General features: G+C 64.8%; 52 protein-coding genes (1 of these 52 only partly in view). 14 read left to right on the top strand and 38 right to left on the bottom strand.

All coding sequences use genetic code 11. The features are described 5' to 3' along the window. From gspF to ACCQ13_RS16335, 6 genes are all read right to left on the bottom strand, one after another. Window positions 1–1063, bottom strand: partial view of a type II secretion system inner membrane protein GspF gene (gene gspF, locus ACCQ13_RS16310; protein WP_104602499.1) — the 5' portion only. It extends 137 nt beyond the left edge of the window; 1063 of the gene's 1200 nt are visible here — the first part of the coding sequence; its start codon is at window positions 1061–1063; its stop codon lies beyond the left edge, outside the window. Further along, window positions 1050–2543 carry a type II secretion system ATPase GspE gene (gene gspE / locus ACCQ13_RS16315; protein ID WP_104602421.1) on the bottom strand — a complete coding sequence of 498 codons (1494 nt, stop codon included), beginning with the start codon at window positions 2541–2543 and terminating at the stop codon, window positions 1050–1052. The genes gspF and gspE overlap by 14 nt, the downstream gene beginning before the upstream one ends. 4 nt (window positions 2544–2547) lie before the next feature. Next, window positions 2548–4626, bottom strand: coding sequence for a type II secretion system secretin GspD (gene gspD / locus ACCQ13_RS16320; RefSeq protein WP_104602422.1), 2079 nt, complete (start codon window positions 4624–4626; stop codon window positions 2548–2550). Further along, window positions 4623–5435 (bottom strand): type II secretion system protein N, encoded by an 813-nt coding sequence (locus tag ACCQ13_RS16325; RefSeq protein WP_167527018.1) that lies wholly within the window; start codon window positions 5433–5435, stop codon window positions 4623–4625. Before ACCQ13_RS16325 ends, gspD begins: the two co-directional genes overlap by 4 nt. 159 nt (window positions 5436–5594) lie before the next feature. Then, window positions 5595–8243, bottom strand: a complete 2649-nt coding sequence (locus ACCQ13_RS16330) for a TonB-dependent receptor domain-containing protein (protein WP_159407564.1) — start codon at window positions 8241–8243, stop codon at window positions 5595–5597. A gap of 77 nt (window positions 8244–8320) precedes the next feature. Next, a complete protein-coding gene (locus ACCQ13_RS16335) occupies window positions 8321–9799 on the bottom strand; it encodes a beta-helix domain-containing protein (RefSeq protein WP_372372303.1) in 1479 nt (492 codons plus the stop codon). A gap of 187 nt (window positions 9800–9986) precedes the next feature. Between ACCQ13_RS16335 and ACCQ13_RS16340 the strand changes: the two genes are divergently transcribed. Then, the gene (locus tag ACCQ13_RS16340; RefSeq protein WP_104602426.1) at window positions 9987–10847 is read left to right on the top strand and encodes a 2OG-Fe(II) oxygenase; all 861 of its coding nucleotides are present in this window, start codon (window positions 9987–9989) and stop codon (window positions 10845–10847) included. A gap of 487 nt (window positions 10848–11334) precedes the next feature. Here the strand turns inward: ACCQ13_RS16340 and ACCQ13_RS16345 are convergent, their stop codons facing one another. Then, complete coding sequence (locus ACCQ13_RS16345; protein ID WP_104602427.1) at window positions 11335–11748, bottom strand: VanZ family protein; 414 nt, start codon at window positions 11746–11748, stop codon at window positions 11335–11337. Next, window positions 11736–12989, bottom strand: coding sequence for a class I SAM-dependent methyltransferase (locus ACCQ13_RS16350; RefSeq protein ID WP_208800398.1), 1254 nt, complete (start codon window positions 12987–12989; stop codon window positions 11736–11738). Before ACCQ13_RS16350 ends, ACCQ13_RS16345 begins: the two co-directional genes overlap by 13 nt. Between ACCQ13_RS16350 and ACCQ13_RS16355 the strand changes: the two genes are divergently transcribed. Next, entirely contained in the window at window positions 12988–13725 is a 738-nt protein-coding gene (locus tag ACCQ13_RS16355) for a pteridine reductase (RefSeq protein ID WP_104602428.1), read from the top strand. The two genes, ACCQ13_RS16350 and ACCQ13_RS16355, sit on opposite strands and share 2 nt — an antisense overlap. Window positions 13726–13779: 54 nt before the next feature. Here ACCQ13_RS16355 and folK read toward each other — a convergent pair whose 3' ends face one another. From folK to ACCQ13_RS16380, 5 genes are all read right to left on the bottom strand, one after another. Continuing rightward, the gene (gene folK / locus ACCQ13_RS16360) at window positions 13780–14295 is read right to left on the bottom strand and encodes a 2-amino-4-hydroxy-6-hydroxymethyldihydropteridine diphosphokinase (RefSeq protein ID WP_104602429.1); all 516 of its coding nucleotides are present in this window, start codon (window positions 14293–14295) and stop codon (window positions 13780–13782) included. Between the two features lie 80 nt (window positions 14296–14375). Continuing rightward, a complete protein-coding gene (locus ACCQ13_RS16365) occupies window positions 14376–15878 on the bottom strand; it encodes an ATP-binding response regulator (RefSeq protein WP_104602430.1) in 1503 nt (500 codons plus the stop codon). Between the two features lie 3 nt (window positions 15879–15881). Further along, window positions 15882–16322, bottom strand: a complete 441-nt coding sequence (locus ACCQ13_RS16370; protein ID WP_104602431.1) for a response regulator — start codon at window positions 16320–16322, stop codon at window positions 15882–15884. After that, window positions 16319–18130 carry a sensor histidine kinase gene (locus ACCQ13_RS16375; protein WP_372372304.1) on the bottom strand — a complete coding sequence of 604 codons (1812 nt, stop codon included), beginning with the start codon at window positions 18128–18130 and terminating at the stop codon, window positions 16319–16321. The genes ACCQ13_RS16370 and ACCQ13_RS16375 overlap by 4 nt, the downstream gene beginning before the upstream one ends. 295 nt (window positions 18131–18425) lie before the next feature. Further along, window positions 18426–18794: a BON domain-containing protein gene (locus tag ACCQ13_RS16380; protein ID WP_170066948.1), complete on the bottom strand. Its 369-nt coding sequence runs from the start codon at window positions 18792–18794 to the stop codon at window positions 18426–18428. A gap of 150 nt (window positions 18795–18944) precedes the next feature. Between ACCQ13_RS16380 and ACCQ13_RS16385 the strand changes: the two genes are divergently transcribed. Then, window positions 18945–20009, top strand: a complete 1065-nt coding sequence (locus ACCQ13_RS16385) for an oxidoreductase (protein ID WP_104602432.1) — start codon at window positions 18945–18947, stop codon at window positions 20007–20009. Between the two features lie 70 nt (window positions 20010–20079). Here the strand turns inward: ACCQ13_RS16385 and gnd are convergent, their stop codons facing one another. From gnd to ACCQ13_RS16410, 5 genes are all read right to left on the bottom strand, one after another. Further along, window positions 20080–21018 carry a phosphogluconate dehydrogenase (NAD(+)-dependent, decarboxylating) gene (gnd, locus tag ACCQ13_RS16390; protein ID WP_372372305.1) on the bottom strand — a complete coding sequence of 313 codons (939 nt, stop codon included), beginning with the start codon at window positions 21016–21018 and terminating at the stop codon, window positions 20080–20082. A gap of 20 nt (window positions 21019–21038) precedes the next feature. Further along, window positions 21039–22361: a hypothetical protein gene (locus ACCQ13_RS16395; protein WP_104602503.1), complete on the bottom strand. Its 1323-nt coding sequence runs from the start codon at window positions 22359–22361 to the stop codon at window positions 21039–21041. A gap of 144 nt (window positions 22362–22505) precedes the next feature. Then, the gene (locus ACCQ13_RS16400; protein WP_372372306.1) at window positions 22506–22886 is read right to left on the bottom strand and encodes a glycine zipper 2TM domain-containing protein; all 381 of its coding nucleotides are present in this window, start codon (window positions 22884–22886) and stop codon (window positions 22506–22508) included. Between the two features lie 125 nt (window positions 22887–23011). Further along, window positions 23012–23794: a DUF2242 domain-containing protein gene (locus ACCQ13_RS16405; protein ID WP_274391977.1), complete on the bottom strand. Its 783-nt coding sequence runs from the start codon at window positions 23792–23794 to the stop codon at window positions 23012–23014. Window positions 23795–23993: 199 nt separating this feature from the next. Then, on the bottom strand, window positions 23994–24140 hold the full coding sequence (locus ACCQ13_RS16410) for a hypothetical protein (protein WP_372372444.1): 147 nt from the start codon (window positions 24138–24140) through the stop codon (window positions 23994–23996). Window positions 24141–24375: 235 nt separating this feature from the next. Here ACCQ13_RS16410 and ACCQ13_RS16415 point away from each other — a divergent pair, with 235 nt between their 5' ends. After that, a complete protein-coding gene (locus ACCQ13_RS16415) occupies window positions 24376–25242 on the top strand; it encodes an endonuclease/exonuclease/phosphatase family protein (RefSeq protein ID WP_104602504.1) in 867 nt (288 codons plus the stop codon). Between the two features lie 63 nt (window positions 25243–25305). Here the strand turns inward: ACCQ13_RS16415 and ACCQ13_RS16420 are convergent, their stop codons facing one another. After that, window positions 25306–26214 carry a LysR substrate-binding domain-containing protein gene (locus ACCQ13_RS16420; protein WP_372372307.1) on the bottom strand — a complete coding sequence of 303 codons (909 nt, stop codon included), beginning with the start codon at window positions 26212–26214 and terminating at the stop codon, window positions 25306–25308. Window positions 26215–26302: 88 nt separating this feature from the next. On the opposite strand from ACCQ13_RS16420, the gene ACCQ13_RS16425 reads away from it, so the two are divergent. Then, the gene (locus ACCQ13_RS16425; RefSeq protein ID WP_104602505.1) at window positions 26303–27046 is read left to right on the top strand and encodes a sulfite exporter TauE/SafE family protein; all 744 of its coding nucleotides are present in this window, start codon (window positions 26303–26305) and stop codon (window positions 27044–27046) included. Between the two features lie 108 nt (window positions 27047–27154). Here the strand turns inward: ACCQ13_RS16425 and ACCQ13_RS16430 are convergent, their stop codons facing one another. Then, complete coding sequence (locus ACCQ13_RS16430; protein WP_208800710.1) at window positions 27155–29314, bottom strand: carboxy terminal-processing peptidase; 2160 nt, start codon at window positions 29312–29314, stop codon at window positions 27155–27157. 470 nt (window positions 29315–29784) lie between these two features. Then, window positions 29785–30903, bottom strand: coding sequence for an ISL3 family transposase (locus ACCQ13_RS16435; protein ID WP_159406429.1), 1119 nt, complete (start codon window positions 30901–30903; stop codon window positions 29785–29787). A gap of 287 nt (window positions 30904–31190) precedes the next feature. Here ACCQ13_RS16435 and ACCQ13_RS16440 point away from each other — a divergent pair, with 287 nt between their 5' ends. The 8 genes from ACCQ13_RS16440 (at window position 31191) to ACCQ13_RS16475 (ending at window position 38564) form a co-directional block, all read left to right on the top strand. Then, window positions 31191–31841 (top strand): TnsA endonuclease N-terminal domain-containing protein, encoded by a 651-nt coding sequence (locus ACCQ13_RS16440; protein WP_159407570.1) that lies wholly within the window; start codon window positions 31191–31193, stop codon window positions 31839–31841. Further along, window positions 31841–33718, top strand: a complete 1878-nt coding sequence (locus ACCQ13_RS16445; protein ID WP_274391978.1) for a TnsB C-terminal domain-containing protein — start codon at window positions 31841–31843, stop codon at window positions 33716–33718. The genes ACCQ13_RS16440 and ACCQ13_RS16445 overlap by 1 nt, the downstream gene beginning before the upstream one ends. Next, window positions 33711–34277, top strand: a complete 567-nt coding sequence (locus ACCQ13_RS16450; RefSeq protein ID WP_159407572.1) for a TniB family NTP-binding protein — start codon at window positions 33711–33713, stop codon at window positions 34275–34277. Before ACCQ13_RS16445 ends, ACCQ13_RS16450 begins: the two co-directional genes overlap by 8 nt. 203 nt (window positions 34278–34480) lie before the next feature. Continuing rightward, entirely contained in the window at window positions 34481–35599 is a 1119-nt protein-coding gene (locus ACCQ13_RS16455; protein WP_159406523.1) for an ISL3 family transposase, read from the top strand. A gap of 126 nt (window positions 35600–35725) precedes the next feature. After that, complete coding sequence (locus ACCQ13_RS16460; protein ID WP_267313092.1) at window positions 35726–36004, top strand: hypothetical protein; 279 nt, start codon at window positions 35726–35728, stop codon at window positions 36002–36004. After that, window positions 36001–36996 (top strand): TniQ family protein, encoded by a 996-nt coding sequence (locus ACCQ13_RS16465; RefSeq protein WP_159407573.1) that lies wholly within the window; start codon window positions 36001–36003, stop codon window positions 36994–36996. The genes ACCQ13_RS16460 and ACCQ13_RS16465 overlap by 4 nt, the downstream gene beginning before the upstream one ends. Window positions 36997–37098: 102 nt before the next feature. After that, window positions 37099–37740, top strand: coding sequence for a DNA adenine methylase (locus ACCQ13_RS16470; RefSeq protein WP_208800400.1), 642 nt, complete (start codon window positions 37099–37101; stop codon window positions 37738–37740). Continuing rightward, entirely contained in the window at window positions 37722–38564 is an 843-nt protein-coding gene (locus ACCQ13_RS16475) for an 8-oxoguanine DNA glycosylase (RefSeq protein WP_159407575.1), read from the top strand. Before ACCQ13_RS16470 ends, ACCQ13_RS16475 begins: the two co-directional genes overlap by 19 nt. On the opposite strand, the gene ACCQ13_RS16480 is transcribed toward ACCQ13_RS16475, so the two are convergent. The 8 genes from ACCQ13_RS16480 to ACCQ13_RS16515 form a co-directional block, all read right to left on the bottom strand. After that, window positions 38505–39179 (bottom strand): nitroreductase family protein, encoded by a 675-nt coding sequence (locus tag ACCQ13_RS16480; RefSeq protein ID WP_372372308.1) that lies wholly within the window; start codon window positions 39177–39179, stop codon window positions 38505–38507. The genes ACCQ13_RS16475 and ACCQ13_RS16480 overlap by 60 nt on opposite strands. Next, window positions 39157–39762, bottom strand: coding sequence for a 7-cyano-7-deazaguanine synthase (locus ACCQ13_RS16485; RefSeq protein ID WP_159407577.1), 606 nt, complete (start codon window positions 39760–39762; stop codon window positions 39157–39159). Before ACCQ13_RS16485 ends, ACCQ13_RS16480 begins: the two co-directional genes overlap by 23 nt. Further along, on the bottom strand, window positions 39755–40981 hold the full coding sequence (locus ACCQ13_RS16490; protein WP_159407578.1) for a PfkB family carbohydrate kinase: 1227 nt from the start codon (window positions 40979–40981) through the stop codon (window positions 39755–39757). The genes ACCQ13_RS16485 and ACCQ13_RS16490 overlap by 8 nt, the downstream gene beginning before the upstream one ends. After that, window positions 40978–41304 (bottom strand): hypothetical protein, encoded by a 327-nt coding sequence (locus ACCQ13_RS16495; protein ID WP_159407579.1) that lies wholly within the window; start codon window positions 41302–41304, stop codon window positions 40978–40980. The genes ACCQ13_RS16490 and ACCQ13_RS16495 overlap by 4 nt, the downstream gene beginning before the upstream one ends. 63 nt (window positions 41305–41367) lie before the next feature. After that, window positions 41368–43089, bottom strand: a complete 1722-nt coding sequence (locus ACCQ13_RS16500; protein WP_159407580.1) for a hypothetical protein — start codon at window positions 43087–43089, stop codon at window positions 41368–41370. Between the two features lie 38 nt (window positions 43090–43127). After that, window positions 43128–44174, bottom strand: a complete 1047-nt coding sequence (gene lipA / locus ACCQ13_RS16505; RefSeq protein ID WP_159407581.1) for a lipoyl synthase — start codon at window positions 44172–44174, stop codon at window positions 43128–43130. Window positions 44175–44188: 14 nt separating this feature from the next. Next, entirely contained in the window at window positions 44189–44866 is a 678-nt protein-coding gene (gene lipB, locus ACCQ13_RS16510; RefSeq protein WP_372372309.1) for a lipoyl(octanoyl) transferase LipB, read from the bottom strand. Continuing rightward, the gene (locus ACCQ13_RS16515; RefSeq protein WP_104602439.1) at window positions 44854–45132 is read right to left on the bottom strand and encodes a YbeD family protein; all 279 of its coding nucleotides are present in this window, start codon (window positions 45130–45132) and stop codon (window positions 44854–44856) included. Before ACCQ13_RS16515 ends, lipB begins: the two co-directional genes overlap by 13 nt. A 222-nt stretch (window positions 45133–45354) precedes the next feature. On the opposite strand from ACCQ13_RS16515, the gene ACCQ13_RS16520 reads away from it, so the two are divergent. Next, the gene (locus tag ACCQ13_RS16520; protein ID WP_104602440.1) at window positions 45355–46416 is read left to right on the top strand and encodes a lipid A deacylase LpxR family protein; all 1062 of its coding nucleotides are present in this window, start codon (window positions 45355–45357) and stop codon (window positions 46414–46416) included. Between the two features lie 118 nt (window positions 46417–46534). On the opposite strand, the gene ACCQ13_RS16525 is transcribed toward ACCQ13_RS16520, so the two are convergent. The 9 genes from ACCQ13_RS16525 to mreC all read right to left on the bottom strand — a co-directional run bounded on the left by ACCQ13_RS16525 (window position 46535) and on the right by mreC (window position 57532). After that, on the bottom strand, window positions 46535–47749 hold the full coding sequence (locus tag ACCQ13_RS16525; protein WP_104602441.1) for a D-alanyl-D-alanine carboxypeptidase family protein: 1215 nt from the start codon (window positions 47747–47749) through the stop codon (window positions 46535–46537). Between the two features lie 76 nt (window positions 47750–47825). Beyond that, window positions 47826–48206, bottom strand: coding sequence for a hypothetical protein (locus ACCQ13_RS16530; protein ID WP_372372310.1), 381 nt, complete (start codon window positions 48204–48206; stop codon window positions 47826–47828). 11 nt (window positions 48207–48217) lie between these two features. After that, window positions 48218–49549, bottom strand: coding sequence for a septal ring lytic transglycosylase RlpA family protein (locus ACCQ13_RS16535; protein WP_104602442.1), 1332 nt, complete (start codon window positions 49547–49549; stop codon window positions 48218–48220). Beyond that, window positions 49546–50694, bottom strand: coding sequence for a lytic murein transglycosylase B (gene mltB, locus ACCQ13_RS16540; protein ID WP_104602443.1), 1149 nt, complete (start codon window positions 50692–50694; stop codon window positions 49546–49548). The genes ACCQ13_RS16535 and mltB overlap by 4 nt, the downstream gene beginning before the upstream one ends. 261 nt (window positions 50695–50955) lie before the next feature. Beyond that, window positions 50956–52347 (bottom strand): glycoside hydrolase family 28 protein, encoded by a 1392-nt coding sequence (locus ACCQ13_RS16545; protein ID WP_104602444.1) that lies wholly within the window; start codon window positions 52345–52347, stop codon window positions 50956–50958. 312 nt (window positions 52348–52659) lie between these two features. Continuing rightward, the gene (gene rodA / locus ACCQ13_RS16550) at window positions 52660–53778 is read right to left on the bottom strand and encodes a rod shape-determining protein RodA (protein WP_104602445.1); all 1119 of its coding nucleotides are present in this window, start codon (window positions 53776–53778) and stop codon (window positions 52660–52662) included. Further along, window positions 53775–55835 carry a penicillin-binding protein 2 gene (gene mrdA / locus ACCQ13_RS16555; protein WP_104602446.1) on the bottom strand — a complete coding sequence of 687 codons (2061 nt, stop codon included), beginning with the start codon at window positions 55833–55835 and terminating at the stop codon, window positions 53775–53777. Before mrdA ends, rodA begins: the two co-directional genes overlap by 4 nt. Window positions 55836–55838: 3 nt before the next feature. Next, window positions 55839–56324, bottom strand: coding sequence for a rod shape-determining protein MreD (mreD, locus tag ACCQ13_RS16560; RefSeq protein WP_159407582.1), 486 nt, complete (start codon window positions 56322–56324; stop codon window positions 55839–55841). Continuing rightward, entirely contained in the window at window positions 56321–57532 is a 1212-nt protein-coding gene (mreC, locus tag ACCQ13_RS16565) for a rod shape-determining protein MreC (protein ID WP_159407583.1), read from the bottom strand. Before mreC ends, mreD begins: the two co-directional genes overlap by 4 nt. Between the last annotated feature and the right edge of the window lie 139 nt (window positions 57533–57671).

Consider the following 57671-nt stretch of genomic DNA (forward strand, 5'->3'; position numbering starts at 1 on the left):
CGCGTTCCAGGTAATCGGCGGCGCGTTCCAGCATCGGCGCCAGCCGTCCGCTGTTCTCGCCGCTGGAGGCCATGTACAGCAGCGTGGGCGGGAACACGCCCGCGCGCTTCATCGCCGCGGCCAGGCTGCCGCCTTCGCGGATGGCACTGACCATGCTGTCGGTGGCCAGCCGCAAGGCGCGGTTGTCCACGGTGCGTGCGGCAATCATCAGCCCTTCCATCAACGGCAGGCCGCTGTTGACCATGATCGCCAGCGTGCGTGCCATCCGCGCGGCATGCAGGTCGCGCATCAGCCGGCCCAGCAAGGGCGCGCGCAGGATGGCGCGATCTGCCGCCAGCCGCGGCGCCGGCCGCTTGAGCAGCTGTGCCGCAGCGAACGCAGCGACCACCATGGCGATCAGCAATGGAATACCTGCGTGCAGCAAAAAATTGGACACACCGATCACCGCCCGCGTCAGCCAGGGCAAGGCGCGGCCCATCGAATCGAACTGGTCCACCACCTTGGGCACTACGAAGGTCATCAGTACGATCACCACCGCGCCGGCGGTCAGTGCCAGCGCCGCCGGGTAGACCAACGCAGACTGCAACTTGCTGCGCACCTGCGCCTGGCGTTCCAGCAGATCGGCCAGCCGCTCCAGCACCTGCGGCAAGGCGCCTGCACTTTCGCCGGCGGCCACCATGGCGCGATACAGCGGCGGGAACGCGTTGCCCTGGCGCGCCATTGCATCGGACAGGCGAAATCCTTCCACCACCAGCGCATGGGTCTGGATGGTGACCCGGCGCACGCCGCGGCGTTCGGACTGGCTGCCGATGGTGCGCAAGGCTTCTTCCAGCGGTGCGGTTTCCACCAGCGTGGCGAGCTGGCGGGTGAACAGCACCAGGTCCTTGCCGCTGAAGCGCGCTGCGCGCATGGCGGTCGCCGTCGTGGCGGCAGCATCCACGCGCACCGGCACCCATTGCCGCTGTTCCAGCTGCGCCCGTGCGCCCTGCACGCTGTCGGCGCTGATGACGCCCTGGCGGCTGCGCCCCTGCAGGTCGAGCACGGTGTACTCAAACCGCGGCATGCGCATCGTCCTGCTGGCGGGCGACGCGCAAGGCTTCTTCCAGCGTGGTGAGGCCTTGCAGCACCGCGGCACGCGCGGCATCGCCCAGCCGTGGCGTGCGGTCGAAAGCCACCGCCGCCAAGGCGTCTTCGTCGGCGTTGTCGCCGATCAGCCGGCGCAGCGCATCGTCCACCGCAATGGCTTCGTAGATGCCCACGCGCCCGGCGTAGCCGCTTTGGTGGCAGGCGCTGCAGCCCACGGCCGCATACACAGTGGCGGCGTCGTCTGCGTGGGAATCCAGCAACTCGCGCGTGGCGGCGTCCAGCGGGCGCGGCGTGCGGCACTGCGTGCATAGCCGCCGTACCAGCCGCTGCGCCAGGATCAATCGCAGGCTGGACGCGAGCAAGAATGGCTCGATGCCCATGTCGCGCAGGCGCGTGACCGCGCCGACCGCATCGTTGGTGTGCACGGTGGAAAGCACCAGATGGCCGGTGAGGCTGGCCTGCACCGCGATCTGCGCAGTCTCGGTGTCGCGGATCTCGCCGATCATCACCACATCCGGGTCCTGGCGCAGGATGGCGCGCAGGCCGGCCGCAAACGTCATGCCGACGCGTGCATTGACCTGGGTCTGGCCAACGCCGTCGATGGCGTATTCCACCGGGTCCTCGACGGTGAGGATATTGCGCGATCCATCGTTGAGCAGGCTCAGCGCTGCATACAGCGTGGTGGTCTTGCCCGAGCCGGTGGGGCCAGTCACCAGCACGATGCCGTTGGGTACCTGCAGGGCACGCTGCACGGTGTGCATCACCGCCGGCGGCATGCCCAACTGCGCCAGCGACAAGGTGCCCTGCTCCTTGTCCAGGATACGCAACACCACCCGCTCGCTGCTACGCGTGGGCAAGGTGGACACGCGCACGTCCAGCGCCTTGGCCCCCATCACCAGTGACACGCGGCCGTCCTGCGGAATGCGTTTTTCGGCGATATCCAGCCGCGCCATCACCTTGACCCGCGACACCAGCAAGGGGGCGATCCGGCCGGGTAAGGTGGCCGCCTCGCGCATCACGCCATCCACGCGCAGCCGGACGCGCAGACGCGATTCATAGGATTCCAGATGCACGTCGGAAGCACCCAGCCGCGCGGCCTCGGCGATGATGCCGTTAATCAGGCGGATGATCGGCGCATCGTCCTGGCTGTCGAGCAGATCGGCGGTGGGGATGTCGTCGATCAACGAATCCAGGCTGCCATGCAGGTCCAATGCCTCGACCTGCACGCCCTGCTCCAGCCCGGCGTCGGCGTAGATTTCCGAGACGTGCCGGTCGAACACCACCGGCGCCAGCGTACGCACCTGCAATGGCATGCCGAGCGCACGACGCAGTTCGATCAAGGCCTGCACGTCGCCCCCTTCGCGCAGGCCGATCTGTGCAGTGTCCTGCGCGCCGAGCAGCACCACACCATGGCGCTTGGCGAAGGCATAGGAAATGGCGGTGCGTGCGCTGGTCATGGCTTCAACGTTGCACAGGACGGCTGGCGGATGCGGGGGTGACGGCTGGCGCCGGGCGCACCGATGGGGGCGCGGGTAACTGCTGCTGCGGCGGCTGCGCGTGCAGATAGTCGCGCACCAGCGCATCGAGCGCGGCCTCCGGGTCGCCATCGGCCAGCTGCCGATCACGCAGGTAGTTGTAGCGCGGCGCAGTCACGCGCTGTGCATCGGCCGCGTCGCGGATGATGGTGGGGCGAATGAACACCATCAGGTTGGTCTTGTCGCGATTGCGCGACGTGTGCCGGAACAACGCACCCAGGCCGGGCACATCGCCCAGCAACGGCACCTTCTCCACGGTCTGGCGATCGTTCTGGTCGAGCAGGCCGCCGAGCGCGACGATGGCACCGTTCTCCACCACCACGCGCGTTTCGATCTGGCGCTTGTTGAACACCAGCTCGGAGGACTGCGTGCTCACCGGCCCGGCAATGGCCGAGACTTCCTGTTTGATCGCCAACGTGATGCCACCGGCGGTGTTGATCTGCGGGCGCACTTCCAGCTCTACGCCCACGTCCTGGCGTTGGATGGTACGGAAGGGATTGTCATTGGCCGCACCCAGCACCTCACCGGTGGTGATCGGCACCTCCTGGCCGACCAGGATGCGCGCCTGTTCGTTGTCCAGGGTCATGATCGAGGGCGTGGACAACAGGTTGGAGCCGGTGTCGCTCTTGACCGCGTCGATAATCATGCCGAACACCGCATCGTTGCTTTGCCCGGCCAGCCCGATCAGGCCGCCGCTCAAGCCCAGCAAGGATTGCGCGGCCACATTGCGCGCCTGCTCCAGCACCGAATCGTCATCGCTATTGCCGTTGCGGGTGCCGGCCGCGGCCGCCGCCAGCGGCACGATGCCCGGCGAAGCGCCGCTGTACTGTGTGGCGAGCAAGGGCACGGTACCGTTGCGGCCGGCCAGCAGCAGCTGCACGCCCAGGCGTTTGGCCGCAGTGTCGGAGATCTCTACCACGATCGCCTCCACCAATACCTGTTCGCGGTGCACGTCCAGCTGGCGGATCACACCCATCAAGGCGCGCTGCGTTTCCGGGTCGGCGTTGATAATCAAGGCATTGGAGCCGGGATAGCGCACGATCACCGGCCGCTTGCCGGCCGCCGGTGCAATCACCTGCGTCTGCGCAGCACCGGCGGCGGCCACGTCCACCGCAGTGGAGCGCGTGTCCTGCCCGGGCTGCGCCTCGTTGCCCGGTGTCTGCCCGACCAGTTGCTGCAGCACCGGCAACAGCTGTTCGGCACTGGCGTGCTGCAGGCGCACCACGCTGACATCGCCGCGGCGCTCGGCGCGCCCGTCCAGATCCACCGCCGTGCGCACCACGCGCTGCACCAGGGCCGGGTCGCCGCGCACGATCAGCGAATTGCTGCTCTCCACCGGCAGCACCGACAACACCGCGCTGCGCTCGCCAGCCTGCCCGAACAGCGAGGTCAATGTGCGCGCCAGTTCCTGCGCCGAGCTGTTGCGCAGGCTCACCGTATCGATGGCGGCGCGGTCGGTATCGATCTGCGCCACCAACCCGCGAATGCGCCGCAGGTTGTCGGCGTAGTCGGCGATCAGCAGGCTATTGCCTTGCGGCATCGCCATGATGACACCGCCGCGCCCGACCAGCGGCTTGAGGATTTCTGCCGCGCTGCGCGCATCCACCCGCTGCAGGGTGAATACCTGCGTCGCAAACCCCAGGTTGCCACTGGCCGCGCTGCCCGGCTGCTGCGCGGCGGTGTCGTCGGGAATGATGCGGTAGGTGGATGGGCCACTGGACACCGCGATCAGGCCGTTGGCACGCAGCACCGCCAGCAGCATGCCCAGCAGATCGGCTTCGGACATGACCTGCGCGCGCGCCACATTCACCGTGCCCTGCACGCGGATGTCCACGATGAAGGTGATGCCGGTGGCGCGCGAGACATCCTGGATGAAGGCGCGCAGATCCACATCCTGCAGGCGCACTGGCGGGGCATCGGCCGCGCACAGCGGCATCGCCGGCATGAAAGGGAGCGAGAACAACAACGTGGCCGCGATCAGCCAGGCAGGACGAACGGCGCTCATTGCGGACGCTTCAAGGTCATGGTGTGGGTCTGGCCGTTGCGGCGATAAGTCAGCGTGGCCGCCTGGCCATCGCGCAGTTCGTCCTGCAACTCGCGCAGGTGTTCGGCATCGAGGGTGCGGCCGTTGATCTGGGTCAGCACATCGCCGGCTACCAGGCCGGCCTGGCGCAGCAGCGCGCCATCGCCGCGCGGCATGATCGTGAAGCCACTGCCGTCTTCGCTTGCGCGCAACCCGGTGCTGCTCAACAGCTGTTGCGGGTCGACTGCCGCAGCGGCGGCGGTTGCAGTGGTTGCATCGGTCGCGTTGCCCACGTTCGACATCGCCGCAGCGGCCGTGCCCGCCATTGGCGGCGTGGTGGCGGGCACCTTCGGCGTGGCATCGATCAGTGCCAGGCGACGCACGCCGCTGCCGGTGCGCAGCAGCACATGGTCGGCAGCGATCGCCTGCACCACCACACCGGGAAGCACCGTATCGCCAACACGGTAGGCACCTTGCCCACCATTGCCATCACTGAGATAGGCCGCCGCGTGCGCACCGCCGGCACGCACGCCATGCAGCACGATGCCATCGCTGTTGACGTCGCTGACAGTGCGATGGAACACGTCGCGACGAAGCGCTGAGAGATCCGATGTCGTCTCGATGGCCTGCGTGCGCATGCCCAGCGGGCCGATCGGCGTGACCAGCAGCCACAACAGGCGCAGCGCCTGCACCGCCAGCAGCACAGCCAGCACGCAGGCCAGTGCCGTGCGCGCACCGCGTAGCGACATGACGACACTCAACGAGGGCGATACGCGCTGCAAAGCAGAGATCCATCTTAAGGATTGCGAACGGATGACAGAATGCGGCAGCAATGTGTCAGTTCGAAGAAATCTATGACATGTACCGACACATGCCTAGGTGAGGCAGAACGCAAACGCCCGCTGTGCCAGGCACAGCGGGCGTTTGCTGCCCCTTCCGCGCGTGGCGGATCAGAAGCGCGCCGTCACATTGATGTCATAGTTGATGCCGGGCTGGTAGCTGTAGAGGTCCACTCGGTTGCTGCCCACCTTCTGGTATTCCTGATACTTGGTCTTGAGCAGGTTGCGCGCTGCAAAATTCACCGACAACGTATCGCCCGACCACACCAGCCCCTTCCGGATCACCAGATCCAGCGAGGTGCCCGGCTTGTCGATGTAATCCGGCTGGCCGGGACGGCCGCGTGCGGAGATCCGCTCGCCTACGTAGTTGGCGATCAGGGTGGCCTGGCTGTTGGTGCTCTCGCTTTCCACACCGATCTGCAGGTTGGCGATGTCGTCCGACTGCCCCTGCAGCGCGGAGCCATCGCGAATGAACAAATTGGCCTGCACTGGCGCGCTGAAGCCGAATGGCTGCACGGTGTCGCCGGCGCTGGCACTTACCTCGGACGTGGTGCGCGTGTAGTTGCCGGACACGAACAAGCGCTTGTCGCCCCACCAGTCGGCAGCGATCGGCAGGTCCAGATACGTCTTGGCTTCCAGCTCGATGCCGTAGAGGTTGGCCTTGGGCGCATTGATGAAACTCTGCACGATGCCGCCGCCGGGTGCATCGTTGACGATGGCTTCGATCGGCTTGTCGATGTCCTTGTAGAACACACCGACGGTGACGTACTGGCCCGGTTCGAAGAACCATTCGTAACGCGCATCCAGATTGACCAGCTCGCTATCCACCAGGAACGGGTTACCGAAGAACTGGCGATCGATATCCGGGTCCAGATACTGCTGCGGCGCCATTTCGCGGAACTGTGGCCGCGCGATGGTCTTGGACGCACCGAAGCGCAGCTGCTGGTTGTCGGCGAAGTTCCAGGTCAGCGTGGCCGACGGCAGCGCGTAGCTGTTCTCCAATGGGGCCACACTGTCCTGGCGTGTGCCGCTGAAAATGTCGTACGGGTGCACCGCCTGGGTGGCATCTTCATAGCGCACGCCAACCGTGCCACGCAGGGTCGGCACGAGTTCGCCTTCGGCCTGCAGGTACGCCGCCTTGACCTTCAAGGTGGCGTCGTAGGCCGCCGCACCGAAACTGCCGGTGGTCTCGCGCAGTCGCAGCAGATCGTTGCTGATGTTGTAATCGGAGAGCAGATAATCCACGCGCTGATACTGGTTCAGGAACGGCAGCGGGCCGTCCAACGCCAGGAACCGGAACTCGCGGTTCCATGCGCTGCGGTCGTTGTCCAGGTACGCCAGACCGCCCTTGACGGTGAGGTCGTGCTCCATCGGCAGGCGCCAGGTGACATCTACGCCACCGCTTGCCACTTGATCGTCGACCTTGCTGAAGCGGGTGTAGTTCTGCACGCGCGAGGCATCGTGGGCCCAATAGCCATCCAGCAGCTCGTAGCGGATGCCGGTCTCGTACGGCACGTCGCGGCTGGCATTGGCCACTGCCGCGCGCCATTCGATCTTGAGATCGTCATAGTCGCCGAACGCATGCGAGCCCAGCAGCTGGTTGTTGATGAGCTGGCGCTCATACCACTCGGTATTGTCGTCGCGCACATCGAAACCGGCCAGCTCGTCGCGGCCGGCGCGGCTGCGCGCCACCTTCAATGCATCGTGCACGTACAAGGTGGTCCAGCCGATCTTGTGGCGTCCGTATTCCCACCCCAGGCCCAGCATGCCGTTGGTGCGCACATTGTTGCGGGTGGTGGCGAAATCGTAATTGGAATTGAACTCCACGCTGTCGCCGACAAAGATGCCGTCCTGCTGTTTGCCGGTGCGCGTGCGCCACTCGTTGTCGTAGCTGGCCACCGCCAGGATGCCCAGCCGGGCTTCGCCGATGTCCATGCTGTAGCCAGCGCTGCCGCCGACATTGACGTCCGGGGCGATGCTGTCCTTTTCCTGCAGCACGTACAGGTTCGCATTGTTCATGCTGCGGCCGATGCGACGGATGTCCTCGCGCGGGAAATTGCCCAGGTCCACGCGGCGTCCGCTGCGAATCGCATCGCGCAACGCACCCGGCTGCTTGCGTGTGCCATCGTCATAGCCCCACTCGTCATCGCCGGAGCCGTAGTAGGTCAGGCCCTTCTCGCCGGTGCTGACGCTGTTGGCGCCGCCGCCCAAGGTAAGCGAAAGAAACGGCTTTTCCGGCACCGTCATCGATTGCAGATCGATCACACCGCCACCGAATTCGCCGGGATAATCGGCCGAGTAGGTTTTTTGCACGGTGACGCTGGCCAGCACCTCGCTGGGAAACAGATCCAGCGGCACCACGCGTTGCATCGGCTCGGGGCTGGGCAGCGGCGAGCCGTTGAACAGCGCCGACGAATAGCGCTCGCCCAGGCCGCGCACATACACATACTTGCCACGCGACAGGCTCAAGCCGGTCACCCGCGTCAATGCCACGGCGGCACTGCTGTCGCCGGTGCGCTCCATGTCCTCGCGGGTAACGAACGAGGCCACTTCGGAGGTCTGCAGCATTGGTTCGGGAATGTATTCGCCGCGCACCACGACCTGGTCGAGTTGCTTGGGCGCAATAGCGGCACTGGAACTGCTGCCGCCGGCAGCATCGCTGGTGGTCGACTGCGCCAACGCGGCGCCGGACATCAGCAAGGTGGAAATGGAAAGAGACAGGCCCGTCCGCGAGAGACGGGCAACAGTGGAGGTTCGCATCGTGGGAGCCCTGGCAACAGAAAGATGAAGCGGGACGCATCGCGCGGCAGCATCGGGCCGCCGCGCGATGCCGTGCCTCAGCAGGGACGATCGGCGGTCAGGCCGCAGGTCCAGCCCTGCCACCAGGTGTCGTTGGCATCACGCACGCCACCGATGTAGTTCACCTGCTGGAAGAAACTGCTCACCCCGTTCAAGCCCTGGAAGGCCGGCACGGCGCTTTCGTTGGCGCCGTTGACGAAGGTGTTCTGCAACGTGGACACACCGTTGGCGACGTTGTTGGTGCCGGCGGCGAACTGGGTGGCCGCACGCGCGTCGCTACCGAAGGCCGTCGGGCAGGCGAAGAACACCGAGTCGAAGGTGCCGAGCGTGTCGGTATCGGCCAGGTTGAAGCACACCAGACCATCACCGGTGCCACCGGCCGGACGCGTGACCACCGAGTTGTAGAACGCGGCCTGCGTGCCCTGGTTGAGCATGATTGCCGCACCGGCGCGCGCATTGCCCACGTAGGTGAAGTTGGCCACCTTCGGGCGCGAATAGGGCTGGCGACGCAGGCTGCTCCACTCGTTCATGCGGTCGCCGCCACCGGCGCGCTGCACCACGATGCCGAACTGCAATGCACCGCTCCAGCCAGCATCGGTATCCAGCGAATCGTCATCGGCACCGGTGATGACCACACGGCTGCCGTTGACCGTGCCACCGAACCATTCGATGCCGTCGTCGGAGCTGTTGTGGATCTGCACGTAGTCCAGGCGTGTGCCACTGCCCACGCCGGCCAGGGTGATGCCCTGCAACTCGTTGTTGGGCGAAATTTCAAAGCCCGAGTACATCACGCGCAGGTAGCGCATCGAACCACTGTTGTCGGTGGCACTGTTGCCGCCATAGAACGCGTTAGTGCCTTCCACCTGCGCCTGGCACTCGGGCGTGCCGGAGACGGTGGTGCCCGGGCAGTTATTGATCGCCGCGCGGCCCAATACCACGATGCCGCCCCACAGGCCGATGGTGTTCGCATTGACCTGGCCTTCCAACGCCTGCCTTGCGGTGAACACGATCGGCGCGGTGGCGCTGCCTTCGGCAAAGATCTGCGAACCGCGGTTGACCACGATGTAGTCGCTGCCCGAGGAGCCATACAAGGTGACGCCCGGCTCGACAGTCAGGATGCCCTGCGTGCTGCCGGCCGTTGGTGCGGTGGCATTGCCACCGCGATCGGTACCCACATTGACGCGGCCGCTGATCGAATAGGCGGTACCGGCACGCGCGGGGACGACCAGGTTGCCGTTGATGGTTTCCGGCAACTGGCACGCACGCAGCGTGTTGTTGGCGATGGTGCCGACGTTGGAGAAACCGGTCGGGCAATCGGCGGCCGGGCCAGTCGGCGTGGGTGCCGGTGCCGGTGCGGGGGTAGGCGCTGGCGTCGGCGCTGGTGCTGGTGCTGGTGCCGGCGGAAACGCGCCCTCGCCCGGCGAAGCGACACGGTCGGCTCCGCCACCACAGGCCGACAGCGCCAGCGCGGTACCAAAGGTCATGAGAAGTGTTTTGCTGCTGTTGCGAACGGACATGCGGCTGATCTCCAGGTCAAAAGGTCCGGTATGAAGAGGAGTCGTCAAGAATTGGTTGCGTTCCGCTCACTGCAGTGGCGAGCACGTTCAAGATCCCCGTCACCTTTATAGGGACCGTCTGTTGCATTTGTCTTACCGCGACATATTTGACATATTGCTGACACACGAAAACATGCACTGTAGCGGGATGACATTGCTCGATATCCCATCCCCACTGGCCGACTGGATCGTGGCGCAGGCCGTGGCCGGACAACCGCCCGAACAGGCGCTGCAACCGTTGCTCGATCAGGGCTGGAACGCGCAGGACGCCATCGACGCGGTCGAAGCGCTGGTGCGCGACCACATCCAACGGCATGCACAGGCGAACGGCCTGCCGCTGCCGGTGCGCGTGCCCGCGCTGCTGCAACACGACGACGCCTCGCTGCTGGACCTGGGCGACCGCCACGTCCGCGTGCTGGTCAGCCTGCTGCTGCCACGCGTGGTAGTGCTGGAGGATTTCCTGTGCGATGACGAATGCGATGCCTTGATCGCGCTGGCACAGCCGCGCCTGGCGCGCTCGCGCACCGTGGACAACGGCAGTGGCACGCAAATCGTGCACGCCGCACGCACCAGCGACAGCATGTGCCTGCAGCTGGGCCAGGATGCGCTATGCCAACGGATCGAAGCGCGCATTGCGCGCCTGCTCGACTGGCCGCTAGAGCACGGCGAAGGATTGCAGGTGCTGCGCTACGCCACCGGCGCGGAGTATCGGCCGCACTACGATTACTTCGACCCCGATGCGGCCGGCACGCCCGTGCTGCTGCAGGCTGGCGGCCAGCGCGTCGCCTCGTTGGTGATGTACCTCAACACGCCCGAACGCGGTGGCGCCACGCGCTTTCCCGATGCGCATCTGGAGGTGGCGGCGGTCAAGGGCAACGCGGTGTTCTTCAGCTACGACCGCCCGCACCCGATGACACGCAGCCTGCATGCCGGCGTACCGGTGTTGGCAGGCGAAAAGTGGGTGGCCACCAAATGGCTACGTGAACGCGCAGTGCGTATGCCTGCCTGAGGGCGCGGATCAATGCTGACGCAGTAGCCAGGTGGACGACTACTGCACTGAAATGACCCACCCAAATGACTGGATCGGCTCCTAGCGACCGGGGGTATCGAGTCGCAGCGGCGCGTAGATAGAGTGAAAAACCGAGTGAGTCGGGCGCGCGGTGCCCTCGCCGCTCGCGGGACACGCCGTGAACCCATCCATGGGGGCTCGTTGGCGGCATCCATGCCGCAAGCGGCGAGGACACCGCACCAGACAGTAGGCCGGTGGTCTATTGAAGAGCGAGACACTGCTTCGCCAGCTTGCTGATTGCTTGTTGAAAACCTTGCACACCGACCAACTCGACTGGTCCTTGCCCGCCTACCGTCGCGGGACCTTACGCGGCATGGATGCCGCGTAAGAGCCTACAGGGACGTACTTGCGGCGTGTCCCGCGATGGTGGGCGGGCAAGGGCCCTGCAGCGAATCCACAGCCCCACACGCACCTTCTTGCCAAACAATCAGCGTGCACCAAACAAGCGCTGATCCAGTCGCAACATCACCCACCGCAACGGCGTCCATGCCAGACAGAGCCCGGCAAGAATGCCCAGCGTATCGGCCAGGGCATCGTACGGATCTGCACTGCGATTGGTGGTCAACGCGCCCTGCGCAATCTCGATACCGATCCCCAGCAGCACCAGCCCGAATGCGGCCAGCAACAGCGCGCGACGGGTTGCGAACAACTGCACCGCTCCCCAACTCAGCAGCGCGAAGCTCAGGAAGTGCTCGGCCTTGTCACTGTTGGAGGGCAGCTCGGGAAATTCCGGCGGTGGTCCCAGGCACACCGCGATCAGCACCACGATCGCCGCGATCCACAGCCCCACCCACAGCGCCGGCCGGTGGAACGGCCGCAGCGCCGCCGTCACAGCCGCCACGTGAGATCGCCGGCCAGGAAGGCAGGGGCGAAATCCACCTCGCGCGCAAAACCCATCACCTGGAAACGCTCGCCCATTTCGCTGGGCAAGGTGAGCTGCTTGACCTGCTGCCGCAGGCGCATGCGTCCGACCTCATCGGTGCGCGCATCGGCCTGGGCCAGCAACGCATCCAGGCCATTGCCCAGCAGAAAACTGGCCTGCGTGCAGTAACCGGCCAGCTCGAAACCGGCGCCGGTGCCGGCCTCGGCCAAGGCGGTGAAATCCACCGAGGCGGTCAGGTCCTGCAGACCCGGCCAGCGGTACAGATCCTCGTGCATGCGGTGACGATAGAACGCGCGCAAGGTACCGTCCTCGCGCTGCGCACGATAGAACTCGCCACGCGGGTAACCGTAGTCGACGAACAACATCGCACCGCGTTTCAGGCCACCGGCCACCGCCTGGATCCAGTACGGCAGTTGCGGCAGCAACTCGGAGCGATAGCCATCGGGCAATGGCTGTTCCAGATAGCGCTCCAGATGCCGTACCGCTGCGCTCAACAAGGCATCGGCCGGCTGCTCACCGCGCATGAACTGCTGCTGCGCATCCAGCACCACGGTTTCCTCATACACCTGCCCATCGCGCATCGCAAAGCGTGGCGTGGGCAAGGCATCGATCACCTCGTTGGCGAACAGTACGCCGTCCCAATCGTCGGGGAACGGTGCATCCAGCCACTCGACCAGATCGAACACCGGCGGAATCAGGCTGCGCCCCAGCCGCTCGCGCTGGCGTTCACGCAGGTCGGCGCTGGGTTCGAGAATGGCATAGCGCTCCGGCAGCGCGTCCAGCTCCAGCAGCCGCTTGAGCGTGACCTCGGCAAACGCACCGCTACCGCCCCCCACTTCCAGCACCCGCGCCTGCGGCCCCAGTTGCTGCAGCACCGGCGCCAGCGCGCCGGAGACGGTGGCGGCGAACAGCGGCCCCAGCTCGGGCGCGGTGACGAAATCGCCGGCCTCACCGAACTTGCTCGACCCGGCGCTGTAATAGCCCAAGCCCGGCGCATACAGCGCCAGTTCCATGAAGCGCGAGAACGCAATCGCCCCGCCGGCGGCCTGGATTTCGGCGCGCAGGTGCGCGGCCAAGCGCTCGCTGTGGGCCAGGGCGTCCGGATCGGGAGTGGGAAGGTCGGCGTGCATGCGGGCACCGGTTGCGAAGACAATGCACAGGATAGCCGAGCCCTCCGCAACGCCGAGCGAGTACGCCATGACAGACAGTTCCAAGGTGGTGTTGGTCACCGGCGCAGGCCGCCGCATCGGTGCGCAGATCGCCACCACGCTGCACGCCGCCGGCTATCGCGTGGCCCTGCATGCACACCGCTCCGGCCAGGCGCTGAGCGCGCGCGTGGCTGAGTTGTGCACGCAGCGTGCGGGAAGCGCGTGCGCACTGCAGGCCGACCTGCGCCTGCCGCAGTCGCCCGCCCAGTTGGTGAACGACTGCATCACCGCCTTCGGCCGCCTGGATGCGGTGGTCAACAATGCCTCGGCCTTCTACCCCACCGCACTGGGCCAGGCCACCCCGGCACAATGGGACGAACTGTTCGCGGTCAATGCGCGTGCGCCGTTCTTCATCGCCCAGGCCGCCGCCGCGCAGCTGCGCCAGCACCGCGGTGCCATCGTCAATCTCACCGACCTGCACGCCCAGCAGCCGATGCGCAACCACCCGCTGTATGGCGCCTCCAAGAGCGCGCTGGAAATGCTCACCCGGTCGCTCGCGCTGGAGCTGGCCCCGGAGGTGCGCGTCAATGCGGTGGCGCCCGGCGCGATCCTGTGGCCGGAGGAAGGCAAGGCCAACGAGGCCAAGCAGGCCCTGCTGGCGCGTACGCCGCTGGCGCGGATCGGCACGCCGGAAGAAATCGCCGAAGCAGTGCGCTGGTTGCTGGACGACGCTCGCTTCGTCACTGGCCACACCTTGCATGTGGATGGCGGCCGCCAGCTCAGTTAGCGCGGCTGCTTGCGCCGAGCAAGCAAGCATGGTGCTGCAGCACTACACGTCCAGCTACCGCGCCAGCTCCACCGCCGTGGGCGCAGCATCCAGCTCCACCGTGGTGAACGGAGTGCCGTGCTGCGGATGCGCCTGCCAGAGCGCGGCCAGTGTGTGCCCGCTCAACGGATCCACGAACTCCGGCGCGATATCGGCCAACGGCTTGAGCACGAACGCATGCCTGAGCTCGGGGCGCGGGATGCGCAAATGCCCGGGGCCCTCGACGATGCAATCGCCGAAGAACACCACGTCCACGTCCAGCGTACGGTTGCTGAAGCGCGGCCCGCTGCGGTCGCGGCCATGCGCATCTTCCAGCGCGTGCAACCACCGATCCAGCGCCTGCAGGTCCAGCTCGGTGTGCAGTGCCACCGCGTTGTTGACGAAGTCCGGCCCGTCGAAGCCGACTGCCGGCGTGCGGTACGCCGGAGACACCGTGAGCGGTCCGAAACGCGCGCGCAAGGCCGCCACGGCCAGGCGCAGATAATGGGTCGGCTGGACATTGCTGCCGAGGCTGAGAAGCACGGTGGTCATGCACTATTCGCGCATGCAGCCGGCATCAGCGTCAACTGTTGCAGGTGCACGGATCGGCCTGCGCGCACTCCATGCGTGCGTCAGGCCACTTCCAACGCATGCGCGACCGCGCGGAAGACCCTGCGCATCTCCAGCGGCTTGCGCAACACGTGCACCGGGATGTCGGTGGGAAAATGCACGCGCTGCAGCGGCGTCCCGACGTCTTCAAGCACGATCGCCGGCCCCTGGTAGCCCAGCTCCTGCATGCTCAACAACACGCTCACCGCCGACAGCATCAGGATGTCGCTGTCGATGATGACCAGGTCCGGCATGACGTGCTGCTGCACCAGGTGCAGTGCCGCAGCGCCATCGTTGGCCAGCAGTGGCTGGTAGCCCTGACTGGACAGTGCATTGCCCAGCAGCGACAGGCGCGTGGCCTCGCCATCCACCAGCAGGATGCGCTGGCCTTGGCCCAGCGCAAGCGGCAGCTCGGTATCGACCACCGGCGTGGCGACCGCGCGCATCGGCACCAGCATGTCGAAGCGGGTTCCCTCGCCCAGGCGGCTGTCCACCTGAATGCTGCCGCCATAGCTTTCCACGATGCGCTTGCACGAGATCAGCCCCAGGCCGGTGCCATCGACCTTGGTGGTGAAGAACGGGCTGAACAAGCGTGCCTGGGTCTCATCGCTCATACCCATGCCGGTGTCGGCCACGCGCATGCGCACACGCGTGGCATCGAAGCGGTCGGCCCCAAGTACCAGGGTGCCGCCGCCGGGCATTGCCTGGATCGCGTTCAGGCCCAGGTTGAGCAGGCATTGCTGCAATTCGGTGTAGTTAGCCTCGATGGTCAGATCCGCCGCGATCGGGTCCATCTGCAGGCGCACGCCATCGGGCAGGCTGCTCCTGAGCAGCATCTGCACCCCCTGGAACAGGCTGGCGACGGACACCTGCTCGCGCGGCTTGTTGGAGCCACGCACGAACGACAGCATGGATTCGGCCATCTCGTGCCCGCGCCGGCCGCATTCGGCCACGACGTTGGCCAGCTGCCGCAGTTGCGGATCATCGGTCCGTCCGGCCAGCAGGTCGGGCACGATCAGCAACGGCTGCAGGATGTTGCGCAGATCATGGCTCAACCCGGCCGCCAGCATTGCCAGGCTCTCGAGCCGCTGTGCCCGCATCAGTTCGCTCTCCACGCGCTGGCGTTCCTGCTCGGCACGTGCGTCGCGGATGGCGCGCATCACCGCGCTCGGCAGGCGGGTGGGGTTGTGCTTGATGATGTAGTCGTTGGCGCCATCCTGCAGCGCCTTGACGGCGGTGTCCTCGCCCATAGTGCCGGAGACAAAGATGAAGGGAGTGGCGCCGCCCTGGCGTACCAGACGCAGCGCCTGATGACCGGAAAAACCGGGCATGCTCAGGTCCGACAACACGATGTCCGGCTGGAACGCCTCCAGCGCGCCACACAACGACGGCTCGCTGTCCACACGCTCGAACACCGCGTCGATGCCGGCATCCAGCAGTTGATCGGACAACAGCTCGGCGTCTTCTGGCGAATCTTCCACCAAAAGGATCTTCAGCTGCTCCAGCTTGCCACCCTCATAAGGCATGGTTCAGTCCAGCTCCGGCGCCTGGTTGATGACTGCCCAGAAAGTCCCCAGCGTCTTGACCGCGGTGAAGAACTGGTCCACATCCACCGGCTTGACGACATACGCATTGACGCCCAGATCCCAGCTGCGCGCAAGATCGCTCTCTTCGCGGGAAGAGGACAGGATCACCACTGGCAGCCGCTTGAGCGCTTCGTCGCTGCGCACCTGCTTGAGCACTTCCAGCCCATCCAGGCGCGGCATTTTGATGTCCAGCAGCAGCACCGCCGGCAGGCCTTCTTCGCGGCCGGCGAACGCGCCGCGGCGCAATAGATAATCCATCGCTTCCACGCCATCTTCGACATGCACGATAGGGTTGGCCAAACGGGCTTCACGCAGCGCATCGACCGCCATTTCTGCGTCGGCCGAGCTGTCTTCTGCCAGGAGAATGGTACGAATGGCGCTCATGCAATGAACTCTTGGTTGGGCGCTTCAAGCGCAGGGGGAAGCTCGAAATAAAACGTAGCACCTTCATCGACGGCGCCTTCGGCCCAGATGCGGCCTCCGTGGCGGGCCAACACGCGTCGCACGCTGGCCAGGCCAATCCCGGTGCCGGCGTATTCGCTGGCCTTGTGCAGCCGCTGGAACACGCCGAACAACTTGGGGCTGTATTCCATGTCGAAACCGGCCCCATTGTCGCGCACGCTGAACTGGTGGCCGCCTTCCTGGGTCAGCGCATAGGTGACCTCGATCCGGGCCACCTCGCGCTTGGCGCTGTACTTGACCGCGTTGCCCAGTAGGTTCATCCACAGCTGGCGCATCATGTTTTCGTCGGCCACCAGCACCGGCAACGGCGCGATGTGCCATTCCACGCGATGACCGGTGTTCTCGCTCTGCACGTTCGAATCCAGGATCGCGCGCGTTTCGGCCACCAGCGATTGCATGTCCACCGCCTGCAGCCGCAGCGCACTGCGGCCCAGGCGCGAATACACCAGCAGGTCGTCGATCAGCGAGGCCATGCGCCGCGCCGAGCTGCTGATGACCTCCATGTAATGCCGCGATTTCTCGTCCGCCGCATCGCCCAGGTGGCGTGCCAGCTTGTCCGAGAACCCGGCCACATGGCGCAGCGGCGCGCGCAGGTCGTGCGAGACCGAATAGCTGAAGGCTTCCAGCTCGCGGTTGACCTCCGAGACCTGCTCCACCTTGCCTTCCATCTGCCGGTTGAGTTCCTGGATGCGCAGCTGCGTGGCCTTCTGCACGCTGATGTCGCTGACCGTCATCAGCACCACGTCCTCGTCGGCGGCATCGGGCAGGGGCATGCGCCGCGCGTTGATCAGCATGGTGCGCAGCACGCCGTCGGCGGCACGCTGTTCGTGTTCGAAATCCCACAGCTCGCGGTCGCGCAGCAGCACGTCGGCCAGTCGTTGGTGGAACTGCTGGTCGCGCCAGACGCCATCGCCCACGTCTTCCAGCGCCATCAGCTCGTTGCCGCGTTCTTCCAGCCCGTAGAGTTCGGCGAATGCAGGGTTGTGCAGCACGATGCGCCGGCGCGAGTCCAGCAGCACGATCGGCTCGCGCACGGTCTGCAGCACCGAATTGGCGCGGCCGCTGGCGCGTAGATACTCCTGCTCGGCCGCCAGGCGACGCCGGATCTGCCGTTGCAGCAGCCAGATCACCGAAGTGAGCAGCAGCAGCTGCACCGCCAACGCCGCCCAGCTCAGTACCGCGAAATGCACCCGTTCGGTCTCCGCACGGGCGTTGCGCAACTCCAGCAACCGGCCTTCGGCACCCTGCAATTCGTCGATCAGCACCCGGATCGGGTTGTTGACCGTCATTTCTTCGATCAGCGCGCGGATCCGCACCGGGTCGGTGGTCGCCGCAATGCGTTCGGCCAGCAACAGGCGACGCTCGATCGTGCTCTGGATGCGCCCCATGCGCACCTGCTGCGCCGGGTTGTCGCTGGTCAAGGCGATCAGCCGCGCCACTGCCGCCAGCGCCTCGATCCGGCCGCGGCGCATGCGCTCGACCAGCGCCGGGCGCCCCACGCCATGCGAACGCATCAGCGCGGCAGATTCGGCGTCGCGCATCGCCGCCTCCAGGCGTTGCGCGGTTTCCTGCACGTCGTGGCTGTGGGTGACGCGTACGGCCGCCCGATTGGCATTGCCCGCCATCTGCTGCAGCAGCAGGGCAGGCACCACCACGATCAGGCACACGGCGAACACCAGCGAGGGCATTCGCCAGCGATCCCATTTGTCTGCTTGGACCGTTATCTGCATTGCCAGGTCTGTATCCGCTTGCGGCGTGTTGGCGCGACCCGGCATTGTCTCCGATCCTGGCCGGGTTGAGATGAATTATTCAGCAAAGTCACGTTCGACCACGACATAACTGAATAGGCATAGCATACGTGCAGTCCCCGTGAAAACGGCGAGAGTGCCATCCTTTCCATCGGCCTGTCTTGATGACCGTCGTAACAGCGCTGTGGTGCGGACGACAAAAAAGGCGCACTCCGTGGAGTGCGCCTGGTGTCGGTCCCGCCGCCTCGCCGCAGCGGGACCGGCATTTGCAGCGGTCTTACTTCTTCGCAGTGACCTTCAGGCCGGTCGACTTGACGCTCTTCACGCCTTCGATGCCCTTGGCAACGGCCACTGCCTTGTCGTGTTCGGCCTGGGTGGCAACCGTACCAGTCAGCGTCACGATGCCGTTCTTGGTCTCGACCTTGACGTCGGTGCCGGACACGTTGTCGGTCGCCAGCAGATCGGCCTTGACCTTGGTGGTGATCCAGGTATCGGTCACCGGCTTCTTGGACTCGTTCATGCCGGCGGCATGATCCTTGTGTGCCCCCATGTCCTGCGGAGCGGCGAATGCCTGCGTCGCACCGAGGGTCAGGCCCAGCGACAACGACAGCGCCAGCAGCTTGCGTGCATGCGTGATGTTCTTCATTTCCAGCCACTCCTGTTGAAGGTGGGCCAAGCTTGCAGCGCGTCTCGTCGAGCAGACGTGACTGCCGCATGCAAGGGTTGTGAACCTGGCACACACCGGTCGGTGCACTACCATGCAGGTCTCCTTGATTGTTGCGATGAACCGTTTTCAATGCCTAAACCGTTCAATCTGGCCCTCGTCGGCTACGGCTACGTCGGTCGCACCTTCCATGCACCGCTGATCGCGGCCACACCCGGCCTGCGGCTGCACAGCGTGGTGTCGTCCAGGCCGCAACAGGTGCAGGCCGACCTGCCCGAGGTTGCCGTTCTTGCCGATCTTCACGTCGCTCTGGCCGATCCAGCCCTGGATGCGGTGGTGCTGGCCACGCCCAACCAGACCCACGCCCCATTCGCCCTGCAGGCCTTGGCCGCCGGCAAGCATGTGCTGGTGGACAAACCGTTCGCTTTGGATGCCAGTCAGGCGCGTGCAGTGGTGGACACGGCGGCCGTGGCCGGGCGCATCGTCAGCGTGTTCCAGAACCGCCGCTGGGACGCGGATTTCCTCACCGTGCGTCGGCTGATCGACGAGGGTCATCTGGGCGAGGTGGTGGAATTCCACTCGCATTTCGACCGCTATCGCCCACAGGTGCGCAACCGTTGGCGCGAAAGCGAGATCCCGGGTGCCGGGCTGTGGTACGACCTGGGACCACATCTGCTCGACCAGGCGTTACAGCTGTTCGGCGCGCCACAGGCGATCGCGGCCGACCTGCAGCAGCAACGCAGCCAGGCGCGCAGCGACGACTACTTCCACGTCATCCTGCACTACCCGCGGCGGCGGGTGATCCTGCACGCCGGCTCGTTGGTGGCCGACAACCGGCTGCGCTTTGCGGTGCATGGCACTCGCGGCAGTTATCTCAAACACGGCCTGGATCCGCAGGAAGACCAGCTCCGCGCCGGCCGCCGCCCGGGCACCGCTGGCTGGGGCGTGGACCCTTCGCCCGGCACGCTGACGCGGGTGGATGAAGAAGGCCGCGTGCATACCCATCAACCGGACACCCTGCCTGGCGATTACCGGCAATGCTACGCCGCGTTCCGCGACGCACTGGCCGGCAACGGGCCGGCACCGGTCAGCGTTGCGGATGCGGTGCAGGTGATGCAATTGCTGGAGCTGGCCCAGCAAAGCGCGGCAACCGGCCAGGTGCAATGGTTGGATGGGGTGCGCACCGCCTCGCCGTAGGGGCCGGCTGCGCACCGGCACGCCTGCGGCCGCGCTCATCCAGGGCGGGCGCGGTCCACGCAAGGCGTCTTCATGCCTGCTCGCTGCCGGTCGGTGGCGGCGCGGTGGTGCGCATCACCGCGTGTCCGCCGAACTGGTTGCGCATGGCCGCCAGCAGCTTGTCGGTGAACGAATCCTTGTCGCGCGAGCGCAGCCGTTCCATCAACGACAGCGTGATGACCGGCGCCGAGACCTCCAGATCGATCGCCTCGGCCACCGTCCAGCGGCCCTCGCCCGAATCGGCCACGAACGGCGCAATGCCCCCCATGGTGGGATTGTGGCGCAGCGCATCGGCGGTCAGGTCCAGCAGCCATGAGCGCACGACGCTGCCATCGCGCCAGATTTCCGAAACCTGGTGCAGGTCCAGCGCGAAATCGGTCTTGTGCTGCATCAACGCAAAGCCTTCCGCGTAGGCCTGCATCATTCCGTACTCGATGCCGTTGTGAACCATCTTGGTGAAGTGACCGGCGCCACTGGGGCCCACCCGCCCCCAGCCCTTGTCAGGTGCCGGTGCCAGCGTGGCCAGGATGGGATGCAGGGTGGCCACTGCGGCCTCTTCGCCACCGACCATCAGGCTATAGCCCTCCTGCAGGCCCCACACGCCGCCGCTGGTGCCGCAATCGACAAAGGCAATGCCGCTGGCCTGCAACTGCGCGGCACGGCGCTGCGAATCCTTGTAGTACGAATTGCCGCCATCGATGACGATATCGCCGGCCTGCAACAACGGCAGCAATTGCGCCAGGGTTTCATCGACGATCTTGCCGGCCGGCACCATCAGCCACACCACGCGCGGGCTCGGCAACGCGGACACCAGCAATTCCAACGCGTCTGCAGTCACAATCCCCTTGGCCTGCGCACCGCTGCGCGCGTCGGCGCCCAGATCGTAGCCATGCACGCGGTGCCCGCCGTGTACTAGACGCTCGGCCATGTTGGCGCCCATGCGGCCCAAACCCACCATCCCCAGTTCCATACGTGCTCCTCGTTGTCTGTTCAATGCAGGGTGCCACGCCCGGCCTGCGTCGGCGTGGCGGAATTCTCAATGGATTGTTCCGTGGCGCTGCTGGTGGCGCACTGTTGCAGCTGCCAGTGGATCCAGCGCCAGTACAAGGTGGTGTGCAGATTGTGCAGGGTCAGGTCGATGGCGTAGGGCGTGCGCGGGTTACGGTCCAGCAACCGCGCCACGTGATAGCCGATCGGCTTGATGCCCTTGGGATGCACGTACACCAGAAAGCCCTGGTAGAACGGATCGTCCAGCAGCCGCTGCAACTCCTGCAGCTGCACCTGCTGCGGCGGATCCAGGCTCGCGCGCAACGAGGCGTCGCGCTCGTAGAGCAAGCGTTCGAATCGCCGTTTTCCCGGCCCGCGCAGCGGCTTGGACAATTCCCAGATCCGCCGGTTGAGTGCATCGTAATGCGCAAAGCCGCCATGCTGCGCCAGTGCCTGCGCGGCCGCATCGCTGACATCCACCACCACGAAGTTTTCGGCCTGGTTATGGATATCGTCCAGATAAGCCTTGTCCAATACATGCGCGATGAAACCCGGTGCGCCCACGAAGGCCTGCCGCCCCAGTCGTGAGGTCTTGACCGCCTTGCCATCGGCAAGGAATTCACCAGCGTGCGCGCCAAGCAGAATGCTGTCGGTATCGTGCAGGGTCAGGAAGGTGCCGATCGACAGCTCGCCGGGCGTGAACACCTGGTCGAATCCGGCATCGCCATACAACTGGCGCTGGGTGGCAAGCTGGGCCACCTGCCGCCCTACTCCGCATTCGGAGCGCACATGGCCGCGGTAGAACGCATCCAGTGCCTGCGCGTTGCTGCCGTGTGGTTGATAGCCACGGCCGAAGCTGCGAAACCCGCTCCAGCCCTGCGCCGCCGCGCCACGCCAGCCAAAGCCGATCCAGCCCAGCTGCACCGCCGAAAAACGGTAGTTCGGGTTGTTCTGCAGTTGGGTCACTGCACGCCGTGTTGCGGCCCCGACCTCGAACCCATAGGCGCAATGCGTGGCCGGATCCTCCAGCAACGCCTTGAGGGCGGCACCGCGTTGCGGCGCGCCCCAGCCGGCCGGCAAGGTTGCCTGCAGGTCGCCGGCGGCCTGCGCCTTTGCCAGCGATTCCCGTGTACAGGGTGCGCCGCGCGCAATGACCGGCGCGTCGACCGCTGCCTCGCGAATGGTCCAACCCAGCCGCTGCAACAGCGCCTGGACGCAGTCGGCGCTGGGCGCAGCAGTCGCCGCCTGCAGCGGCTGCGTAGCGACCAGCACGACTGCACAGCACAGCGTCACCAAGCGGGAACGCACGGCATGCCGCGTGGCCACGCAGGTGGAGGAAGAAGCACGCTGCCGGCACAGCTGCTGGAATTTGCTCATTCGCACAACGGCGGGGATTGAAGGCGTTGTTTTCTCGATTACAACGGCAAAGCCCCGGCATGACCGGGGCTTTGCGGATTCACTGCAGCGAACTCAGCGACGTTCGCAGACGCGCTCGACGCGGCGGTTGCCGTTGGCTTGCTGGCGGTTGCCCTGGATGGTGCGGCCTGCCGCGCCACCGGCTACTGCACCGGCGACGGTTGCCAGCTTCTTGCCGTTGCCGCCACCTACCTGGTTGCCCAACAGACCGCCAATGGCCGCCCCGGCCAAGGTGCCGCCGATGCGATTGGGGTCCGTCGAATTCTGCTGCACTTCCACGTTGCGGCAGCGCACGCGCGTACCGTCGGAAAACTTGCGGCCCTCATCGGCTTCCGTGTACAAACCCTGATGCGAGTAACGCTGCGCCTGCGCAAGACTGCTGGTCGCCATCAGGCCGATCATGGTCAGTCCCAGCAGGGATGTCTTGATGTTCATCGTCGGTCTCCATCGTTCTCGCCCGCTCGGCGAGTCATGGCGCGCACTCTGTTCGCCCGGTCGAGAACATCACGTGAAGCGCGCTTACGACTATTCAGGCTTTGGAGCGGAGCATGAACCGAACGTCACGGTTGCGTCGACGGCTCATGCGGCGGTGCCTTGGCCGGCGCCGGCGGCGGGTCCTGTGCCTCTACCGGCAAGGGCGCGACCGGGGGCTGCGCCACCTCCGCCGGTGTTGCCGCGGCTGACCCCACCGACGCGTTGGCAGCGGATGGCTGCGCAGGCGGTACGGCGGGCGCGGTTGCTGCAGCGGGTGCTGCCGGCGGACGCGGCGCCATCGCTGCGGGTACTGGCGCCGCCGTGGCGGACACCGCCTGGGTGACTTTGGGCAAGTACGAGGTCAGGCGCTCGAAAAAGCGCTTGTAGAAGGCCGCGTCCTGCACGGTGGTGCTGGACACACGCACCAACGAGTCGCCGCTGCTGCCCACCGGCAACGACAACGACCCCAACATGCCGACCCCGACGCTGGCCGAGGTTGAACTCTTCTTCAAGGCATAGCGATCCTGCAGCGCACTGACGAACACCTGCGCCTTGCCGCCATCCTGGCTGGCGCAGGAAATGCGCAGGTTGAGCTGCTCGCTTTGCTCGGCGTCCTTGAGCTGGAAGTTCTTGCTGCCTTCCACGCCGGTCGCGTCTGCTCGTGTCACCGCATAGCCCTGGCTCAACAGCACGCGTCGTGCCGCCTCGCAGGCCTGCGCCGAGGTCGCGGCGACGTTGCGCGAGTAGGTGTCGTCGGAATCGAACGACTCGCGCATCAGCATCGTGTCGCCCTTGCTGCCGCCGCAGCCGGCCAGGGTTGCCAGCGCGCCAAGCAGCGCGCCCTGCGCGATCAGGGAAGTACGAGACATGGGAAGATTCCATCATCCAAAACCGGCCAAAGCATAGCTGCAACCCCTGTGCGCGCGGCGTCGCGCCGTTTGCTCAGGGCATCGGCGGTTCATCCGCTGGCTGGGCACCGCCGCGCGTCATCACCTCCAATGGCGGCGAGGCGGGCGACAGCGGTGCCTCGTCGATGGGGGCAGCATACCCATGCCAGCGTGCTGCCGATCAGAGGCGCGCAGCGTTGGCGCGGGCACGCGCCTGCGCCGGCGCCCACTCCTGCCGCGCCGCCCCGTTCTCCCACACCATCACCAGCGCGTCCTCGCTGTCGGCGCTGGCAGCCACCTCGTCCAGCGACGCGCTGCGTTCGCGCAAAATGGTGCCCCATACTTGCGAATGACGCGGTCAATGTCGTAGCGATCCGATACCACCGCCCCGCTGGAACCGGGCCGCGCGAACCGGGTGAGCCGGTTGCGAAAGGTCGTGGTGTGCTGCACATCTTGCAACGGCCACTGCGGGAACTCGCACAGGCCATCGCTGCGGTAAAGCAGCGGTCATCATGGCCGGTTAGTCTCGCGGGGTGTTGTTTCCCCCAATGGAGTTCGCCTGCATGCCACGCCCGATCGCGCAGATGCTACTGCACAGCCTTCTCGCCAGCGTCGCCGTCCTGTGCATCGCCCTGCCCGCGCTGGCGACAACGCCGAGCGCGCCGCTGCGGGTGATGTCGTTCAACGTGCGCGTGCCGGTGGATACCGACGGCGACAAACGTTGGCAGGCGCGTCGCGATGCCATGGTCGCGTTGATCCGTCAGGCGCATCCGGATGTCGTCGGCACCCAAGAGCTGGTGCAGGAGCAGGCACAGTATCTTGCCGCGCACTTGCCGGCCTACCGCTGGTTCGGCAAGGGACGTCGCGCCGATGGCGGCGATGAGCACATGGGCGTGTTCTATGACAACCGCGTGCTGACGGTGGTCGAATCGGGCGACTTCTGGCTGTCGGAAACACCCAACGTGCCCGGGAGCAGCAGCTGGGGCACGGACCTACCGCGCATGGTCACCTGGGCGCTGTTCGAGCGTCGTGGCGACAAGCGCCGGTTCTACCTGTTCAACACGCATCTGCCGCACCGCGATGCAGATGAGCCGGCCCGCGAACAAGGTGCCCGACTGATCCTGTCGCGCATCGCACAGCTGCCCGCGGACATCCCGGTGGTGGTGACCGGCGATTTCAACAGCGATCCGGACAAGCGCGCCTACCCCGCGCTCACCGCCGTGCTGGGCGATGCACGCGTGCGTGCGCCCAGCCGCAGCGGGCCGGAAAACACCTTCCAGGATTTCAGCACCCACCCCACCCGGCGGATCGACTGGATCCTGTTCCGCGGCTTGACGCCCACCCGCTTCGCCACCCTGGACGACCGCCCCGGCGGCATCCTGCCCTCGGATCACTCTCCGGTGCTGGCCGAATTCAACTGGCCGCGCTGATCGTCCACACGCATCCCGCGCACCGCACCGACACCGACCGAACGCACACGCGCCCAGCGCCGCTCAGCGCCGGCCTAGCCCTGCCCGGGTCGCGTTGTTGGCCTGCAGCCAGTCCAGCAGCGTCTGCAGGATCGCCGACGGGGTGTCCCGCCAGACGATGGACAGCGCGCGCTGCGCCCAGGCCTCGTCCAGCGTCACGGCCACCAACTGTTGCCCGGCCCTGGAACAGGCCAGTGCGGCATGCGGCACGATGGCCACGCCCACCCCGCGCGCCAGCATGCGGCACAGCGTGTCGATACCCGGCACGCGCGCACGGATGCGCAACTGCACGCCGGCCCTGGCCAGGTGGGTGCGCAGGTGACGCTGCAGGGCATTGTCGGCCGACAGCGCCAACAACTGCATGTCCGCGATGTCGGCCAGGCGCAGCACGCGGGTGCCGGCCAGCGGATGGCTGGCCGCCATTGCCACCACCAGGCGATCCTCGCGGAACGGACGACGTTGCAGGCCAGTGAAGTCCGCATGCCCCGCCACCACCGCCAGGTCGGCACGTTCATCGCGCACCGCATCGGCCGCCTCCTCGCTGCCGCACTCGGCCAGGATCAGATCGACCCGCGGATGCGCCAGCAGGAAATCGGCCACGCATTCGGGCAGCCATTCGGACAGTGCCGCCGTATTGGCGGCCAGCCGTAGCGTGACCTGCCCGCCCGGTCCGTAGTCGCCCAGCTCGCTGCGCATCGCCTGCTCCTGCCGTGCCAGCACCCGCGCGTGCCGCAGCAGCACCTGGCCGGCGGCGGTCAGCGTGACCCAGCGCCGGCCGCGTTCGAACACGGCCGCTCCCAGCTGCAGCTCGAGCGCGCGAATGCGTGCGCTGGCCGCCGCCAGCGAGAGCGCCACCCGATCGGCGCCGGCGGTGATGCTGCCGGCCTCGGCCACCGCCACGAAGATCCGCAGATCGACGAACTCTACCTGCATGCCACGCCCCAGCCTTCGGTTGGGACGAAGTCTGCCTCAAACAAACACAGCTTGTCGGGCAGCCACCGGCGGCCGGATGCTCGCCGGCATGCCTGCAGACTTATCTCACTGGTTCCTGATCGCCGCCGTATTCGTGCTTGCCGGCGCGGTGAAGGGCGTTGCCGGGATGGGGCTACCGACGGTCGCCATGGGACTGCTCGGCCTGTGGCTGCCGCCGGCACAGGCCGCCGCGCTGCTGGTGCTGCCTTCGCTGGTGACGAATCTACAACAGGCGTGGGGGGCGCACCCCGTGGCCCTGCTGCGGCGGCTCTGGCCCTTGCTCGCCATGGTGGTGGCGGGTACCTGGCTCAGCGTGGGGGTGATGATCGACGGCGATCCCCGGCGCCTGCGCGCCGGCCTGGGCGTGCTGCTGGTGCTCTACTCCCTGCTCGGCCTTGCCCGCTGGCAGTGGACGCTGCCCGCGCGCCACGAACGCTGGGCCGGGCCGCTGACGGGACTGGCCAGCGGCCTGCTCAGCGGCGCCACCGGCGTGCTGGTCCTACCGGTGGTGCCCTACCTCTCTGCGCTGGACCTGCCGCGCGAGCTGCTGATCCGCGCGCTGGCATGCTGCTTCGGAACAGCCACGTTGGCGCTGGCGATCGCGCTGGTGTGGCGCGGCGGCATCCCACTGACGGCCGGCCTGCCGTCGCTGCTGGCGCTGCTGCCGACCGCACTGGGGCTGTGGGCAGGCAGCCGGGTCCGCCGCCGCATCTCCGCCGACATGTTCCGGCGGGTCTTCTTCGGCACGCTGTTGGCGCTGGGACTGCAAGCCTGCTGGCAGGCGCTGGGTTGATGTTGCCAAACGGCGTTGTCCGGCAGCGGCATCGTCGGCCAGCGCGTTGGCTCAAGAAAAACGCCACCGGCAAGCGGTGGCGTCGAGGTCATACACAGCGCCGGGGGCTCAGTCGGCCCAGCTTCCGGGCGCGGTGGACTGCGGCAGCACCTGCGCCGACAACGGCCGGTCCTGCGACAGCAGACCCAGCGCATCGGCCAGGATCGCCGCCGATTCGTGCAGCAGCGGATCCGGGCGCTTCTCGGCGGCCTTCTCGCGCGCGGTGTCCTTGACGATGTCGCGCTCGTTGCCGGTCAACCCGTCGTCGGTGTCATCGGCCAGCGGGTCCAGCGGCAGCCCCAGCTGCTTACGAATCTGCTGGCGGTCCTTGCGTTGCTGGTCCTGCTTCTTGCGCTCGGCCAGACGCTCGGCTTCGTTCAACGAGATGTACTTCTTGGCCTTCTCGTCGCGGAACTGCTTGACGTCTTCTTCCCACCACTGGAACTCCTTGTCGCTGGCGATGCGCGTGGAGTGCAGTGTCTGCAGCTTGGGCAGCAAGGGCGCAAAGTTGCCGTACTGGGTATGCGGCACGGCGGCGATGCGCGTCCACGGCAAGGCGTTGTCGTAGGTGCTTTCGCCAAACTCGGTCGCGTCCACGCTGGCCGGGAAAGCAATGTCCGGCACCACGCCCTTGTGCTGGGTGCTGGAGCCGCTGATGCGGAAGAACTGCGCAATCGTCAGCTTGACCTGCCCATAGCGCTGGCCTTCGGCAGCCGGCCAGCGGTCCAGGTCGACGATGTTCTGCACCGTCCCCTTGCCGAAGCTGGTTTCGCCGATCACCAGGCCGCGGCCATAGTCCTGGATGGCACCGGCGAAGATCTCCGAGGCCGAGGCCGAGCCACGGTTGATGAGGACCCCCAGCGGACCATCCCAGGCCACCTTGGGATTGCTGTCGCCGTTGACGGTGACCCGGCCGCCGGATTCGCGCACCTGCACCACCGGACCTTGTTCAATGAACAGGCCGGTCAGTTCGATCGCTTCGTCCAGCGAGCCGCCGCCGTTGTTGCGCAGGTCCAGCACCACTCCGTCGACCTTGTCGGTCTTGAAGCCGGCCAGCAGCTTGGCGACATCGCGCGTGGCCGAGGCGTAGTCGGTGGCATTGCGGCGGCGCCCCTCGAAATCCTGGTAGAAGCCCGGCAGCTTGATGATGCCGACACGCCGCTCCGGCTCGCTACCCTTGGCTGGCAGGGTGATGGTTTCGCCCTTGGCGGCCTGCTCGGCCAGGCGGACCTTCTGCCGGGTCAGGGTCAGGGTGCGGTGCGCACCGTCGATGCCCAACTCGGCCGGGATGTACTCCAGGCGCACCTGGGTGTCCTTGCTGCCCTTGATCTTTTCCACCACGTCATCGATGCGCCAGCCGATGACGTCCTCGATCACGCCACTCTTGCCCTGCCCCACGCCCACGATGCGATCGCCCGGCTTCAGCGTTCCGTTCACGGCCGCCGGGCCGCCCGGGATCACCTCGCGGATCACCACCATGTCTTCCTGCTTCTGCAGCTGCGCGCCGATGCCTTCCAGCGACAGCGACATCTGCTGGTTGAAGCGTTCGGCCGTGCGCGGGGTGAAGTAGTCGGTGTGCGGATCCACCGCGTTGGTATAAGCGTTGACGAAGAACTGGAACACGTCCTCGCCCTTGAGCTCGTTGACCGAATCGGCCAGCGTGGCGTACCGCTTGTCCAGGGTCTTGCGGATGTCGTCGGGCTTCTTGCCGGCCAGCTTCAGGCGCAGCCAGTCGTTCATCACCGACTGCCGCCACAGTGCATCCAGCTGCTTGTCATCGGCCGCCCACGGCACGTCCTTGCGGTCGTACTCGAACTTGTCATTGCCGGTGAAATCGAAATCCTGCTTGAGCAGATCGCGCGCGTACTTGACGCGCTGGTCGACCCGCTTCTTGTAGACCGAAAACACCTGGAACGCCGGCTCCAGCTTGCCGCCCTGCAAGGCGTCGCCCACGCCCGCCTTCAGCGACGCGAAGCTGTCGACATCGGCCTGGGTGAAGAACTGTTTGCCGCCATCCAGGGTTTCCAGGTAGCGCTTGAACACGTCCTGCGCCATCGCCTCGTCCAGGCTGCGTGGGCGGTAGGCATAGCGGCTGTCCGAGAGCAGCCCGTAGACAAGCTTGGTCGCGGTCGCCTGCTCAGGCGTGGCGGCTGCCGGCAGCGCAGTATCGGCACGTGCGAGCAAGGCCATCGGCGTGGTCAACACCAGCGCGAGCAGGCCGGCCTTCATGGACGCAGAAACGTTATAGGTCATCGAATGGCTCTCGGCGCAGGGCCGACAAAGAGGCGGTGAACGGGTCCGACAGCAAGACAGTGCCGAAAGTTGCCGCCATTGTCATCTGCCTGAACCAGCCTAGCGTCGGGCCCGTAGTGAATTGTGAACGCGACCGCACCCCGCACACGCGGCGCCGACGGCAGCAACGACACGGCCCCGCACTGGGGGCCGTTGACGGTGATGCAGATTGCGCGATACGGGCCTGGCACGCGTGGCCGCACGCAACCGGCGACAAGGCCGGGCAGGATGACCGCGGCGCAGGACACACGCAGCGGCGCGTGGACTGCGACTTGCCTCAGGCCGCGACTGTCAATTCTAACGCTGGATCGGACTATGACCGTCATTCTTGATCATTTTCACATCGCTACACTGGACTGGCCACCATTGATCATTCGAACTGGCTTCAATTTTCGGGTCTTCGCGGATCACTGTGGGTGCAATCGAGCATTTTCGGGTAGCGCGGGCAGGAAGCTGGCGATGATCTTGAGCCTCAGGAACTCCTCGTCGCGATAGCCGTAGGCGCTGCGCTGGATGACCCGGATCTTGTTGTTGAGCCCTTCCACCAGGCCGAGGCTGACCTTGTTCTCCGGCCTGCAGTACGCCGCGATGCCGTCCCAGTGCCGCTCGATCATCCCCACGAACGTCTGGTAGGGCGCAAGCCGCTGCCAGCGCAGACTCTGCTTCCAGCGCTCGAAGAACTCCCGTGCACCTCGCTCGGTGCGGTAGCTCCACAGCTGCCCGAAGGACTCTTTCAGCAGGTACGCCGTGTTCAGACGTTTGTTGGCCGCCAGCAACTTGGCGAGCGCCTTCCGACCGTCCAGGGTAAGGTTTTCGCGATTGCTCAGCAGGGTGTAACGCTGGCCCTTGATGTAACTGCGATCCTGGCCTTGAAGGCGCTTGTACTCGTCGCGCCGCACCTGATCGAGCGCGTCGGACAGGTGGCGCATGATGTGGAATTTGTCGAACACGATGCTGGCGTTGGGCGCGTTCTTGCCCACCGAGTTGCGAAACGGCCGCCACATGTCCATCACCGCCACGTCGATGCCAGCACTGCGTTTTGGGCCCAATTCGGCGAAGAACTGGTCGATGTCCGCCTCGGTGCGCCCACTGCCGCCGAACCAGATCGGTCGGCCGCGCTCCAGATCGCTGACCACAACGCGGTAGTCATGGCCCTTGTGGATCGCGATCTCGTCGATGCCGATGGCGCGCGGCGCCGGCGTCCCCGCCCGGCGCACCTGCTCGGCCATGTACAGCTTGGACAGCTCCTTGACCGTGCTGTCGTGCAGGCGCTCCAGCTCAGCCACGGCCTTGTGCGTCATGCTTCGGCACAGATTGCCCACATGTAGGGCGAATCGCTCGGTGTAGCGCGGATTCTTGGCCAGCCAGTCCAGCCGCTCTACGTGCACGCCGCCGCACCCCGGGCAATCGACCCGCCAGCGCTCGAACTCCACGAACAGCATCCAGCCGGCCGCCCGCAAGTCGCGGGCGCGGCACAGGCGCTTGTCGTAGCGGCTGCGACACCGATGGCCACAGTTGGAACACACGGCCGTTTTTTTCGGCGCCGCAAGGTCACGATCCGCGCCTTCGGGGCGCCGAACACGCCCTTGAGCGTGGACTCCGCCGCGAAGCCAGGGAAGGAAAACAACTCACTCAGCCGACGGCCCGTTTTCATGCAGAACACCGCGTCAAGAAGTCAGCACAGGATGTACCACCTTCTGGGACGGTGGAAAGGGCCTGTTTCCAAGGCTCAACGCAGATTCAGGGGCCTCAAGGCACCCACACGAATCCGCGATGAGCCCAATTTTCCACCGCCCGACCGGACTGAGTAGCCATGCCCGTCCGTAAAATCCCCAAGAACTACCGCAACGTGACCGGGATCACGGCCGCCCGCAAGGCGGACGGCCCCGCCCAGTTCGAGTCCACTTTGGAGCGGGACTTCCTGACCCTGCTGGAATTTTCTCCTGAAGTCAGGCTGTTCGAGGTCCAGCCCGTTGCCCTGAGCTGGCGAGACGGCATTCGCGAGCGCCGCTACACCCCCGATGTCCTGGTCCGATTCCAGCACCAGCATGGTGCTGAGCCGACACCCTTGCTCTACGAGGTCAAGTACCGGACCGACCTGCGCGCAGACTGGGCGGAGCTGCGACCCAAGTTCCGAGCCGCCGTTCGCTTTGCTAAGGCCCAGGGCTGGCGCTTCAAGCTCATCACAGAGCGCGAGATTCGCACGCCCTACCTCGACAATGCCCGTTTCCTGCTGCCCTATGTGCTGCAAGTCCCACCGCCGGCCGAGGATATGGATCTGCTCGACGAAGCCCTGCAGGCGCTCCGCGAAGCTGACGTGGAAGGCCTGCTGCAGGCGGCCAGTCGTGACGAATGGACCCGTGCCCGCCTGATGCCTGCAGCTTGGTACTTGGTGGGAATTCGCCACTTCAGTGCCGACCTGCACGCTCCACTCACTATGCACAGCCGCCTCTGGAATAAGTAATGACCCGGACTTCCCCTCCACAAGCAACTTTCGCCTTGTACCAGGGCGCCGAAGTCGTGCACCAGGGCCAGCTGGGCTTCGTCACCCACGTCCTCGACTTGGAATCGGTCTTGATCCGTGATGCCGCCAGCGGCGAAGTGGCGCGGGCCAGGATCTCCGATCTAATGCCGCCGGCAACCGGCACAACCACGGCGCGGCCCGACCTCGAAGAAATACCCGATGAGGATTGGCAGATCGCCCAGCGCAGGCTCGAAATTATCCGCCCTCTGGCAGGCCGACGCGACCGCACGCGAATGGAGGTCTCAATCCGCGCCAAGGAATTCGGCATGACCGCTGGCACCTTGTATGCATGGCTGACCGCCTACGAATCGACCGACCGCCTGACCGCCCTGCTGCCGCAGCGGCGCAGCGACAAGGGTGCGCTAAAGCTCTCTGCGGAAGTCGAGACCATCGTCCAGTCAGCCATCGAGGATGTGTACCTGTCCAGCCAGCGACGACCGATCATCAAGGTCTGCGAAACGGTCCGCGAGCGTTGCCTGACCGCCGGCCTGGAACCACCGCATCCGAACACGGTGCGCAATCGCATCGCCCGGATGTCGGAATCGTTCAGAGTCAAGCGTCGCCACGGTGCAAAGACTGCCGAACAGCAGTTCGCGCCGAGCCAGGGCGCGTTCCCAGGCGCCGACTGGCCGCTGGCCGTAGTGCAGATCGACCACACCAAGCTCGACATCATCCTGGTCGACGACCTGCACCGCCGCCCGATCAGCCGCCCCTGGATCACCCTGGCCATCGACGTATTCAGTCGGATGGTGGCCGGCTTCTACGTTTCCTTCGATCCACCCGGTGCCTTGGCAACCGGACTGTGCATCGCCCATGCCGTACTGCCGAAAGAGCAATGGCTAGCCAAGCACGACCTCGATGCCGAATGGCCAGTTTGGGGCTTCCCAAAGAATCTGCACTTGGACAATGCGAAGGAATTCCGCGGCAACACTTTGCAGAAAGCGTGCGCCGAATACGGCATCGACATCAGCTGGCGGCCGGTGGCACGACCGCATTTCGGCGGGCATATCGAACGCCTGCTCGGCACCCTACTCAAGGAAATCCATACCCTCCCTGGCACGACCTTCTCCAATCCCCGTGAACGCGGCGAATACGACGCCGATGCCAAGGCGGCGCTGACCCTCCGCGAATTCGAATGCTGGCTGGCAACCTACATTGCCAAGGTCTATCACCAGCGACTGCACTCGGCACTGAGTACGACGCCGCTGGCGAAGTATCGCGAAGGCGTGTTCGGTACCGCACAGCGGCCCGGCACCGGATTGCCACCGCGCATCGCCGACGAGCAGCGTCTGCGCCTGGATTTCATGCCATACGTCGAACGCACCATTCAGGACTACGGCGTGGTCATCGACGAGATTCACTACTACCGCGACGTACTGCGGCGCTGGATCGGTGCCAAGGAACCTGGATCGACCGCGCGAAAGCGCAAGTTCCTGTTCCGGCGCGATCCGCGCGACATCAGCGTGCTCTGGTTCTACGACCCCGAATTGCGTGCCTATTTCGAGATTCCATATCGCGACACCTCGCACCCGGCGATCAGCCTCTGGGAACTACGCGAGGCGCAGCGCCTGGCCGAGGAAGCCGGAAAGACGGGCGACGAGCGCAACCTGTTCGAAGCCTACGAGCGGATGCGGGCGATCGAAGCACAGGCGCAATCCAAAACCCGCAGCGCCCGGCTGGCACAACAGCGGCGCCGCGATGGGCTTGGCGCTACCCGGATTACCACCACGGCGTCCGTCACCGCAATAGAAACGCCAACATCATCCGAGCCGGACATTAAGCCCTTCGACGAACTTGACGACCTGACGCATGACTGAGCGCCCCAACCATTTGAGCGCAGCGGCGGCTGAATGGCTGACTCTGTCTGCCACCGAACGGATCGAACGAATTCGCGCCCCGCGATGGATCGGCTATCCGCGCACCCAGACCATCCTCGCCAAACTGGAAGATCTGCTGGTCTGGCCCAAGTCGCACCGCATGCCCAACCTGCTGCTGGTAGGCGACACCAACAACGGCAAGACCATGCTGGTTCAGCGCTTCCGTAACCGGCATCCCGCCCGCGACAATCCTCAGGGTCAGGGCGTGCGAGTGCCGGTATTGGTGATCCAGGCACCGCCAGTACCAGACGAGGGCCGCTTCTACAACGCCATCCTCGAACTACTGTTCGCACCCTACAAGCCGAACGACCGCGTCGACAAGAAGCAGGCGCAGGTCATCAAGCTGCTGCGCTACGTCGAATTGCGCATGCTGGTTATCGACGAGATTCACCACGTCCTCGCTGGCAACCTCAACCGCCAACGCAGCTTCCTCAATGTCATTAAATATGGCTCATCGCGGATTCGTGTGGGTGCCTTGAGGCCCCTGAATCTGCGTTGAGCCTTGGAAACAGGCCCTTTCCACCGTCCCAGAAGGTGGTACATCCTGTGCTGACTTCTTGACGCGGTGTTCTGCATGAAAACGGGCCGTCGGCTGAGTGAGTTGTTTTCCTTCCCTGGCTTCGCGGCGGAGTCCACGCTCAAGGGCGTGTTCGGCGCCCCGAAGGCGCGGATCGTGACCTTGCGGCGCCGAAAAAAACGGCCGTGTGTTCCAACTGTGGCCATCGGTGTCGCAGCCGCTACGACAAGCGCCTGTGCCGCGCCCGCGACTTGCGGGCGGCCGGCTGGATGCTGTTCGTGGAGTTTGAGCGCTGGCGTGTCGATTGTCCGGGGTGCGGCGGCGTGCACGTAGAGCGGCTGGACTGGCTGGCCAAAAATCCGCGCTACACCGAGCGATTCGCCCTGCATGTGGGCAATCTGTGCCGAAGCATGACGCACAAGGCCGTGGCTGAGCTGGAGCGCCTGCACGACAGCACGGTCAAGGAGCTGTCCAAGCTGTACATGGCCGAGCAGGTGCGCCGGGCGGGGACGCCGGCGCCGCGCGCCATCGGCATCGACGAGATCGCGATCCACAAGGGCCATGACTACCGCGTTGTGGTCAGCGATCTGGAGCGCGGCCGACCGATCTGGTTCGGCGGCAGTGGGCGCACCGAGGCGGACATCGACCAGTTCTTCGCCGAATTGGGCCCAAAACGTAGCGCCGGCATCGACGTGGCGGTGATGGACATGTGGCGGCCGTTTCGCAACTCGGTGGGCAAGAACGCGCCCAACGCCAGCATCGTGTTCGACAAATTTCACATCATGCGCCACCTGTCCGACGCGCTCGATCAGGTGCGGCGCGACGAGTACAAGCGCCTTCAAGGCCAGGATCGCAGTTACATCAAGGGCCAGCGTTACACCCTGCTGAGCAATCGCGAAAACCTTACCCTGGACGGTCGAAAGGCGCTCGCCAAGTTGCTGGCGACCAACAAACGTCTGAACACGGCGTACCTGCTGAAAGAGTCCTTCGGGCAGCTGTGGAGCTACCGCACCGAGCGAGGTGCACGGGAGTTCTTCGAGCGCTGGAAGCAGAGTCTGCGCTGGCAGCGGCTTGTGCCCTACCAGACGTTCGTGGGGATGATCGAGCGGCACTGGGACGGCATCGCGGCGTACTGCAGGCCGGAGAACAAGGTCAGCCTCGGCCTGGTGGAAGGGCTCAACAACAAGATCCGGGTCATCCAGCGCAGCGCCTACGGCTATCGCGACGAGGAGTTCCTGAGGCTCAAGATCATCGCCAGCTTCCTGCCCGCGCTACCCGAAAATGCTCGATTGCACCCACAGTGATCCGCGAAGACCCTTAAATATCTTGGCAACGAGCTGCAGGTTCCGATCGTCGGGATCGGGACGAAAGACGCGTTTCGTGCCATCCAGACCGATCCGCAGCTGGCCAACCGCTTCGAGCCGGCACTGTTGCCGCGCTGGACTTTCGATGCCGATTTCCTGCGCCTGCTGGCCAGCTTCGAGCGCATGCTGCCGCTGGCCGAACCTTCGCGTCTGCACGATACAGCCCTCGCCACCCGCCTGTTCTCGCTGAGCGAGGGCTATCTCGGCGAACTGGCAACGCTGCTGAACCAAGCCGCGACCACAGCCGTAGAGATCGGCCGTGAGCGCATCGATCTCAAGTTGCTCGATGGCCTCGGCTGGGTATCTCCTTCGGAACGCCGCCGTGCGGCGGAACGGATGGCGTGAGTCCACTCACCGGCGAGCTCTGGCCAGCGCACCCGAAACCTCTTCCGGACGAACTGCTCACGTCCTGGATCGTTCGCATCGCCAAAGCGAACGGTCTCAAGCTACAAACTTTCTGTGACCGCGTATTCGGCAAGGAACATCAGCTCTGGAACCGCGACATTGACCGCTCGGCACCGGACTGGCTACTCGCCGCGCTCGCCCGCCACACAGGCACGTCGTTCGATGCGGTTCGCCGCACAACCCTGGACATCTACCGCGGCAGGCTTTTCCATGAACGCCATTCGTCGGGGCAACTGCACTGGATCCTACCCATAGGCATCTATCACCGAACCCGCCGCCGCTACGGCCTACAATTTTGCCCGCAGTGCCTAGCCGAAGACGCAGAACCCTATTTCCGTACTCGCTGGCGGGTCGCCGCGCTGACGTACTGCCCCAGGCATGAGCTGTATCTGCATGATCGCTGCCCGGCCTGCGGCGCGCCCGTTACTTTCCATCGCCGCGAACTTGGTCGCCCGGATGTCACCGACTCGGGCCCACTCTGCCTATGCCATGCCTGCAACTGCGATCTGCGCGATGCTGGGCACAGGGCTTTCTTCCCCTATGATGCCAGCATAATCACTGTATTTGCCCGGCTGGCGGACTACGTTTCCGGCACAGACAGCGATCTCGACATTGGCTACACAGACGTCTTGCACCAGTTATGCAAGGTCATGGTCAGTACGCGCAAATCATCGAACCTCGCAGTCTTTGTGGCGGAGGCCATCGGCACTGAAAATCTAGCCGTCCCGCGTGGCCGCTGTGCGTTCGAGTTGAGGCCCGTAGAGCATCGCGCCCACATCATTCAACTGGCAGCCTGGCTGCTGGCCGACCCCAAGGTACGCATCCCTGCGGCATGGTTGGCAAAGGCGGTGCGCTACAGCCATCTCCTTAAAGACTTCCGGTCAGCGCCTGCTTGGTACTGCTCTCTCGTCAAGCCATTGAATAAGCGCTGACGTTCAGCAGATCGCTTGACATCATCGTTATTTTTGACGATGCTTCGCCACATGCGCTACCCAGGCGGAAAAGGCAAGTGTTTTCAGCACCTAATCAACCTCATGCCCAAGCACGAGGTGTATATCGAGTCGCACCTGGGCGGCGGAGCAGTGATGCGGAACAAGCGTCCAGCTAAACGTAGTGTTGGCATCGATTTAGATCCAGCCACGCTGCAGCGCTGGAATGGCATCCATATCCCTAACATGGAACTCGTCAACGAAGACGCTCTCACTTATCTAAATCGATTTTCTTTAGCTGGTACGGAACTTATTTATGTAGACCCGCCGTACCTTCCAAAAACTCGGCGCCGAGAGCGCGTTTATCGATTTGATTACTCCATTAATGATCATGTCGCTTTGCTTGATCTCCTGCGCACGTTGCCGTGCGCAGTCATGGTCTCCGGATATGAGAACGAGCTTTACAACGACATGCTGTCCGGTTGGCGACGCGTAACCTTCAATGCCAAAACACACGTCGAAGTGAGGCAGGAATCAGTGTGGATGAACTATGCCGAGCCAGCCGTGCTGCACGATGCACGATATTTGGGAACGAACTTCCGGGAACGGCAGCAAATCCAGCGCAGACAGGCAACTATCCGCCGCCGCGTTCAGGAAATGCCTACGGTCGAGCGATCAGAGTTCATGCGCTGGATGAATGAGAACTTCGGGTCTGCGGAGGAGGGCTTATGCAGTGTGCATGGGTGATATTGGAGAATGCTCAGGTCAGCATTGAGTTGCCTGCACAGGATGCCGAAATCCTTCCCGGCGTGCATTGGGGGCGCGTTGAGGCATTTCCTACACCTGCTTACTGGGCTTACCAGGTTATCGCTCGCCGCATTGCATCTCAGACAGTTCGCTACAAGCTGGGAGCAACGCTGAGAGAAGAAGTAGGTGCCTGCCTGTTAGGTGGGCACGGCATTCCCGCTAGTATTGGCCTAGCTGCTTTCGAGCACCTCAAGCAGAAGGGCGCCTTTGCCATCGATCCCCCCGATGAGCAAAGCCTACGCCAATGGTTGAGCGAACCGATAACCTCCGGAGATCGCCAAGTGCGTTATCGCTTTGCGTCGCAGAAAGCACGGTATCTAGCTGCCGCACTTCGAAAAATAGCAAACGAATCAGCACCGTCGACTGGAAGGGCGTTACGCGACTGGATAATCGCCGTGCCAGGTATAGGCTATAAGACCGCATCTTGGATCGCGCGCAACTGGCTGGACGCCGATGACGTGGCAATTTTGGACATCCATATCCTTCGTGCAGGCGTGATCGCTGGTTTCCTGAATCACGAGCTCACAGTCGAGCGTCATTATTTACAGCTCGAAGCCCAGTTTCTGGAGCTCAGCCGTGCCATGGGCGTGAAGCCTTCCGAACTCGATGCGGTGATCTGGCTTGAGATGGCGCATTCACGCACAACGGTCGAACGAATCCTACATGAGCTTCCCGAAGGGAATTTTAAGCGACGCCACGCGCCATCACGCACGAGCATAGATACGCGCAAGCCCCACTCCCACCAGTTGTCCCTGCTGCGCTAAGCGGCCAATCCACTGATGCCCGGTAACACCAAGCAAGCACACACCCAGCCCGTGCGCTTGGGCAGCAAGGCAAATATTACCCTGCAGGATGCCTGCATCACGCCACAGCAAGGACTCGTGATTCTCATACTTGGTTGATAGTCTCCCGGGTTCACCAACGAAGGCCAGATACGCGCCCGGCCTGTTCTCGGCAATAGACTGGGCGTGCTCAAGAAGGCCCTCTAGAACCTGTTCGTAGTCGGTGATCACATCCAGACAATGCAGCTGTGGGTTGTACCTGGCCCAGGTTGAAGTCTGCGGAAGCTGCACGAGGATATGTACAGGATGAAGGGCACCTGCGGACGGTACGGGGCGTCTTTCGATTGGGAAACCGTAAGGAGAAGGCGCCTTAGCCAGCGTACGACTCACATGCCAGAGTACGGCACCGATACTATCGAGGGCCGGATGAACTCCGTCCATGTGCGAACGGCGCTCGGTCCACAGCGCAGCAAGATCGGTGAACAAAGGAGCCGAACCTGGCTCCAATATCACCGACCTACTCGCCGGCCAGATGACAGGCGAGTAGGTAGAGGCGTATAGCCTGGGCTTAGGATCAGGCGCGCTCAGCGGCCACATGCTCAAGCCGATTCAAAGTTTCGAAATACTTGTTGCAGCCTCGACATTGCCCACAAGGTACATTCGCCTTGTGGCAACTGTGCGCCAGTGCCATCAGTGAACGAGGCGCCCTCGAGGTGAGGATGAGTTCGCTGGTTGACAAACCAATAGCCGGCGCAGTCACACGTAATCCGCCCTCTTGACATGCCAGCAGTACATCCAGCTTGTCGATGAACTCCACTGTCCCATCCCGGTGTGCCTGGTCGCTGACAACCATGCCAAGCATAAGCTGATTCACTCCCAGAGTGACGGCCTTCATCGCCGCCAGCGTCACCAGCATCTGGTTGCGGTAGGGCCACCAATCCGAGGCCGGCGCATGGCGATCTGCATTTGTACCCGCCATGTCACCCGACCCTAGCGCACGCAGGTCGATTTTGATGATCTCATGATCCATGCACAACTCATGCGCCACGGCAGTGGAAGCATCGATTTCTGCTTCGGCCGCGAGCTGACCGTAGTCGAGCGTGATCGCCAATATTGGCCGCTTCCAGTAGGCCAATGCAATGGAATCCATACCGCCGGAAAGGAGAATCGCATCAGACACGAACTGCCTCCCAGACGGTGTGATAAATCGCTGAGACAAAATCGTCGGCTATAAAACAGCCGGAACCCTCCATCATCTTGAGGTCTTCCGGTGACTCGCATTCACTGTATACGACCACCGGGCGATCGATTGCGCGAGCGTAGCCGATCTCATAGATAGTTCCGGCGTCCAGTCCATCGACAAGGGCTAGCATCAGCGCCGATTCACGGATTGCCTTGAGGTCCTTTTCCACAACATCTTCAGCCGAGCCGTGACCAACGTCGTGGTAAGGCGAAAACACCTTCAGCCCCATTTCCATTAGCGCCGTACGGGCCTGCTCGACAAGCCACAACTGCTGCAGATTGAAGAACGGACCTGCCAGATACACTGTTGGTCTATCTCCCATACACCAGGCTGGGCTTACGCTGATAGGCGGTCGCTGGAACTCAGCCAGTGCATCGCGTGAGGCATAGATACCACCGTGATCACAGAAATATGCGGTCGCGAGCGAAGCCTGATTAGCTGCTGCGTGTGCTGAAAGGCCGTCATGCAGCCAGCCGCTTGCGAAGTGGGCCGCGAAGTTGTCCCCAGAACCGATTTTCCATACCCGCCGAGTTAGATAAGCCGGAATCGTGCTGATTTCACCACGATCAAAAACCAGGGCTCCACGCGGACCACGCTTGATGACAACCACAGTAGCCCTTTCCTTCTCCGCAAGAGCGCGTGCCATCGCCTCGTCATCTTCAGCGTCCCGCCCCAAGAACAGGCGAGCCTCGTGTCGGTTGAGCACCAGTGCCAGTTCCGTCGCCGTCGAACCATTCGCAGCAAAGGACTTAGGATCTACTGCATTCTGAGGATCGTAGACTGCTCGCTCGGCCTGAATGATCGCATCCCCCTCAATCATACCGAAGCGCAGCACGTTCAAAGCCCGTAGCCGGATAGGCGAGTTCTCCTGATGACGGCCATAGATGACAGGCACCGACAGCCCATGTGTGTAGTGAAAGCCCGGGGTCACTGGAATTGGAATCGAGTGCAAATCGATCCCTGTTAGCGCAGCTTCATAGGCAAAGCTTTCGCCTGCCTGGTGATCGACATAGGTATGCAACTCGACCGGCACGTCCATCGTCGCCAAAGCAGACGCTGCTCGGCCACCGGAACCAAAGAATCGGTCCCAGCGAGGATGCATACACAATTCACGATAGACACCACCGACTACTGTTATTGCATTAGCCTTTTTCATACGGCTTTAATTCTAATACTGACCTGAGGGCCGTTCACTGCAGTCACCTTGGCCTGATAGGCGGTTCCCTGCTGAATGCATTCGCGCAGCTGCTGCACATTCGGGGATGCTACGCCACCAGCTACTTTTCCTTGATGTTTGACAACGACGACGGCGACATTGCCAGCTGGTTCTACGGCGACATCCAGAATTTCTCCAACGGCAATTCCCTGAATGACTTGCATCTTAGGGGAGCTGATCTGGGTATTGATAACCAAGTTCTCGCAAGACGGTGCAGTGCTTTCAAAGCCCCCGCCATAGCCATTTCCGTTTGATCCTGACATTTCCAGCACCCCATGTTGATATTTCCAGTGGTGATCTCAAGCAGCTTTCTTGTTCGCACCAACCTATACCGTTTTTTGCATCGCTTCTCGAAGATCGGCGGCAAATACTTCTGCCGAAGGACGACTGTGGTTGAACAGCTTTAGCTCTACAGCTGCCGGACATGATTTCAGATTGGCCCACACCCCTTCGGCAACAACCAATGCATCCAACAGGCGGATCAAGACAGCTTCTGATAGCCCATCAGTTTCTCTTGCTACAAAGAGGGCCAGCCGACTACGTTCGCTATCGCGACGCTCGTACTCCACCAAGCAGCCAAGCCTTCCATTACAAGCGATGTCGATGATCATAACCCGACGGAGGATACGACGCGCCGAATTTAGATAGCCCCACTGTCTGTGACCGGAGGGCCTCGTTAAGCGCAAAAATTCACTGCTTCGAGATAGCGTACGGACGTGTGCTGTAGTGCCCTCAAAACTATTTAGAGCATCCACCACTGCCAGCAAGGATTCGAACGATGCGGGCAGCGCTTCACGCCGCTTAACCTCACGCTGCCACTCAACACTCGCTGGCGCTCCACCTTTTGCGCCATCGCCGCCTGGGTCGCCTGTTCCAAGCGTATCCACCGCTTCCGTTCCTATCACTTCCGTCTTCTTGTATTGGCATTGCTCCTTTGGAGTCTTGATGATCTGCTTGCCGCGCAAGGCAGCGAAACGCTCGCCAGCAGACGGAAGGTCAACACTTTGTAATTCCGCCCGGGGTGGGTCGTCGCTTTGTACCTCGGCCCCTGGATCCACCTTCACGGCCTTCAAGCCTGGGGACCAGGCGGGCCTCTTCTCGTCATCTGGAATATCTGTTTCTGGGTCAGCGGCTCTGCCATCGTTGTCGCGAACGATCTCCAGATCCTCGAACGGAAAGGGCGCGGTACAACCCATTAGCTCATAGATCAGCCAGCGGTTGCCGCTCCCGTCCTCCTTCGGCAGTTCGATTCCTCGTGTCGTCCAGGTGACTCGCCCGACAAACGGCAAGCCGCACTCCGCGAAGGCTGTTCGATAGTTAGCGGTATTGCGGAGCAGAGAGTCGTAGATGAGAGCAATTCCGTTGCTTGCACGCGGATCCGCAAGCGCACGACCTATGATCCAACCGTCGTCGTCAGCCAGCCATTGCCGCAAATGCAGCACCATTCGGGTCGAGTCATGCAGCCCAATATCGATTGAGCTTTCCGTGTGGATAATTCGGCCCAGATCGAGCTGTAGTCCTCCATTGAATGCGATATGCGCCATATCGCTCGACACCGCATAGTAGAAGCGGATCGCCTCGATCACTGGCAACAGAATCCCGTACGGATCGCCCTCGTGCTCGATCGCGAACACAGGCGAGAACCAGCAGGACTTATCCAACCGGTGGCGGAACTTTGGAATAAGCCAGCGCGGTTCCGGTTGCTCCTGTAATTTCAAACCAGCTGTGGTAGTCGGGATCGTCTCTGGAATCTCGAGATTCCAGAGACGACGTTGCCCACCAAGGCTTTGCCGCAGTTTCCGGCCATTCGTCCACAGAGAACAAATGCTAAGGAAGGGCAGCAATCCGATACCGACGCGAACTTTGATCGCGGCATCTGCATCGAAGTCACTTTGTCCTCGCGGATATAGATTTTTCGTCCGTCCGGGACTGAGATGCACATCGATCCGCGCCTCCGCCGAGGCTCTCTCCACCCGTCCCAACCAATCGATCCGCCAGATACGGTCATCCTTAGGGAACTCTCGAATCGGCGGTATCCGGGTCGGCATTCAGGGCGCTCAGTCCGAAATAGCAATGTGAAAGTCCGCTACAGCGTTGTAGAGTCCGATTTAACGCTGGAATTCACAGCGACACCGGCGCCGGCTGCCTGCCGGTCGGCGTGATACGACGAGCGCACCATCGGGCCAGACGCGACATGGCTGAAGCCCAGCGCGTTGCCGTAGTCCTCCAGCGCCTTGTATTCCTCCGGCGTCCAGTAGCGCATCACCGGGTGATGGTGCGGAGTCGGCTGCAGGTACTGGCCGATGGTAATCATGTCCACATCGTGCGCGCGCAGATCGCGCAAGGTGGCCTGCACCTGTTCCATGGTTTCGCCCAGCCCGAGCATGATGCCGGACTTGGTGGCGATGGACGGATGCTGCGCCTTGAAGCGCTGCAGCAGGGTCAGCGACCACTGGTAATCCGCGCCGGGGCGCACGTTCGGATACAGGTCCGGCACGGTTTCGATGTTGTGGTTGAACACATCCGGCGGGCTGAGCGCCAGGATCTCCAGCGCGCGGTCCATGCGGCCCTTGCCGCGGAAATCCGGGGTCAGGATCTCGATGCGGGTGTTGGGCGAACTGGCGCGGATGGCGGCGATGCAATCCACGAAATGCTGCGCACCGCCGTCACGTAGATCGTCGCGGTCCACGCTGGTCACCACCACGTATTTCAGGCCCATGTCGGCCACGGTGGTGGCCAGGCTGGCCGGCTCGTTGGCATCGGGCGGCTTGGGCCGGCCGTGCGCCACATCGCAGAACGAGCAGCGCCGCGTGCACACCTCGCCCAGGATCATGAAGGTGGCCGTGCCGTGGCTGAAGCACTCGTGGATATTCGGGCAGCTGGCTTCTTCGCAGACGGTGACCAGGCGGCTTTCGCGCAGCTTGGCCTTGAGGTTCTGCACCGCGTTGCCGGAGGGAATCCGCACGCGGATCCACGACGGCTTGCGCAGCACCGGCGCATCGACGAACTGCACCGGCGAGCGGTTGATCTTGTCGCCACCGATCTGCTTGACGCCGGTCTGCAGCGGCGCAGGCGCGGCGGTGTCGCCGGAGACGACCTGCAAGGGAATGGAACGGGCGATAGGCTGGGTCATGACGGTACGGGCGCTCAGGCCGGAAGCGAAAGGTCGGGCAATGCGGAAACGGGCTGCAGCACGAGGCCGAACTGGCGCGCCAGTTGCTCGAGCAGCACCGCCTTGACGGCGTCCATCCCGGAGGGGCCGCCCAAGTCTAGCACCGAGGTCACCCGCAGGCCCTGGTAGCCACAGGGGTTGATGCGCTGGAACGGCTCCAAGTCCATCGCCACGTTGAACGACAAACCGTGGAAGGTGCAGCCACGGCGCACCCGGATGCCGAGCGCGGCGATCTTGGCCCCGCCCACGTAAACGCCGGGTGCGCCGTCGTGGCGCTCGGCCAGGATGTTCCACTCCTCCAGCGTGTCGATCAGTGCCTGCTCGATCTTGCAGACATAGTCGCGCACGCCGATCCTGAGCCGGCGCAGGTCCAGCAGCGGGTAGACCACCAACTGCCCGGGGCCGTGATAGGTCACCTGGCCGCCGCGATCGACCTGCAACACCGGGATCTGCCCCGGTGCCAGGACGTGTTCGGGTTTGCCTGCCTGGCCCAGGGTGAACACCGGCGCGTGTTCGACCACCCACACCTCATCGGCAGTGTGCTCGTCGCGCGCATCGGTGAAACGCTGCATTGCACGCCACACCGGGGCATAGTCCTGACGACCGAGCGCACGCAGCATCGCCGGCACGCCGGCGGCCGCTACAGCGTCCACTTCACTTCCGGATGCTCGCGCAGCGCCTGGTGTGCGGCGTCGAATTGCTCGCGGTTTTCGGCGCGGAAACCGATCTTGACCGAGACGTACTTGCCGCTGGAGGAATGTTTCCAGCTGATGCTTTCCTGCAGCAATTCCACGCCAGTGGCGGCGAGCAGGCGCGGCAGCTCCGCTTCCAGGCCACGGCCGGCCGCGCCCATGGCGCTGAGCTCGAAGGTGCCGGGAAACTGGAAGCCGTGATCGGGGTTGTCAGAGCGGATGTCCATCGCCCCATTATCGGGCCGGCGGCAGGCAAACCCAAGGGTGGTTGCGCCGCTGCGGCAGTGTGGTGATCGCGCAGGATCCACCCACGCCTGTCCATCCAGCGGCGTGGCGCGCGTCGGCGCTGCCTCGACGCATCGTGGGTGCGAGATCGCCATTTCACGCAATGCAGCGTCAGCGCGCGGCATCTTCGGGCACACATGCTTCCTTCCAATCGCAGGCCCTACATGCTTCCAGTGCGCGTGTTGTCCGCAGCCCTGCTGCTCTCCCTCACAGGTCTATCGGCCTCGGCTGTGGCGGCGGATCAGTGCGATTCCAGCCGGCTGGGTCGCACGCCGCCGGCGATCAACTTCCGGGTCGACAACGACCTGCTGGGCGGTGAAGACCAGGACCAGGGATATTCCAACGGTGCGGTGCTGACATTGGTGTCGCCCAACCTGGTCGACTACACCGACGACCCTTGCCTGCCGCGCACGGCGCGCTGGCTCAATCGCTATCTCGAACGGCTGCATCCGGGCGAGTTCGACCAGCAGAACATGGTGTTCTCGCTTGGACAGGCGATCTTCACCCCCACCGACTTCACCCGCCGCGACGTGGTGCCCGACGATCGCCCGTATGCGGGCATCCTGCTGGCGAGCTTCGGCTACAACGCGCGCAACGATGCGCACCTGCGCACGACCCAATTGCAGGTCGGCGTGGTTGGTCCGTGGGCCTTTGCGCAGGAGGCGCAGGATGCAATCCACGATCTGCTGGGCGACGAGAAGTTCCAGGGCTGGGACAACCAGTTGCACAACGAGCCACTGGTCAATCTGGTCCATGAACGCATGCGTCGATGGCCCTCCGACGCCAGCGGCAATGCCGATGGATTCGGATGGGATTTCATTTCGCACTGGGGCGGGGCGGTGGGCAACATGGCCACCTATCTGAATGCTGGCGGCGAGGCGCGTTTTGGCTGGAAGCTGCCCGATGATTTCGGCAGCACCCCGACCCGGCCGGCCGGCGAGAACACCGCACCCAGCCGCCTGGGCCGCGCCAGTGGCTGGTCGGGGCACCTGTTCGTGACCTCCGATGCGCGTTGGGTACTCCGCGACATCACCCTGGACGGCAACTCCTTCCGCAACAGCCACAGCGTGGACAAGCGACCGTTCGTGGCCGATGTCGGCTACGGGTTGGCGGTGATGCATGGCCGTTGGAAGTTCGCCCTGGCCCGTTACCACCGCACCCGCGAATTCGACACCCAGCGACAGACGCCGGTGTACGGAAGTTTCACCATCAGCCGGATGCTTTGACGGCTGGGAATGGGGAATCGGGAATGGGGAATCGCAAGAGCCAAGGCTGTGCTCTGGCTTCTACCGATTCCCGATTCCCGATTCCCGAAAAAAAAGCCGGCTTTCGCCGGCTTTCTTTTTATTCCGATTCCCACCACATCCAGAACGCATCCCAGAGGCGCTTGAAGAATCCGCCCTCCTCGACCGCGTTGATGGCTACCAGCGGGGCCTGGGCGATGATCTTGCCGTCCAGGCTGACCTTGACGGTACCGACCTGCTGGCCCTGCTTGATCGGCGCCTGCAGGTTCTTGGGCACTTCCATGCTGGGCTTGAGGTCGTTGTAGCGGCCGCGCTGCAGGCTGACCAGCAGCGGCTGGGCCACGCCCAGCTGCACTTCGTCCTGCGCACCCTTCCAGACCTTCTGCTTGGTCACCACCTTGCCCGGTGCATACAGGCTGTGGGCCTCGAAGAAGCGGAAGCCCCAGTTGAGCAGCGCCAGGCTATCGTCGGCGCGCTGGCGCTCGGAGCTGTCGCCCATGACCACCGCGACCAGGCGCTGGTCGCCGCGCTTGGCCGAGCTCAGCAGGCAGTAGCCGGCTTCGGAGGTGTGGCCGGTCTTGATGCCGTCCACGGCCGGGTCGCGCCACAGCAGCAGGTTGCGGTTGTTCTGCTTGATGCTGCCGACCTGGAATTCCTTGATCTTGTTGTAGGCGTAGGTTTCCGGGTAATCGCGCACCATCGCGCGGCCCAGCAGGGCCAGGTCGTAGGCAGTGGAATGGTGGCCTTCGGCGCTCAGGCCGTGCGCGTTGACGAAGTACGAGTTCTTCATGCCGATCTTGGCGGCGTAGCTGTTCATCAGCGAGGCGAAGGCTTCTTCGCTGCCGGCCACATGCTCGGCCAGTGCGATCGCCGCGTCGTTACCGGACTGGATCGCCATGCCCTTTTCCATGTCTTCCAGACGCGCGGTCTGGTTGACCGGGAAGCCGCTATAGCTGCCATCGGTGCCGGCGCCACCTTCGCGCCAGGCGCGCTCGCTCATCATGACCTGGTCGTCGCGGGTGACCTTTCCGTTCTTGATCTCGGCGGCCACCACGTAAGAGGTCATCACCTTGGTGATGGAGGCCGGCGCCAATTGCTGGTGTATGTTCTCACCGGCCAGCACCTGGCCGGTGGCGTAGTCCATCAGGATCCAGGACTTGGACACGGCCGGCGCGGGCGCGGGCGGAACCGGCAATGCAGCCGGGGCAGCAGGCGCGGCGGCCGCAGCGGGCATCGGCTGCGGCGCGGGCGTCTGGGCGCAGACCAGGCCGAAGGCGAACGTGGCCACGGCAGCGGCGGCGAAGCGGAATTTCATTGAAGAACGACTCCTGACGGGCCCGAAGGCTGGGTGATGCGAAATTGTAAAGCGCTGCAGCAATGAGGGCGACGCATCAGACCACGCAGCCGCCTGCGCAGTTCAGCGATGACGGCGGGTTGCGCGCCATGTCGGCTTGGGCGGCGATCTGATAGGGCGGCCGGCGCCAAACAACCGCAGGCGGTGGCAGAAGGGTGTGGTTGTGGTTGTGGTTGTGGTTGTGGTTGTGGGTGTGGGTGTGGGTGTGGGTGTGGGTGTGGGTGTGGGTGTGGGTGTGGGTGTGGGTGTGGGTGTGGGTGTGGGTGTGGGTGTGGGTGTGGGTGTGGGTGTGGGTGTGGGTGTGGGTGTGGGTGTGGGTGTGGGTGTGGGTGTGGGTGTGGGTGTGGGTGTGGGTGTGGGTGTGGATGCAGTTGCGGCTGCTGGTTGCAGCCGTGCCCGCCATTGATCTGGCAGGCACGGCCGGCACACTCAGTTGGCGACGATTTGCGGGCGCCCGAAGCCCAGGCCGGCAATGCGCTGCGCGATTTCGGACGCGTTGGCGTGGTCGCGTGCATTGACGCGCAAGCGCCACAAAGTCCGCCCGCCGCTGACGATATCGCTGACGCTGGCTCCGGCGATGCCGGCCGATGCCAGCTGCGACAGCGCGCGATTGGCATTGTCGCGGCTGGCGAAACTGGCAACCTGCAGCAAGATGTCGCCCAGCGCGGATTCGGCGGCGCTGGGTGCCCTGGCCGGAACCGGATCGACCTTGACCGGGCGCGCAGGCGCGCTCTCCGGCGCCTTGACCACCGCGACGGCGACCGGCGTAGCAGCAGGCGGACGCGGTGCCGCAGCCGCCGGCTTGCCGGTGGCCACACGCACGCCCTGCGTCTTCATCCAGGCGTCGAAGTTGTCGGCATTGCCGGGCTGGCGCGAATCGGCCACGCGGTAGCGCCACCGCTCGCCGGCAGGAGTGATGGGTGCGGCGCCCGCGCCGCCCGGCACGGTACGGGCAGGCAGCCGCTGCACCAGACCATCGATCTGGCTGCTGCCCGCCGCAGGCCGTGCCGTGGCAACGGAGGTAGTGACCGGCTGGCCGCCGCGGCGCTTGGCCAGCAGATTGCCGTTGTCCGCTTCGGTCAGCCCACGCACTTCCACATTCCCGGTGCCCTTGCCGGTGATCCCCAGCTTGACCGCCGCCGCGTAGCTCAGATCGATCACCCGGCCATCGTGGAACGGGCCACGGTCGTTGACCCGCACCACCACCGAGTCACCGGTGTCAGTGTTGGTCACCAAGGCAAAACTCGGCAACGGCAAGGTCTTGTGCGCGGCGGTGAAGGCATACATGTCGTAGACCTCCCGGTTGGAGGTCAGCCGGCCATGAAACTTGTTGCCGTAGTAGGAAGCCGTGCCGCGTTCGACATAGTCGCCGGGTCTGTCCATCACCACGTAGCGCTTGCCCAGCACCTCGTAGGGCGAACGGTTGCCGATCGCAGAGCGCGGTTCGTTGGTGACCAGCGGTTCGGGGATGCAGGCCACGTTGGGCACATGGTCGGGCGTGCTGTCGCTGACGCCAGGCTTGTACAGGCCGCCAGCGGTGTAGTCGCCACGCGTGGAAGGGTCTTCCTGGGCAGCTGCGTAAGGCGACACCGAGGGGCAACCGGTGGCCAAATGCGCCGGCCCCTTGCCCTGGACCTTGATGCCCTTGATGGCACCGCTGCCATTGCTGGCAACACCTTTCTTCGGTGCGCTACTGCAGGCCGACAGGCCCAGCAGCAGCGCCATCGGGATCAGCCACCTGAAGCCTGTCATGCTGTTCATGCCGGGGGTAACTCCTTGCCGGCGATGGCCTCGGACAGCTGGAACACGGCCATCGCATACATCTTGGAAATGTTGTAACGGGTGATCGCGTAGTAGTTCTGGAAGCCCAGCCAGTACTGCTTGCCGTTGGCATCGTCCAGATTGATCGGAGTGGCGGTACTGCCGGCTGTCACCGGCGCAGCGGGGTGATAACCGCGCGCGGACAGGTCGGCCAGCGTGTGCACCGGCGACCAATCGGTGGGGTTGAACTCTTCGCGCCCGGCGGCCAGCGTGGCCGGCACCGCGACCTGCCCGCCGCGCACCCAGCCGCCCTTCTTGACGAAGTAGTTGGCGATCGAGGCGAACACGTCGTTGTAGTCGGTGAACAGATTGCGCTTGCCGTCTGCATCGCCATCGACACCGAACTGGCGGTAGCTCGATGGCATGAACTGGCCCATGCCCATCGCACCGGCATAGCTGCCGATCAGCGCGGTGACATCGAGTTGCTCCTCCTTGCCGAGCGCGAACAATTGACCAAGTTCATCGCGGAAGAACAGCTCGCGCCGCACCTCGCGTTCGAGCTTGGCCGGGTCGCCGCTGCGCGGGTAGCGGAACGCCAGCGTGTACAGCGCATCCAGCACGCGGTACTTGCCGGCATTGGTGCCGTAGCTGGTTTCCACCCCGATGATGGCCACGATCACCTGCGCGGGCACACCGGTGGCAGCCTCCACCTTGCTCAACTCGGCGCGGTGTTCGGCCAGGAATTTGCGCCCGCCATCAATGCGCGCCTGGGTGATGAACATGGGCCGGTAGTCGTTCCACGGCTTGACCCGTTCGGCCGGGCGCGACATCGCAGTGACGATGGCGTCCTTGAACTGCGCCTGCGCCAGGGTCGCCTCGATCTGCGCAGCGTCGATGCCGTACCTGGCAGCGGTGTCGCGCACAAAGTTGGCGCGGGAGACCTCGAACGGCACCGGAGTCAGATCCACCGGCGGCAAGGCCGGCGCTTCGGCAGCGGCACTGGCCGGGGTGGCGGACGCTGCCGGCACGCCGGGTGGCTTGGCCGGGGGCGCGCTGGCGGCCGGCGGCGGAGACGGAGGGCTGGGCTGGGTCGCGCAGGCGACAAGGCCGAGGGTGAGCAGGCAGGTCAGAGTGCGTCGAATCATCGGCCGAGGGTAACAGACATCAGATGAACTTCTGGCAATAAGACCATGAAACTCAAAGGCTTTAGCCAAAGTCAAGCCTGCCGCGCCTGTGGCGGGGATTCGGGAGGCGGGAGTGGGGATTCGGTGGCGCCTGCGGGTGGGACGATCCGGCACACGCCGGGGCGGTGTGCGGCCGCAGCCCCATCTGCCATGGGGAGACGTCCGTTGGCGAACGAGGCCAGCGGCGGACTGGCGCGGCCGGTAGCGGCCGCGCCATAGAGATCACAGCGCGGGGAAGCGCGGGGCGCCCGAGCAGGTGGGCAGCGCACCGCCGACCTGCACGGCACCGGTGGTGACGCCGGTACCCGACGGCGTGACCGCGCTATTGCTCAGGCCGATCTGCGCGTTGCTGGCGGTGATCGAGGCATCGCTGTGGGCCACGTTAGCCAGCACCAGGTCCAGCGGTGTCTGTGCGTCGTAGCCCTTCAGGATCCAGCCCTTGCCACCGGCGTCGTTGCTGGTCTTGAGCCCGTCGACCACGATCTGGCTGAAGGTCGGCTTGGTGCCGCTGGTTGCGGCCGCATAGAACGGGTTGATCACCAACGGGCTACTGACGCCGTACAGGCAGGTATTGCGATAGGTGACCAGACTGACCGGGCCACCCTTGGCGAGGCTGGTCTTGATGCGCAGGCCACTGTTGTCGGTGCTGCGATTGCCGTCATCGTCGGTGGACACCAGCGCGTTGTTGTCCACCAGCACGTTGTTGACCCCGGACATCACTTCGCTGCCGATGGAAATGCCGTGCGTGCCGTAGCAGCGGCTATTGCGCACGGTGATGTTGGCCGACTTCGAGGCGATGGTCTTGATCGCCACGCAGTCGTCGCCGCCCATCACGTCGCTGTCGTGGATGGTGGCGTTGACCACGCTGTCCAGATCCAGGCCATCGGTGTTGGGACTGGTGGCGGGCGATTTCACCCGCACACCCCAGATGGTCAGGCCGTTGACGATATGCGAGAAGAAATGGAAGTAAGCGGCGTTGACCAGATTCACGTTGTAGAGCGTGAACGCATTGGAGTTCTGCACTTTAATGAGGTCCGGGCTGTTCTGGACCTGATTGGCGTCTTTGGCGTTTTCGCCAAACTCCCACCAGGTGGTGGTCTTGCCCAGCATGGTCTGATCGCCGCGCCCGTCGATGGTGCCCTGACGCCCACCGGTGCGAATGCCCATGACGCCGGCATTGTTGCCCTTGACGCCGATCAACGGCAGACAGCCGCCGCTCTTGGAACCGGCGGTGCCGCAACCGCTGCCGTAGTCGGCCGGGTTGCGCGAACCGTACAGCGTGACGCCTTGGTCGATGACCAGGGTGACACCGGTAGGCACCGTCAGCGGCCCACTGAGAAAGGCGTTGCCGCTGCCACTGGTCAGCAGCACGCTGCCGTTCTTGCAGGCATTGAGCGCGGCCTGGATGGTCTTGGTATCTGGTGGAGCCTGCTCCACTGCCGGATCGAATTGACGCCCGGTCGGTGTCAGGTGGGCGGTCAAGGAGGGGGAACACACGGCAGGAATGGTCGGTTGCGCAACTGCGCGGGTATCGCCGGTGGCAAAGGTGACGGCGCCCGCCTGTGCGCAAAGCGACAGACAGACACCGCCGACGGCGGCGTTCAGTAATTTCATGGAAGAGTTCACTCGAATGAGAAATGGCGCGCCTGTGCAGGCCACGCGACGCGACCGCATGCTGCGGCAGCGCGGATGACTTTACGGAGAACCCCGCATGCATGCGCAGGACGCACGAATCCAGTGCCGCGCGAACGAAGCAGGTCGGCACCAGCATGACGGCGTTGCAATGCACTGCGCAAAAGCGCGGCAAGATCAAAAATTTGCCAGCGTCTGACATAGGCGTATCGCATGGATCACTACCGCAGCACGACGTGTACAAAAATGCGCGCGCTGGCTTGACGCAGCGACGCGACGCGACGCGTCATGGCGTCAGTAGCCGTGCACCGGGCGATGCGACTTCACCGCCATCACCAGCCCCAGGCCTGCGAGCAGCGAGACCGCCGAGGTGCCGCCGTAGCTCATCAACGGCATCGGCACGCCCACCACCGGCAACAAGCCGGAAATCATGCCGCCGTTGACCAGCACGTAGACGAAGAACGCCAGACCCGTGGCACCGGCGACCAGGCGCGAATAGGTGTCGCGTGCCTGCGCGGCGATCCACAGGCAGCGGCCGATGACGATCAGGTACAGGGTGAGCACGGTGGCTACACCGATCCAGCCGAATTCCTCGCTGAGCACCGAAAACGCAAAGTCGGTGGTCTGCTCGGGAATGAAGTTCAGATGCGATTGCGAGCCCAGCCCCCAGCCCTTGCCATCCAGCCCGCCGGAACCAATGGCAATCTTGGACTGGATGATGTTCCAGCCGGCACCTAGCGCGTCGTTTTCCGGGTTGAGGAACATCATGATGCGGTCCTTCTGGTAGGGGCGCAGCAGCCAGAACCAGGCCACCGGCGCCACGGCTGTCACTCCGCCCACGCCCACCGCCACCCACCACCACGGCAACCCCGCCAGCAGCAGCACGAACACGCCGCTGGCAGCGATCAGCACGCCGGTGCCGAAGTCTGGCTGCAGCATGATTAACGCGGTCGGCACGCCGATGATGATTGCGGTCACCAACACGGTGGAGATGCGCGGCGGCAAGGGCATGCGATGCAGATACCAGGCCGCCATCATCGGCAGGCTGATCTTGAGCAGCTCGGCCGGCTGCAGGTAGAACACTTTCAGGTCCAGCCATTGCCGGCCGTACTTGCCGGTGCCCAGCGCGAACACCGCCAGCAGCGGCAGCATCGACAAGCCGTAGACCCACGGCGTCCAGGCACGCAGGCGCAGGACCGACATGCGCGAGATGCCCCACATCGCCGCCACGCCGATGATGAAACGCACGCCCTGCGCCATCATCAGATGATCGCCGTTGACGCTGCCGCCAGCGCTCTTGAGCACCGACAGGCCGATCACCATCAACGCGCCCAGCGCCAGGCACAGCACCCAGTCCAGGCTGCGCGTGAAGCGCGCGGCCATGTCCACCAGCCAGCGCAAAATGTCACTCAATGGTCGGTCTCCTGCACCGCATCCGGCACGTCCGGCACCACCGGTTGCGCCGGCGTGCTGGGGTCCAGCGCCACGGCGGTCTGGCCGATCACCACCGGCAGCTCGTCCAGCGTGGCGGCGGCGGTATCGCCGGCCTGGCGCGCATCGGTGGCGCCGGCTTCGAACTGGTTGATGCCCACTGCGGTCATGCCCAGCTCGCTGTCCAGCGGCAGCAGGCCCGCAGGCATCTTGCCGAGCAGCCAGGCGTCGAAAATCTTGCGTGCGATCGGCGCCGCCGAGCTGGTGCCGAAGCCGCCGCCTTCCACCGCCACCGCCACCGCGATGACCGGGTTGTCGGCCGGCGCAAAGCCGACGAACAGGCCACGGTGGCGCAGATGCATCGGCAGGCTGCGCGGGTCCACCGCCGCCACGCCCTTGCGGCTGACCACCTGCGCGGTACCGGTCTTGCCGGCCATCTGGTACGGCGCGCCGGGGGTGATCGCATACGCGGTGCCGCCCGGTCGCATGGTGTCCATCATGCCCTCGCGCACCACCTGCAGGTGTGCCGCGCTCGGGCTGACCGGCTTGCCCGGCGGCTGGATCATCGGCTGCCAGGGATGGTCGAAGCCGGTGCGCTGCTCCAGCACCAGGTGCGGGCGCAGCAGCAGACCGCCGGCAATGGCCGATACCCCGCGTACCAGCTGCAGCGGGGTCACCTTCCAGTCGCCCTGGCCGATGGCGATATTGACCGTGTCGCCGGGATACCAGCGCTCCTTGCGGGTCTTGTACTTGTAGGCCGGCGACGGCAGGATGCCGCCGATTTCGCCAAGCAGGTCCACCCCGGTGGGCTGGCCGAAGCCGTATTCGGCCATGTAGTGGTCGAAGCGCTCGACCCCCATGTCCACCGCCAGGCGGTAGTAATAGGTATTGACCGACTGGGCGATGGACTTGCGCAGGTCGGTCCAGCCGTGGCCGCCGCGGTGCGAGTCGCCCCAGCCGCGGCTGACCCCAGGCAGATAGAACATGCCGGTGGACAACACCCGGTCTTCCGGCCGGCGCAGCCCGCTATCCAGGCCGGCCAGCGCAATCAGCGGCTTGAGCGTGGAGCCCGGCGCCACGCCACCGAGCACCAGCCGGTTGAACTGCGGCCGCGACGGGTTGTCGTTGAGCCTCTTGAAGTCGGTATGCGAGATGCCGTTGACGAACAGGTTCGGGTCATAGCTGGGCAGGCTGACCATGCCCAGGATCTCGCCGGTGCGCGGGTCCATCGCGATCGCCGCGCCTTCGTGCTCGCCGAACGCGGCCACCATCGCGCGTTGCAGGTCGGCATCCACCGACAACCGCAGGTCCGCACCGGATTGCGGCGCCACCCGCCCCACGGTGCGGATCGCCCGCCCCTGCACGTTGGTCTCGACCTGTTCGTAGCCGACCTGGCCGCGCAGGTCCTGCTCGTAGTAGCGTTCCAGCCCGGACTTGCCCATGTGGGTGAGCGCGGCATTGCCCTCGCCCAGCACCGCCAGGTCTTTTTCGTCGATGCGGCCGACATAGCCGATGATGTGCGCGAACAACGGCCCGAACGGATAGCGCCGGGTCAGGTACGGCTCCAGCTCCACGCCGGGAAAGCGCCAGCGCTCCACTGCAAAGCGCGCCATTTCCTCATCGCTCATGCGCAGCTTGAGCGTCACCGGCAGGAAGCTGCGGCGCGCGCGGCGCTCGCGATTGAAGCGCTCCAGGTCTTCCGGCGCGATCGGGATCACCTTGCCCAGCGCGGCCAGCATGGCGTCCATGTCGGCAACCTTGTCCGGGGTCACGTCCAGGCGGAAGGCCGGTACGTTCTCGGCCAGCAGGCGACCGGTGCGGTCGTAGATCATGCCGCGCCCGGGCACCACCGGCTTGGGCTTGATGCGGTTGGCTTCCGAGCGGGTGGCGTAGACCTCGTGGTCGAGCACCTGCAGCTTGAAATACCAGCCGCCCAGGCCGACCAGGCAGATCACCACCATAGCGAAACCCAGCACCGCGCGGCGGCGGAACTGCTCGGCCTCGGCGTGTGGATTCTTGGGGTGGCGACGCCCGTGCATGGCTTACTTCTTGCTCCGCTTGCCCAGCCGTACCGCGTCCAGCAGCACGAACAACGGCGGCCATAGCGCCATGCCCAGCAGCGGCGCCCACCAGTAGCTCCACGGCAGGGTCGGCTCGCCCACCGCCAGATGCACCGCCGAGGACACGATACGGTCGTTGAGCAACAGCCCGCCGATCGCCAGCGCCTGCTGCGACACCGGGAAAAAGCGCATTCGCGCGCGGAAGCGCTGCAGGATGAAGGTCATGATGACCAGCCGCAGCGCCTGCTCGCCGAGCAGCCCGCCATACAGCAGATCGGCCAGCACCCCGGCCGCGAAGGCGATGCCCAGCCCCACCCGGTCCGGTTCCTCGATCACCCAATAGGCCAGCACCAGCGCCAGCCAGTACGGCCGCAGCGGCTGGATCAGATCCGGCAACGGCAGCAGGCCCAGCACCAGCGCAATGACGATGCTGACCGGCAGGATCCAGCTGTTGCGGATGCGGCTCATTGGTCCGTCTCCTTTGGAGCCGGACGGGAATCGGGAATCGGGAGTTGGGAATCGGCAGGAGCAGCGCCGCGCGTCGGCACGCGGCTGCGGCTACCGCGATCCATTCCCGATTCCCGATTCCCCATTCCCACCGGCGTGCGCGGGGTCGCGGTCACCCGTCCGTCCTTAGGCGCCACCCCACCAGGCACCGCCGCGCTGTTGCCGTTGCCATTCCCCATTCCCGATTCCCCATTCCCCAATCCCGCCGGCGTGCGCGGGGTCGCGGTCACCCGTCCGTCCGTAGGCGCCACCCCACCAGGCACCACCGCGCTGTTGCCGTTGCCACTCCCCATTCCCGATTCCCCATTCCCCATTCCCGGCACGACGCGCAACGGCTTGCCGGCGCGCAGCAGCAACACGTCGCGGCCCCGATCCAGCTTGGCGGCGGGGGTCAGTTCGCCGACCAGGAAGGCGTGGGTATCGTCCGGATGCAGCTCGGAGACCTTGCCGACCGGGAAGCCGGCCGGGAAGCGGCCGCCCAGGCCGGAGGTGACGATTTCATCGCCCACCTGCACGCCGGCGCTGAGCGGGATATCGCGCAGCTCCAGGCGGTCGCCACGGCCGTAGACGATCAGCCGCACGCCGTTGCGTGCCACGCTGACCGGCACCGCATGGTCGGGGTCGGTGAGCAGCAGCACGGTCGAATGCAGCGGGGTCACTTCGATCACCTGGCCCATCAGCCCGCCGGCATCGATCACCGCCTGGCCCAGCTGCACGCCGTCGCGGCTGCCAGCATCCAGCAGCAGGCGCTGGCGGGTGGGATCCAGGTCGATATCCAGGATCGGCGCCAGCTGCACGTCCAGGCCACGCCGCTCGGCCACATTGAGCAATTCACGCAACTGGGCGTTGTCCAGTGCGGCGGTCTGCAACCGGGTCAACCGCGCATTGGCCACCAGCAGCTGGTTGCGCAGCTCACGGGTCTCTTCCACCAGTTGCGCATGGGTAGCGGCATTGTCGCGCACCTGCGAGCCGATCCGTCCCGGCAACCCGGCCACTGCCCAGATCGGCTGGATCAGCAGATTGGCCTGCAGCCGCAGTTGGCTCAGCCAGCCGCCCCGGCTATCGAGTGCGATCAACACCACCGCCAGCACCAGATAGACCAGCAGCCGCAGCGTGGAGGTGACTTCGCCCGGACGGGAAGCGACGGGAGGACCGGCGTAGGAGGGCACGTTCAGGGCCGGGAATGGGGAGTCGGGAATGGGGAATCGGGGAGCAGTCGGCTGTCCCCGAGACGGTTGAGGCGAAAACTCACATGGGCGGGATCGCGTCGCAACCGCTCAGGGCCGCAGGCAGGGAATGCTTTCACGA

It is taken from the genome of Xanthomonas sp. NCPPB 1638, assembly GCF_041475635.2.
Classification (GTDB): Bacteria; Pseudomonadota; Gammaproteobacteria; order Xanthomonadales; family Xanthomonadaceae; genus Xanthomonas; species Xanthomonas cucurbitae.

Bases quoted from the DNA above. Each gene is read 5' to 3' on its own strand.
- gspE (WP_104602421.1), bottom strand. From the start codon at position 2,543: ATGACCAGCGCACGCACCGCCATTTCCTATGCCTTCGCCAAGCGCCAT.
- gspD (WP_104602422.1), bottom strand. From the start codon at position 4,626: ATGAGCGCCGTTCGTCCTGCCTGGCTGATCGCGGCCACGTTGTTGTTC.
- ACCQ13_RS16330 (WP_159407564.1), bottom strand. From the start codon at position 8,243: ATGCGAACCTCCACTGTTGCCCGTCTCTCGCGGACGGGCCTGTCTCTT.
- ACCQ13_RS16335 (WP_372372303.1), bottom strand. From the start codon at position 9,799: ATGTCCGTTCGCAACAGCAGCAAAACACTTCTCATGACCTTTGGTACC.
- ACCQ13_RS16340 (WP_104602426.1), top strand. From the start codon at position 9,987: ATGACATTGCTCGATATCCCATCCCCACTGGCCGACTGGATCGTGGCG.
- ACCQ13_RS16355 (WP_104602428.1), top strand. From the start codon at position 12,988: ATGACAGACAGTTCCAAGGTGGTGTTGGTCACCGGCGCAGGCCGCCGC.
- ACCQ13_RS16350 (WP_208800398.1), bottom strand. From the start codon at position 12,989: ATGGCGTACTCGCTCGGCGTTGCGGAGGGCTCGGCTATCCTGTGCATT.
- folK (WP_104602429.1), bottom strand. From the start codon at position 14,295: ATGACCACCGTGCTTCTCAGCCTCGGCAGCAATGTCCAGCCGACCCAT.
- ACCQ13_RS16365 (WP_104602430.1), bottom strand. From the start codon at position 15,878: ATGCCTTATGAGGGTGGCAAGCTGGAGCAGCTGAAGATCCTTTTGGTG.
- ACCQ13_RS16370 (WP_104602431.1), bottom strand. From the start codon at position 16,322: ATGAGCGCCATTCGTACCATTCTCCTGGCAGAAGACAGCTCGGCCGAC.
- ACCQ13_RS16375 (WP_372372304.1), bottom strand. From the start codon at position 18,130: ATGCAGATAACGGTCCAAGCAGACAAATGGGATCGCTGGCGAATGCCC.
- ACCQ13_RS16380 (WP_170066948.1), bottom strand. From the start codon at position 18,794: ATGAAGAACATCACGCATGCACGCAAGCTGCTGGCGCTGTCGTTGTCG.
- ACCQ13_RS16385 (WP_104602432.1), top strand. From the start codon at position 18,945: ATGCCTAAACCGTTCAATCTGGCCCTCGTCGGCTACGGCTACGTCGGT.
- gnd (WP_372372305.1), bottom strand. From the start codon at position 21,018: ATGGAACTGGGGATGGTGGGTTTGGGCCGCATGGGCGCCAACATGGCC.
- ACCQ13_RS16400 (WP_372372306.1), bottom strand. From the start codon at position 22,886: ATGAACATCAAGACATCCCTGCTGGGACTGACCATGATCGGCCTGATG.
- ACCQ13_RS16405 (WP_274391977.1), bottom strand. From the start codon at position 23,794: ATGTCTCGTACTTCCCTGATCGCGCAGGGCGCGCTGCTTGGCGCGCTG.
- ACCQ13_RS16415 (WP_104602504.1), top strand. From the start codon at position 24,376: ATGCCACGCCCGATCGCGCAGATGCTACTGCACAGCCTTCTCGCCAGC.
- ACCQ13_RS16420 (WP_372372307.1), bottom strand. From the start codon at position 26,214: ATGCAGGTAGAGTTCGTCGATCTGCGGATCTTCGTGGCGGTGGCCGAG.
- ACCQ13_RS16425 (WP_104602505.1), top strand. From the start codon at position 26,303: ATGCCTGCAGACTTATCTCACTGGTTCCTGATCGCCGCCGTATTCGTG.
- ACCQ13_RS16430 (WP_208800710.1), bottom strand. From the start codon at position 29,314: ATGAAGGCCGGCCTGCTCGCGCTGGTGTTGACCACGCCGATGGCCTTG.
- ACCQ13_RS16440 (WP_159407570.1), top strand. From the start codon at position 31,191: ATGCCCGTCCGTAAAATCCCCAAGAACTACCGCAACGTGACCGGGATC.
- ACCQ13_RS16445 (WP_274391978.1), top strand. From the start codon at position 31,841: ATGACCCGGACTTCCCCTCCACAAGCAACTTTCGCCTTGTACCAGGGC.
- ACCQ13_RS16450 (WP_159407572.1), top strand. From the start codon at position 33,711: ATGACTGAGCGCCCCAACCATTTGAGCGCAGCGGCGGCTGAATGGCTG.
- ACCQ13_RS16470 (WP_208800400.1), top strand. From the start codon at position 37,099: ATGCCCAAGCACGAGGTGTATATCGAGTCGCACCTGGGCGGCGGAGCA.
- ACCQ13_RS16475 (WP_159407575.1), top strand. From the start codon at position 37,722: ATGCAGTGTGCATGGGTGATATTGGAGAATGCTCAGGTCAGCATTGAG.
- ACCQ13_RS16480 (WP_372372308.1), bottom strand. From the start codon at position 39,179: ATGTGGCCGCTGAGCGCGCCTGATCCTAAGCCCAGGCTATACGCCTCT.
- ACCQ13_RS16490 (WP_159407578.1), bottom strand. From the start codon at position 40,981: ATGAAAAAGGCTAATGCAATAACAGTAGTCGGTGGTGTCTATCGTGAA.
- ACCQ13_RS16495 (WP_159407579.1), bottom strand. From the start codon at position 41,304: ATGTCAGGATCAAACGGAAATGGCTATGGCGGGGGCTTTGAAAGCACT.
- ACCQ13_RS16500 (WP_159407580.1), bottom strand. From the start codon at position 43,089: ATGCCGACCCGGATACCGCCGATTCGAGAGTTCCCTAAGGATGACCGT.
- lipA (WP_159407581.1), bottom strand. From the start codon at position 44,174: ATGACCCAGCCTATCGCCCGTTCCATTCCCTTGCAGGTCGTCTCCGGC.
- ACCQ13_RS16515 (WP_104602439.1), bottom strand. From the start codon at position 45,132: ATGGACATCCGCTCTGACAACCCCGATCACGGCTTCCAGTTTCCCGGC.
- ACCQ13_RS16520 (WP_104602440.1), top strand. From the start codon at position 45,355: ATGCTTCCAGTGCGCGTGTTGTCCGCAGCCCTGCTGCTCTCCCTCACA.
- ACCQ13_RS16525 (WP_104602441.1), bottom strand. From the start codon at position 47,749: ATGAAATTCCGCTTCGCCGCCGCTGCCGTGGCCACGTTCGCCTTCGGC.
- ACCQ13_RS16535 (WP_104602442.1), bottom strand. From the start codon at position 49,549: ATGAACAGCATGACAGGCTTCAGGTGGCTGATCCCGATGGCGCTGCTG.
- mltB (WP_104602443.1), bottom strand. From the start codon at position 50,694: ATGATTCGACGCACTCTGACCTGCCTGCTCACCCTCGGCCTTGTCGCC.
- ACCQ13_RS16545 (WP_104602444.1), bottom strand. From the start codon at position 52,347: ATGAAATTACTGAACGCCGCCGTCGGCGGTGTCTGTCTGTCGCTTTGC.
- mrdA (WP_104602446.1), bottom strand. From the start codon at position 55,835: ATGCACGGGCGTCGCCACCCCAAGAATCCACACGCCGAGGCCGAGCAG.
- mreD (WP_159407582.1), bottom strand. From the start codon at position 56,324: ATGAGCCGCATCCGCAACAGCTGGATCCTGCCGGTCAGCATCGTCATT.